The organism is Okeania sp. SIO2C2 (assembly GCF_010692625.1).
In the GTDB taxonomy this organism is placed as follows: Bacteria; Cyanobacteriota; Cyanobacteriia; order Cyanobacteriales; family Microcoleaceae; genus Okeania; species Okeania hirsuta.
In genome coordinates this window covers 1-57671 of sequence record NZ_JAAHGM010000023.1, presented here as the reverse complement: position 1 = coordinate 57671, position 57671 = coordinate 1, and the positions used below count along the sequence as shown (strand labels likewise).

Sequence of the window (57671 nt, the reverse complement as noted above, 5' to 3'; positions counted from 1 at the left end):
ACCATTCTGAATAATAGTATCACGACCTGTACCACTGGGACTTTGGAAAATAACTAAGTCATCAAACCCAAGACCTCCTCCTAAACGAATTAGGTCAGCATTACCATTGAAGTCAGAAATAACATCTGCCTCGAAAATTTCAGGACCGCCATTTTCAGGACTAATGAAAAATGTATCGCTACCCTCATTACCAATCAGAGTATCTGTACCTAAACCCCCTATTAGACAGTCGTTACCAATATTTCCTTGAACTTGGTCGTTACCATCTTCACCGTCTACCGTATCATTATCCCCATCACCACTGAGCAGGTCTGCTCCTGAACCTCCAAATATTGAGTCGTTGCCGAAACCGCCAGATGCTTGGTCATTGCCTTCTTCACCAAAAATAGTATCGCTGCCAGGGTCTCCAAATAGGCGATCGTTACCTATACCGCCACTAACAAAGTCCTCGCCTGCACCACCGCTAACAAAGTCGTTCCCCTCGCCACCAAGAACATTATCGTTACCATCTCCACCTAAGACAGCATCATCTCCTCTGTCGCCGGATACTTCATCATCTCCTGCATCACCAGAAACACTATCATTATCTCTACCGCCATAAAGAGTATCTCGACCATCCCCGCCACTAACGGTGTCATTTCCGCGATCGCCAAATAATATATCATTACCCTCCTCTCCTAAAATCAGGTCGTCATCTTTACCACCACGGGCGTTATCATTTCCTTGGTTTCCTACAACTGTATCATTACCTCGACTGCCATTGAGAGTATCATTATTTTCATCTCCTCTAATTTCATCATTACCACCTTGACCAATAATAGTGTCGTCGCCCACCGCTCCAAATATGACATCTACTTGGTCGCTACCAATTAAAAATTCATTATTGGGAGTGCCTCGGAATACTCCTTCGACTCTTATAGGTGCTCCTTCACTAAGAACACTGATGTTAACTGTTGCCAGAGAACTGGTAGTACCATTGCTTACAGAATAACTAAAACTATCTGTTCCAATAAAAAATTGTCTGGGGGTATAAGTGAAAGTTCCTGTACCATTTTCTAGTAATGAACCATTGGTAGGTAAGCTAAAATTACTAACAAATATTGAATTTCCTGAAGGGTCGATGTCATTTTCGAGGACATTAAAACTAACGGTTTGACTCTGGTTAGTTGTCACTTCGTCATCGACAGCTATTGGTTGTGGTGGTGGTACTGGCGAAGCAGTTGGTGGTGGGGTTGGTGCTGGTGTTGGTGTGGGTAATGCCTGAAACACGCCGTTAACAATTAAACCAATTAGCTCGCCATTATCAGCTCTAACTTCGATAACTTCTGTTGGTGGTGGGGTTGGTTCTGGTGTTGGTGTTGGTTCTGGTGTTGGTGTTGGTTCTGGTGTTGGTGTTGGTTCTGGTGTGGGTGTTTCTGTCGGGGTTGGTGTGGGTGTTTCTGTCGGGGTTGGTGTGGGTGTTTCTGTCGGGGTTGGTGTGGGTGTTTCTGTTGGAGTTGGTGTGGGTGTGGGTGTAGGTGTTTCTGTCGGGGTTGGTGATGGTACTGGCTGTAATGGTACAAAGTCACCATTATCACTAATAAAACCTCGTATGGGAAAACCATTTATTTCCCTTATAACTATTTGCATATTTACAGGTGTTAATCCTGTTCCCATTATTTTTCTCCTTCTAAAAATTATCTTTAATTAGTTTGTGATTTTTCTTGACAAATACTTTTTTTTATAGTAATAAAATCATTTATTTTTCATTGGTCCTCAATTTGACCAATAATTACAATAGGCATTTATTGTAAATTGTCCAACTAAGCAGTATTAGATATAGAATTGTAGACCAAGGGTAAAAGTGGCCCAGTTTGTTCCTGTCCATTAACAGCTAAATCGCTATGACAAAGGTAAATCCGATGTTCATTTGACCCATTAGCTGAACTATTGTTGCCATAATCTACAGGAGAACCTACACGACTTAACAAATCTAACAAAATTCTTCGCAGTCTTTCCCGATCGGATTTTTGCGTATCTTCAATAGTCCAAGAATTTCCTAACTGACTTTGCAAAAATAATGGCGCTCCATAGAGAGTAGCAGTACCTCCACTTAACCACAGAGGGGAGCCTATATCTAACCAAAACTGCCATCTATGACATCTACGACTAGCTCGATATTGAAAAACTGTTGCCAAAGTAATTGCTGGGGGAGAATAACCAATTGTCCTCACGGGAAAAGGATTTGCACTAACAACTCCTTTGCGTAAAAATTGGATAAATTTTTCTACTGTACTAGATGATAAGTCTTCTTCCACTGAGTCGTTGGTAATAGCGGTTGTTACCGAAAATTTTGAACTTTGTTGCAGTCTGCGCTCTACTTCCCAATAGTGGGTAGCGGTTTCCATCAACTCTCGTAGTGCTGCTAACTCAGTAAAAGAAAGATAGCTAGACATAAAGAATTTCTGAATTGCTCTGTCTAACAAAAATATCGGGTTAGGCAGTTGACGTTGTTGTTGTTGCGACCGCTGTTCTTCTATCCATTCCAAAATTTGATTATAAACACGAGTTGCTTGATACCCGACTCTATCCCATCGAGAAAAAGCTTGTATTGGCAGCAAGTGTGGATGTGTAATATCTGGATAAAAGCAATGATCTGCTAACAAACCTGCGCGCACTGGATCTATATCATTAGTTTTCTGTAAATTTTCTTGACCATCTGTTTGTTTTTCTGCTTTGCCAATAGACCTTTGACTTAATACAACCAACATTTCTGCCACTGCATCGCGGTCTACTAAACGTCCCAACCCAGGATAAACCAAAGTTAAAAGACTCAACAATGCTCGGATCGTGGGATAGCTAATGAGAGGACGTTGGTCTTTGAGTGAGTCTACAGCAATTCCAGCATGATTGAGAATTGAAATCAAACTATAACGAGCAATGGCATCTAAACCAGGAGCTATTATTGCCACTTCTTGAGGTTCCACTATACCCAATTTTATATCTTTAACGATCGCCTCTGCCGTTTTTCGTAACAAAGCCGCCCGCGATCTAGTCTGAATTAATTGTAAAAAAGCCGGAAGTTGGAAAATAGAAGAATTAAGACTATAAGTATCCAGGACTAATTCAACAATAGGTTCTCCTATTTCTGTAGCTAAATTTTGTTCCGTGTCTAATACTTCAATTTGACAGCGTTTCTGCAGTTCTGCTAAATATTTGGGGTCAGCTCCCAGACCTAATCTAATACCACCATCAGGATTATAAGTAAAAACGCCTAAAGTTCCATTATCTAAGAGAAAGTTGCATAAATGACTAGCGATCGCTGGATATTCATCCACATCATCTGCCAACAAAAATGGATAACGGTCAATTAGATATTGCTGATAATTAGGATTTGGTAGTAGATACCGCCAGTATAACTCTGTGATGATACCATAAGTTAGCAAGCCTTTTTGTAAACACCAATGTCGCCACTGTTGCAGCAATTCTACTATATTGGCATAGAATTCCCCTGAATCTACTTGCTCAAATCCCTGTTGTAAAATCATTGCGGTCTCTTCTATAGGCGTGCAACTGAAAGCAGCCAATTGAAATAGGTCAAGAGTTCGGCGTATCATCCGCTCTCTAGTTACTCCTGGCTGTTGCAATAATCCTTTCTCTATGTGAGGACGCCAAACTTTGCCAGCAAGTTCCTGTTCTGTTTCGGGCCGTAGTCGTAATGGAAATTGTGCCTTTAAGTCCAAGGATTCGATTAGCAATGGCCAGAATAAGTTGACTTCATCTTCAAAAAAACCTAATGGTGTAGTTGAATGATATGGGTATTGTTCTAATGTAGCCTCGGAAATTCTGTCCATCAAGTCAAGTCGATTATTTGCATTAGCCGCCAATATTAGTATCTTGGGCGAAGTATGCAGAAAGTCTGGTATCTTTGGGCGATCGTCTAAAATATTTTCGGAATTTTCTGGCCTAACAATTTCATTTAGGGGAGACTTCAGATTTTGGCCTCTTATACAAAATTGTTCTATTAACCGACTTGTCTTACCGCTAAGAGTTAGCCCTGTAATCCAAAGAGAGCGATCGGGCATTGTTGGCTATCCTTTGTTTTGTTGGCAAATTAAACTATATAGCAAAGAACGAGTTGGTGTTTGACATAGATTGATGATGAACTGTAAGATGCCAGAAATGCTTTTCCCACTGTTGCCTGTTGTCTGTTGCCTGTTGCCTGTTCCCTACTACATTATCGAAAAATTGAGTTTATATAGTATCCGGATAATTAGTTATCGTATGATTCAGGGAGACCGAGTCAGCAGGACTGAATCAGGAGAAAGTCAGGATGAGAGTGGGAATTATCTGTGGATATTCCGGCATTTTATGTCTGCGTTGAATGGAAGTAGAGAGTGCAATAACTGTATAACCGGATTTTATATTAAAGCCTTAGCATCGCAGGGGGTTGATTTTTTCAAGCGATCGTTATTAACTAGGTGTCAGCTAAAAGTTTTCAGCTATCAGCTTGGGTTGAAATCCCCGGATTGATTATAGCAAGATAATTTACAGCGCTTTTCATTTAAGTAGACTACAAAATTCTGTTGGTGCGCGGGAGTAGGGAGTAGGGAGTAGGGAGTAGGGAGTAGGGAGTAGGGAGCAGACAGTAGGAGAATGCTTTGGCCATTGTAGTCTATCTATTTGAAAACCGCTATAAGAGGGGAAGATGTATTTCGGTTGACCGTAGATACAGGAAACAATGGAATATTAGATTTTGAAGATGATATCGATCTCATTGAGCTAAGAGAAGGGTTGACATTTTCCCCGCTAGCGATCATTAATGGTGAGGATAATACTATTTCTATTATTGTTGCTAGCAGTGGAGAAATTATTAGTACGATAACACGAGCAGATGAGATAGCGATCGCTTCTGATGATTTAATAGAAGGATTTAAAAAAAATAAAATTTAGGAGAGAAATTCCTTTTCTATGCAATAATTCCCGTATATCAAGCATTAAAGGAAATACTTGTTGATTCCAATCTTCACTCTGGTAAGTTTAGGAAACAAAATTTTACGGCGTTGCTTAAATGTAATGATAATTAGGGCTTGCTGATTAAATATCAAAGCATTGACTGATATTGGTTTCAGCCTTTTTTGGCCTTGAAAAAGTGCAAGCTTTTCGGTCGCTCAAGCTCAAAAAGCTAGTGTTTTGGGGCGATTATGGCAGAAAAATCACTCTTACAATTTTTCCGACTACCTCCTCTACAATTCCCATTTATCCTGTCTTCCCCTCCTGGGAGGGGTTAGGGGTGGGTTGTCTCCTACCCTCACCCATAAGACTTTTTCAGCAAACCCTAATTAGACATCTACTCCACGCATAGGGAGTAGGCAGTAGGGGTAAAGAATTGATAATTTCTTTGGGATATAGATATTGATTTTTTATTCTTGGAGATGTCTATTAGCTGAAGGTAAAATTGAAAAACTGATGTTTTGCGCCCAAAGTTAATCTCAAAATCATTACCACTCAGCAACGCCAATTTTACTTATATCCTAAACCTTTTGGGACAATTGTAGAGATCGCTTAATTAGTACAATTAGCCTTTTTGAGCATTGGCCATAATCTTCTAAGGGCAAGGCTAATTACTTTGAAAGCAATTAAAGTTTTAAATCCTTTAACTTTTTCTGTGTTTGTAATCTCTTGTAAATTTACAATTATATCATGTCTGGTTGAACAGTTATAAATAAACGACGGAGGAGTAAGAAGTCAGGTAGGGGACGTCGGATTGGCGACGTACACGAGTCAGGAGGGAAGAAAAGAGAACAGAAGGAGAAAGTTTTGGCGTTGCTGAAGCACGTGTATGGTATTAATTTTAATTCTTTAGGAGTCAGGAGTCAGTCCTCAGGAGTCAGGAAGGAAGAAAGAATAAGAAACCCCGAGTAAAAGGAGAAAGTTTTTTGCTCGCCCTCTTATCCGGACAAGATATCATACCTCAAATCAGCAACGCCAAAGTTTTTTTATCACTAAAGCCAAAAGAAAACTTTTTTTAGCTTGAATTGCACCAATTTTAATCGCTTTAATTTGTAGGAATCTTGGACTGTTAGGAGTCTCAGCCATTGAGTTTTCAATGACAGTTAAAAGAAATGGCTCCACAGACAGTGATAACTATCGGCACGATTACCAGTTTGACAGGTGTGATGTTTTGGATCTGGAAAATTTATTGTTACATTGGAAGGCTGGAAAATAAGGTTGAAAACAACCGAAATGATACCAATAGATTAGGGAATTCCGTCGGGCAAAAAGATAAAAGTATTATAAGTTATGTCAATAATCATTGCCTTGATCTTGGAACGATTGAATATTTTCTTGAAAAAAAATTTTGATTATTGCCCACATACCAAAATTCATATAAACGAAGATGAGCTATAAAGTATTTCAAAAATTAGAGTGTCCAAAATGCAAAAGTACAAACATGACAACAGGACACTGCGACTACTGGTGTCGGGATTGTCGCCATCATTGGCCACGAACAAATTCTGTGGGGATTCTCCCTGATATCCAGAACAAATTTTTTACCTCCGGAAAGTTGGAAACTGCTTATCTTTGACTTTTTCCCTCTTCCTGAATTTTAACCAAAACTATATAACCAACCATCCCGACCACAAATTCTAATAATTCCATCCCATACAATAGGAGTAGATTCAAAAGAAACTTTACCCTTAAATTTGCCAGCTTCTTCTACTATTAAGCGGAAAAATTCTCCTTGAGCATTAGGTAAAACATTTCCCTCGTCAGGTTTCGCAAATTCCCAATTCAAATTAAATATATAAATCCCATTATATCCAGCAGTTACCAGTTTATTTCCATCAGTAAAAATTGGCGTTGAAATTGAAGGACCAATTTTATGCTTAAACACAATTAAAGGAGTATCATAACTAAACTTTTTCAAAGGTCCTTTAACTTTATTTCCTGTAGTTAAATCTTGGGAACCAATATATAGATATCCATCAATAGCATTAGTAGCAAATAAAGCCGGAAATTCACCATAATTATTATATTCATCATTCAACGCTACTGACCCAATAATACCTCCTAACCAACTATTAAATTTAATATTACCTGTAGGCAAAAACCATTCTACACTTTCCTGATTTTTTTGATTAGGGTTTAATTTTACTACCCCACCATTTCCAGGAATAAATTGTTTTTCAATCGCACAAAATAATTTACCAGCTTTAGAAATAGCAACAGTACCATCTAAATCTGAACCTGTATAAAAATCCCAAACTATCTTTTTACTCTCTATATCAATACCATAAATATGCCCGGAACCTGCTGCTAAAAAAATTCTATTACCCAATCTAGCGGGAGATGATTCAGAGACAATATTTCCCCCTTGTCTTTTGGCATCACTATCTACATAAAGTTTCAGTTCAGATAATACTTCTGGCTGCATAATCCCAGATTTAATTTGAGCTTTACTGACAGAACTATTAATAAAATAACCAATAGCATTTTCCCCGGCATTGAAAATTAAATTATTTCCTAATGGCAAAGCAGAACTATCATTATCGCGACTATAACTACGAGTTTTTCTAATATCTAGTTGCCAAATTTCTTTCCCTGTCCTAAAAGAAATAGCACGAAAACTAGGAGCAATTCCTTTTTTTGGTCTCCCAGTTCTATTGCCTTGTAAAATCACAATACGATTTTCTTCATTGGCAGTTTCATCAATATAAACCGTACTCGAACCTTTAATCACATCATCAAATTTATATTGCCAAACTTCCTGATTATTAGCAGCATCTATTTTGCGTAAAATATAGTCATAACCGCCAATAATTAAATAAGTTTTTCCACGGTCTTTAGTAACAGTTGGTTGTCCCGTCCATCCAGCACCACTCCAAACTTTTCTAGTTTTACCTACATAAGTTACACCTGTTCCTAATTTAAACTTATCTAGAACTTTAAAATTATCTGGTGTACCACGACCATAGAATCTTCTTTGGTCATTTCCCAAATATGTGGGAATTAATAAATCAATCTCTGGGTCGAGATAAGCAAAAAATTCTTTGACTTTATTATCTAATAAATTTTCTGACAAGTTGAGATTTAGATATTTTGATAAAATTGGAGCTATTCCCGCTCCTAAAGAAAATTGTATAGCAATTTTATGGAAGTCTCTTCTTGAGTAATTCATAAATTATTGAGGAAGGAAAAAAGTGGAAGTAAAAATATTTATACCATTTCTCAAAAACTTTTCTACATTTTATTGGGCATGGGACTCACCCCTAACCCCTCCCAGGAGGGGGAGTAGGGGAGTGTGGGAGAAGTAAACATCATAATAATTAGTATTAACTAACTAATAATCATCAAAAAGGTGATTTAGCTCGTATTATTTACTTAATAGTTGAAGTTTTACACAAGTATAGCATTGCTTTTGGTAATTGGCATTACATATTGATGATTTTTGAGAGTAAATAGAAATATAAATTACGATTACTAATATATAGTTAAGGTTGGATTACTCTTATATAAAAAACCAAAAAATCAATAATTTATTTTGCTATACTAGTCCTCTTCCTTTTAGGTATAAGGTAAGCAGTCAGCTATCAGCTATCAGCTTGATTACCTTTAAAGGAGAAAAAAGCAATTTTATCAAAGCTTCAGAGTACGAATATATGGTTGAGAATGTAGTATAAATTAAATGAATGCACATCTCCAATCATAAAAAATCAAATCAATTATCCCACAGCAATTATCGATTCTTTCCCCCTACTCCCTATGTATGGAGGAGATGTCTATTAAAAAGCTGACCGCTAATAGCTGAATGCTTACGATATAAGTGGCAATTGATTATTCATAATTAATTATTGAATAAGAGAAAAAAATGTGAATAAATTATTTTTTATCTACCTTCTTGATCGACAATAAATGGGTGCATCTCAATATTTGCAAAAATACTTTTTTCCTATTCTCTTTTCTCTATTCCCTTTTCCCTAAAAGCGATAATTTTTTGGCTTTATTCAAAATTTAGATGTAAGCATTAAGCCGTCAGCTATGAGCTATCAGCTATTAATTTTGGGTCTGCGTAAAAGCAACGTTTGAAGTTGAAAAAGAATAAAAATTTACTGCCAAAGTCCCAGAAGAAAACCTTAGAACTAATGTAAGCATTCAGCGGTCAGCTATCAGCTATCAGCTTAATTATCTTTAATGCAAGCTAGTCGTTCTTGTAGTTCAAATTTATGGGTTGAAAATGTAGTCAAAGTCAAACAAATGCTTGCTTAATTATATCTCTGGCAAAAAATAATTAAATCAATTCAAGATATTAAATCAACAATTTCATCTCTTTATTTCCTATCCCCTGACTTCTGCAAGAAGTCTATTTATTAAAAACCTGAGAGCTGAACGCTAATAGCTGAATACTTACGAACTAATTATTCATTACTAAGCAAACAGCAATTAATTTTGGGTCTGCGTAAAAGCAATCTTTGAAATTGAGAAATAATAAAAATTTACCGAATAATTAAGGTTTAAAGCCTCTCCTTTAAAGGAGAAACAAGCGCTCAAGGGATAGCGAAGAGACCTCGCCATATCCAATCGACCAAGAGAAGAAAAATTTTTCCTTTGAGTCAATCCTCTCCTTGAAAAGAAGAGGTAATTGTTAATTATAGCAATTAGGAATCAGTTGTGAGAATTGAGATGTTCCTTAAAAGTATAGAATATAGCAATTATTATATTTATATGATACGTTTTTTTCTTCTTCTCTGTTCCCTTTTCCCTGTTCCCTAAAAGCTTTCAATGTCTCACAACTCAAATCATATTGCTATATTAATAATTAATAATTAATAATTAATTATTAATTGTTGAATGTCATGGGTCCCCTTGCCAAACCTGAGAAGTAATGAATAATTACTAATTGCTGAAGTGCTGACTGCTAATAGCTGAATTCTTACAAATCAAGCTCTAAAATTCATAAATACGTTATAATCTGCGGAAATGTTAACCATCTACTTTTCAAAGTACCAGAATAATTGACAATATTAACAATAACTAGAGAGTAAAAAAAATGACCAATCGTTTAGCTAAATCTCAAAGCCTTTATCTCCGTAAACACGCAGAAAATCCTGTAGATTGGTGGCCATGGAGTGAAGAAGCTTTAGAAACTGCACGGCGGGAAGATAAACCAATTTTTCTATCAATTGGTTATTCAAGTTGTCACTGGTGTACCGTTATGGAAGGGGAAGCTTTTTCTGACGATAAAATCGCCCAATATTTGAATGAAAAATTTTTACCAATAAAAGTAGATCGAGAAGAACGACCTGATGTAGATAGTATCTATATGCAGGCATTACAAATGTTAACTGGACAGGGTGGTTGGCCGTTAAATATATTCTTAACTCCTGATGATTTAACACCTTTTGTTGGTGGAACTTATTTCCCTGTTGAACCTCGTTATGGAAGACCAGGATTTTTAGAAGTTTTGCAAAAGATTAGGAGATTTTATGACATTGAAAAAAATAAACTTAACGATTTAAAATCCGAAATGTTGGAGGGATTAAGAAAATCAGTTTTATTACCAGAAGCAGAAGATTTAAGTGAAGAGATACTGCAAAAAGGTTTAGAAGTTAGTACCGCAATTATCAGCGATCGCTACTCTCAACAAAGCTTTCCCATGATACCTTACGGACAAGCAGCATTACAAGGAACAAGGTTTAATTTTGAATCTCAATACGATGGTAATCAAATTTGTTTACAACGAGGATTAAATCTGTCATTAGGAGGAATTTATGACCATGTTGCCGGAGGTTTTCATCGTTATACAGTAGACGCAACTTGGACAGTTCCCCACTTTGAAAAAATGCTCTACGATAACGGTCAAATTGTTGAATATTTAGCTAACTTATGGAGTGCAGGACATCAAGAACCAGCTTTTAAACGAGGAATTATTGGCACAATAAATTGGCTAAAACGAGAAATGACTGCACCAGAGGGATTTTTTTATGCTGCTCAAGATGCTGATAGTTTCACCACTCCAGATGAAGCTGAACCAGAAGAAGGTGCTTTCTATATTTGGAATTATCAAGAATTAGAAAATTTATTAACCTCAGAAGAATTATCTGAACTATCAGAACAATTTTTCATAGCATCTAGTGGCAATTTCGAGGGAAAAATTGTCTTGCAAAGAAAGCAAGTAGGAGAGTTAAGTGAAACTCTAGAAAATTCCTTATCTAAACTATTTGAATTACGATATGGAGCCAAACCTTTTTCTGTAAAAACTTTCCCACCAGCAACCAATAACCAAGAAGCAAAAAATAATAATTTGCCTGGTAGAATTCCGGCAGTAACAGACACTAAAATGATTGTTGCTTGGAATAGTTTAATGATTTCTGGATTGGCACGATCAGCCACAGTATTTAACAATTCAGAATATCTAGAATTAGCCGTTAATGCTGCTAATTTCATCATCAAAAATCAGTGGGTTGACGAACGTTTTCATCGATTAAATTATGAAGGTAAAGGGGCAGTAATGGCACAGTCAGAAGACTATGCTTTGTTTATTAAAGCTTTGCTAGACTTACAACAAGCTTCTATCACTTCATCAAATACTAATTATTGGCTAGAAACAGCAGTAAAATTACAAGATGAATTTGATAAATTTTTATGGAGTTTAGAAGCATCAGGTTATTACAATTCACCAAGCGACGTTAGTGGAGAATTAATATTACGAGAACGTAATTACATTGATAATGCAACTCCCGCAGCAAATGGAATAGCAGTTGCTAATTTAGTACGTCTATCTTTGCTAACTGAAGAATTATATTATCTCGACCGAGCTGAGTCAGCTTTAACAGCTTTTAGCAGCATAATGAAACAATCTCCTCAAACTTGCCCGAGTTTATTTATTGCTCTTGACTGGTATAGAAATCAAACTTTAGTTAGAAACTCTGAAGCAGAAATTTCTAGTTTAATTACTCATTACTTTCCTACTACTATTTATAAGGTTGAAGCAGATTTACCCAAAAATTCTGTAGGGTTAGTTTGTCAAGGTTTGATTTGTAAAAAACCTTCTTTAAATAAACAGGAATTATTAGAACATCTAGAACAAAGTCAAAATCGTTGGACTAAATAATTTAGGAGTCAGGAGTCAGGAGTCAGGAGTTGGGAGTCAGTAGGAAGAAAGTAGGAATTATCAGGGGATATTCCAGCATTTTATGCCTGCATTGAATGGAAAGCGCAATCAAAAAACTTTCTCCCTTCTAACCTTTTCTTTCCTTCTGCCTTCTGCCTTCTGCCTGACTTTTTCCAAAGTGGAAGACTATGCTTTATTTATAAAAGCTTTGCTAGACTTACAACAGGCTTCTATTACTTCATCAAATACTAATTATTGGCTAGAAACAGCAGTAAAATTACAAGATGAATTTGATAATTTTTTATGGAGTTTAGAAGCATCAGGTTATTACAATTCACCGAGCGACGTTATAGCGCTGTGCGCAGGCAACAGGCAACAGGCAACAGCTCCGGAAGGGGGAATAAATTGCCGATAATATAAGACTTTTAGCTATTTGGCCCCTCCTGCAATTTGTAAATATACCAGCGCTCATTGCTATAGTGGAGAATTAATATTACGAGAACGGAGCTATATAGACAATGCAACTCCCGAAGCAAATGGAATAGCAGTTGCTAATTTAGTACGTCTATCTTTGCTAACTGAAGAATTATATTATCTCGACCGAGCTGAGTCAGCTTTAACAGCTTTTAGCAGCATAATGAAACAATCTCCTCAAACTTGCCCGAGTTTATTTATTGCTCTTGACTGGTATAGAAATCAAACTTTAGTTAGAAACTCTGAAGCAGAAATTTCTAGTTTAATTACTGATTATTTTCCTACTACTATTTATAAGGTTGAAGCAGATTTACCCAAAAATTCTGCAGGGTTAGTTTGTCAAGGTTTGATTTGTAAAAAACCTTCTTTAAATAAACAGGAATTATTAGAACATCTAGAACAAAGTCAAAATCGTTGGACTAAATAATTAGGGTTTGCTGAATAAAGTCTTTTTGCTGGGGTAGGAAACAGGAGATAGCAGAAAGGAGACAGAAGAAATGGGAATGAGCGAGGAGGTAGGAGCTAAGTTTTGTCAGAGTGATTTTTCGGCTTTTGCTTCGGTGAAAATCCTCACTTTTTTAACCTAAGCTACCGAAAAGCTCATACTTTTTAAAGACATAAAAAGCCTAAAACCAATATCAGTCAATGCTTTGATATTTAATCAGTAAGCCCTAATTAGAAGTCAGAAGTCAGGAGTCAGGAGTCAGGAGTTGGGAAAAACGGAGAATTATTGAGTGGAGAGGACGCGGGGAGGGGGAGACACGAAGACGCGGAGAGAGGGAGACGCACAGATAGATGGACGGGAGTTTTCTCTAATGAATAGAGCGAGTAGATTGAATTAATTACTCAATTATCCAATCTCCGCGTCCCCGTGTCACCGCGTCTCCCTGTCAAATCTTAAAAACTTCCCTTTGTAAGACTCCCCCCACTCCCTTCCGTATCCGTGTATCCGTGCCATAATCCGTGTGAGCCACTCCTCCACTCCTTAAAAAGACTTTTTCAACAAACCCTATTTATCAATTGCATCTCAGATATCCAAGTACCGTGAAAACCATAAGGAACTCTCTGAGGCAACATCACCCGCGCCACAGGATCTTCTCTCATATTCTGAGCATCTATTACCAATAACTCAGAACATTTATCTTTCTCATCATACACAAACGTTAGTAACCAACCATCATCCTCATCAATAGCACCTATTCTCGGCGCAAATGTTGCAGCACCCCCGTAACGTTGTTCCTGAAAATCATGGGTTATTGACCTACCAGTATAAAAATCATACTTAATAATCCCATCAAACAAAGGTTGCAGTGAAGCCATCCTAGAAGTGTAACCATAACGCATCTCTCGTCCGACAAAGCGATGATTAACAAAAGGAAACTCCGATGGTCTTTTATCTAACATTCCCTCTCTTACTGCGCCAGTTTTGAGATTAAATGCCCAACCATACATTCGAGGAATATTCTCATCAGGATCTCTATCTCTAAAGTTACTAGCATAGGAATGAGTTGAACTCATCCGACAAGCATACAGTATTACTTCATCCCCATTTTCATAAGCATTCAAAATATGATTGATATAGCAAGGATGAGCTTCAAACCATTGAATATCTTCATTATTCCCATAGCGAGGCAAAATACCAAACCGACTTGGCACTCCCTTCTCAAATATCCAACCAGGTAAACCTTGCTCTACTCGTTCTGGACGGAATCTCAATGGTAAATCTATCAAAATAGTATAATTTTTTGTAATGGCAAAGTCATGTGGCCCGCTGGGCACGGGTATATTAATAGGTACTATTTGTAGCAACTCACCATTACTAGAAATCACGCCATACTTTAAATAAGGGGGCGCATCAAGAGCATAACCAAAGAATATTAATTCTCCAGTCATAGGATCGACTTTCGGATGAGAAGTGAAAGTAGAATCCAAGTAACCATCGCACAAATATGGACCAATTGTTTCTAAACTAGGAACTTTAACTGTATAAGGCAACCCTGCTTCCCAAAAAGATAATAATTTGCCATTGTGATAACTTACACTACTGTTAGATACATTTTTATACGGCCCGTAAGGATTACAAACTTGAGGCGGTTCTAATCTTCCACTCCAGACGGCATAACCTAAGTCTCGTTCAACTTCAAATCCTCCTGACCGCACATAACGATTCTTATATTCTGCCTTACCACCACTAATTCTCACTCCATGCAGCATTCCATCACCATCCATCCAGTCATATTTACCTAGAGGGGTAAATTGAGGGTTAGGGCCATTACGAACATACATTCCTGACAAATCTCTAGGAAGTTCGCCTTTGATTTCTAAGTTATCAGCGGTAATTTCTTCACTCACTGGGGCAAAGTTGCCCATCAGATAAGAATTAAACCTTGTAGTTATGGTCATAATCTATTGCTCCTGTGGAAAAAATAAACTTGAAGGAATAGGGAAAAAGGAAGAAGGTTGATTAATTCTTTTGACTGTCCGTAGCTTCTTCCATAAGCACAGTCTTGAGAGAGCAAGGGTTAAATCCCCTACTTCTTAAAGTGACTTACATTCAGTGGGGTCAAATCCCTGACTAAATGCTTCCGACTTCTGTCCTGATTCCTTCCTTATGATTTTTTTAACCTTCTACTAACAGCTTATGACCACTTTTCAATTATGTATAGTGTTATAATAAAAAATTTTAATAAAAATCATGTATAGCAATTCCCATTTGAGGTACACCCATTCGTTTGTTGCTCTGGAGTAGGGAGTAGTAGGGACGTTGCATGGAACCTTTCTACAAAGAGTAATTCGGGAATACAGAGGATAGAAAAATCGCTCAAGATCAATGATTAAAATGTAAATACACTTGGCATAAATTTGTTACTATTCAAAACTCTTCTATTTTTGACCATTTTCTTTCTGCAGTCCAATGCCTATCTGATGATTGATATATTTTTACTTCTTTAATACCAGCATCTTTAACTATTTTCTCTACTTCAACAATAGTCAGAGCAGCTTGCAAAGAATCTCTAAATAACTTTCGTTGATGTTGATTACAATCTCTAGCGTATTTGTCTACAAGTTCCTGTTTTAATTCTGGAGTTTCTGGACGAAGTAAGTCTCGTATAAATATTCCACCTCTAGGGTGCAAAACTCTTTTAACTTCTTGAAATAATAGTAATGGCTCTGATAAATGGTGAACAATACTGTTAGAAATTACCATCTCAAAACTATGTTCTAAATAGGGTAATTTTTTGGCATCTACTAATTCTAATTTGACCTGTGATTGTAATTGTGCTTTTTCAATATTTCTCTCTCCAATAGTCAGCATATTTTTTGATAAATCAATGCCAATTATTTGCCATTCTGGTTGTTGCTGACATATTAATATCGGTATTCTGGCAGTACCAGTACCGACATCAAGAACTAATCCTTTTTTTGGGCCGATTTCTATAGAACTTTCTGCAAAGGCTTGATTGACTTGCAAAAAGTCCATTGAGTCATATTCTTCTGCTTCTTCCCAAGTGTCCATCACTTCTGGTTCTAATATTCTTTCCATAATTTTTTCTATTTCAGTGAAATTCTTACTAATAACCAAAACAACAATACATAAATCTAGTTTTTTGTCAAATTTTCGGCCTTTATTGTTAAGCTGTCTCTAGAAAAATTGTTTTTTTCTCCAACAAATTAAAATTAAAATTACTTAACATCATACGATTTCAATATAGTTTCCAGAGTTTTTTTGCAAATTAATTACACCAATCCTGTGACTATAAAAATCATATCATAGACCGCAAATTAAGTAAATTCGTCAAATAATTGAGAATAATGTCAATAACTAGCCAACTTTACGTTTATTCATAATTTGCTTAACATGACAATTTTAAAATTATCTCCTCAGAAATATTTATTTTAATAATGTCAACAATAGTAGGTTAGCAAAATTCAACGTAAATGCAGAAAACTTAGATTAAGATGTAATATCATGTCTCTTTAAATAACCACTTCGGAAAAATTTAGGGAGTAGGGAGTAGGGAGTAGGGAGTAGGGAGTAGGGAAGAAGGGGAAATTTGTTTGCCCAGCATTCGGACTGAAAAAATATTTCCTCTTAAGAGAAGAACATTTTTATCCCTGGCTAATTAATGAGACTTGATATAAGTACCTTTGCGTAAATTTGGTATAACTTGATAAGCAGGTATAGCAAAAGTTATACATAGATATAGTCATATATTGTAAGTTCAAAAAAACTAAGCAAAGAAAGAAATTTTCACCAAGCTTTAGTACGATTGAACAAGCAAATAATGTCTACAAAAAATCAGGAACCTTTCACTAGATTAACTGTAGAACTAGGTTCAGGTAGATTAACAAAATACAACCGATGTAGGCAAAATATAGAAAAATTCCACTGGTTATATCCTAGCTGTGTCGGTAAATTAACACTGAAAAAAAGGGGTTGCACATTATGGAATGATATTACCAAAAATTAGTTTAGACTTTGAGTAAAAAAAAACCATTAATTAGTCATTCTAGTAATTATCAAATCAAAAATCCTATTCATCAAAAATATAAAATAATTCGTCACTGTGCAACGCCGAAAAAAAAGAAAAGTATCGAGAAAACAAATTTTTTCTAATAACTCTAATAACTGAAAGAAAGTAAAGCACAAAAACATTACTATCTACCGCCAAATCTTAATATTATGACAAAACAAAGAATAGAAAACTTAGTAATTATAGGTTCAGGACCAGCAGGCTATACTGCCGCTATCTATGCAGGACGTGCTAACCTCAAACCATTAGTCTTTGAAGGTTATCAAATAGGAGGTATACCAGGAGGTCAACTAATGACAACGACCGAAGTAGAGAACTTTCCTGGTTTTCCCGAAGGAATTACCGGACCCCAATTAATGGAACGGATGAAAAATCAAGCAGTTCGCTGGGGAACAGAACTATACACCGAAGATGTTACCTTTGTAGACCTAACTCAGTACCCATTTACTATTAAATCAGAGGAACGAGAAATTAAGACTTATAGCATCATCATTGCTACTGGGGCGACTGCCAAAAAACTCAAACTACCTAGCGAAGAAAAATTTTGGAATAGTGGTATATCTGCTTGTGCTGTCTGCGATGGAGCTAACCCGGCTTTTAAAGGAGTGGAATTAGCAGTTATTGGAGGTGGGGATACTGCAGCGGAGGAGTCTATTTATTTAACTAAGTATGGTTCTCATATTCATTTATTGGTACGTCGAGACCAGATGCGGGCGAGTAAGACTATGCAGCAGAGAGTGTTAGAAAATCCGAAAATTACTGTTCATTGGCAAACTGAAGTTATAGATGTATATGGTAATGGTGTGTTGGAAGGTGTGAAACTCAGAAATAATCAGACTGGAACACAAAAGGATTTACCAGTTGGTGGTTTGTTTTATGCTATTGGTCATACCCCAAATACTCAAATTTTTCAAGGACAGTTGGAGTTGGATGAGAAGGGTTATGTGGTTACTCGAGATATGGTGAAAACTAGCGTTGAAGGTGTCTATGCTGTGGGTGATGTCCAAGATAGTGAGTTTCGTCAGGCAATAACTGCTGCTGGTAGTGGTTGTATGGGGGCAATGTTGGTAGAAAGATGGTTGTCGGAAAGAGGTTTGGTACAGGAGTTTGCTCAGGAAAATGCAACTAAGAAGTCGGATAAGGAGATAGTTGTTGAAACTGTTGAGAGTTTTGACCATAATGCTACTCATCATCTGGGCGGTTATGCTTTGCGGAAACTCTACCACCAGAGCGATCGCCTAATTATAGTTAAGTATTCTGCTCCTACCTGTGCTCCATGTCATACTTTGAAGCCTATTTTGGAGAAGGTCCTACAAGAGTTTGAGGGAAAAATTCATTATGTAGAGATTGATATTGAGCAAGATCCGGAGATTGCTCAGAATGCAGGGGTAATGTCTACACCAACGATTCAGTTTTTTAAGAATAAGGGTTTGGTCGAACAGTTGAAAGGTGTGAAGGGTAAGAATCAATATCGGCAGGTGATTCAAAATAATATATAGCGTTTTTATCTGGGATGTGGAGACCAAGTGCGGTCAAAAATGTATGGAGGGAAAACATCATTAATAGGATTTGATTTTTGGCATGAAAAAATACCGACCACATTGCTGCGATCGGCTCCTTTGATTTTTTATTCTTCTTCGTTTGAACTTTCTGGTAGTTTTTCGACCTGCTCCAACAGCCTAACTATTTCTTTTTCTAGAGAAGCTGCTTTGTTTAGAAATCCAGCTTGAGCTGCCTGACTTTCTGTCAATCTTTTCTCTAAACACTCATTATCAGCGTTCATGTAATCCAATGCTTCTGAAACTACTTCCCGGAGCAGGCCAAGGATTCCCCCAATAGTCCTATAGATTGCAACTCGTCCCACGCCCGCGTCCACTTTTCCACTAGCTCGCTGCGACTGATATTCAATGCCTCCGCTATTTCGTCCATACGTTGCAAGGTTTCTGGAGTCAGTGATAGATTGGTTCGTTTTTTGGGGCTTTTGTATTTAGGTTTTCCGGCCATCTATTATTTTTTTATCCATTGTTTGTGTACAAGATAATTTTACTCAACCCTCTTGACATTTTTTTATACACAAGACAATAATAATATCAAGCTATACACAAAAAATATCTAGGAGATGGCGCCCAACGAAGCAGTTTAAATAGCTAAAACCTAAAACTTAACTGACATAGCCCTTACTATTCTCAATGAAAAATTGCTTTGGAGGTGAGGCTTTTATCTTCTAACTTCACCCTTTTCTTGTGCCTTTCTTAATCCTTTTACCCCTATGATTGGAAATTTATATAACCACGGATTCGAGATTCCTTTTAATGACCCAGAACTTCCCCAGTGGGCAGATGGCCATCTAGATAAATTTTGCGATTTATTTTGGCACGAAACCTGGAAAAATGGCGATGATGCGATCGCCTCTCTGGAAATAGATATGCTGGCCGATAGATATGCCTATATCAAAGAGGGCATGGCTTTGAGGGCTTTTCAAATTTATAAATTGTATAAAGATTTAGGATTTAAAACCTTCAAAGAGTATTGTGTTAAAGCCTTGAAAAAATCGGTCTATTACGTCAAACGAGTTATTAAAGCTGCTCAAATATCTTGGTCATTGATGCTAGAAGGATTCACAGAACTGCCAGACAACGTATCTCAAGCTATAAGATTAGCCACTTCTGTTAGTCAAGTCAGCGAGGAAGCTAATGAAACTACGAGCTGTTGGCAGGACGTGCTGGATAAAGCAAAGGATCAATCTAGACCCATTACAGCAAATTATATAGAAACTACTATTACTGGGGAAACTGCACACCCCTTAGCCACAGCAAAACTACCCAGAGATGTTTGGAATAAGTTAAAAGCTCAGGCCAAACAACAGGGAATCAAACCGGAAAAATTATTAGAAGAGATTGTGGGAAATTATTTAGATACAAAACAAGACTCTAGCCGAGAGACTGAAACAGTAGCCGAGCCAGAGCCGATAAACAAATCAAAAATTTCTATGTCCAAAACACCTGAAATGAAAGCCTGGGAAAAAGATTTACAGGATTTAGTCCAGGAACACTTGATGAATGAAGTTAATCATGAGACAACCGTAGACAGCTCCTCAATACCAGAAGTTTTTCACTCAAATGGGGGTGTTCCACCTGGAAGTTAAAGCTAAATACGGAGACCTTCGACTTAAATCCACTTGGTAGAAAGCCTACACCGAAATGCATACGATAAATCGCTACTAATACCATTATTAACTTCTATTTTTATTTATCTACTACTATTACAAACTGCTAGTCGAGATATCAAAGCCAAAAATGTTTCAGCAGCCATCATTTTACCAACTCCATAACAAGCACGTCGTCGCCATATAATTACAGGTAAGTGACCTTCTGGAGCTTGCAGGTTAAAGCTAAGTTCATCATAATATTTCCAACTTTCTCCATTTCGCCATCCGACGCGATCGCAAAAATCTCCATATTGTCCATTTACACTTTCCCATATACGTTGTTGTACTTTTAAGCCAAACAACCCATTACTGTAATATTCCCAAAGCCAGTCAATAGTAAGAAGGTCTGTGCAGGGAAAATTTTCAATATCTACTAACTGTAGCCAACCTTCATCTTCCCGGAGGGTTACTTGCAGTACCAACTCCCAGGTAAGTTCGTCTGCTTTTCGCCATTTTCCTGCAGCTAAAAGATTTATCAGTGGGTTATAGTCTATCCCTACTTCTGACATTGGTGCTTCTGGAGTTGCCATGGCATTTAGATGTTCTTCAATACGATATAGGGTATCTGTCAATATTTCTGGGTTAAGTTGTTCGAGGCGATAAAGTACCCACTCTAGCTGAGAATGAAGCTGGAAGCGTTCCATTGCTGCCTGATTTAACTGAGCTTGTAGTTTATCTAGTTGTCTTTTGAGGTCCCCATTGAAATTTTGATTGTGATTTACCTCATCTACTTGTGCAAAAGGCAAACTTATGGTATTATTACTGCTATTTTTATTTTTCTGGTCTTGTACAAATTTCCACATTTGTCTAGCCCAGTTCAATTTTGCTTCTTCCTTTCGCTGGTATATTTCTGCCGTAGCAAAGAAAGTAGTGTCTGATGTTAAATCCCAACTACAGACAGAACAAAATTCTGGCAATGTTTCAATGTATTCTGTGCCACAGACAGGACATAGTACCATTTCTCAAAAACTTTTCTACATTTTATGTAAGCATTCAGCCGTCAGCTATTAGCTATCAGCTATTAATGTTGGCAAAGGTAAGAGTAATTGATAAATTGAACTAGCTAATAATTATCAAAAAGGTGATTCTGTCTATGTTAGAGACTGTTTCAGGACTTACGCATGAGGTAGGAAAAATTAGGATTTGAGATTGCTTTCCGTTCCGGACTGCTACGCAAACCCTGTCGGTCGCAATGACAAAAATACCTTGTACTGGGTAAGTCCTATGTTTGTAAAAGGAATATTAAATCTAGGCTTAGTGGAGTGGCACACCTAAAACTATGCAACAGATTTTTCCTTCTAGGTTTCTTTATCCCCCTATCTCCCCATCTCCCCATCTCCTTCAAACAAATACTTCAAACTACATTTGAGATTCTTGTTCTGAAGATATCTCAGAGGGTTGATACCGAGCCAAGTTACTATTGTAAGTTCCTATAAGTTTAGGCATGAGCCGCTCAACTTCTGTAGGTGTTTCTCCAAATGAAGGCCAAACCATATATAACTTTCTAAAAGCTTCTTCAATTCTCCCTTGTTCAATGTCCTCCAGAGCATCTTTTTCTCGAATCAATTCTATAGCTACACGGTCTTGATAAGTGGGGCCAAAATTCTTAGCACCTACCATAGGAGCATAGAGGTCCCAAGATGTACTCAGAAACTGATATCTACCTGCTGCATCAGAACAAAGTTTTTCGTTATTCCTATCAATGCCACATTTCATCTCTCTAGGGTGGTCTTCAAAGCCAGAGAAATGGTCGTTTGTGTATTGACGATAATAACCTTGAGGACCTGTGGTGCCTTCTGTTACAGCGATTGTATCGAGAAAAGCTCGTATTCTGGGTACATTTATTGGATAGGCCCAATTCTCATTTGGCTCAATCTCAGGCATAATCACTACTGTTTCTGGCCAATTTTCATCGCCAGCATTTGCGCCCCCACCCACTTCTTGAAATAGTTTTAAGATGGCCATAAGTAACACGAAAATAATTAATAAGGTAGAAGCTAGCTGGATGTTTAACAGTTTAAACCAATTTAAGGGCTGTTTCTGTATTTTCCGAGTAGTAGAATTATTTTCTGTTTTGTTTTTAGAGGGGGCTGATTTGTTGAAGTTTTTAATAGTAGGAGACAAGATCTTTTTTTGAGTATTAGGGAGTATACCGGTTTGCTGACCAAATTTTAGCAAAGAATTAATAGTTTCTAATCGTTTATTTCGATCTAATTCTCGATTATTAGAGCGAATACCCTGAATATTTGCAAAGGCTATAACATCTACTTGAGTTACTTTTTTTAGTGGCTTTTTGACAAATTTCAGGAACATTTGAGCTATATATAAATGAAATGATTTATTTATAGGAGGAATTTGTTGTAACCAGATATTGATTAATTCAATGTCTGAAATTGTTTGAGGTTTACTTCTTTTTTGTACTTGTTGTTTGTACATGGCTCACCATCTGAATACTGTAGAATTAAAGCTTAAAACTAATTATGCTAAGTCAGGAATATATGGTTTCTCCAAAAGCATAAATTAAAGTTGTATTTTGACTCCCTATTGCTTATTGAAAAATGAACTGTTCGGTAAAATCTATAATTTTGTATCTTACTCCTTATGAAAATTGCTAGATGTTAAATAGTTAAATCTAAATAGAATAATGGATATTGAGATGGAAATAGGGAACAAGGAGTAATAATTAAACAACTTCTCTCACCTAATACTCGAATACTTATCTAGTAGTTTGACATTTGGTTATACCGAATTAACTTAACTATAAAAATATATTATTTGAGATTTAATTTAATTTACAGCTTGTTTCATATAAGTGAGCTACATCTGTGGCAGGCAAGATGCCCGCACTACAAAGACTTTATTTAAACCCCGTCCGATCGGGCGAGGTTTTCTTGAATATTTGTACTTCATATAGCACTAAATCTGCTGTATCTCTTTGTTTTTGGCAAGTTTTCTGTTCTGCTTAACTTCAAGTTCTCAGGCAACTCCTTTGCACAAATGAAAAGTAAGTGTGTAATTCTAAGGCATCCTTTCGGTGCGGAAATGCTACGCAAAAAGAATGTAAAGCGTACTCAATAAAGTTATACCAATGTCCTAAAAACAATGTTCTACTTATTGAACACTTCAATTATCAAATAATAAGTCAGGTTAAGTAATGTTTTTAGGAATTATTTGTATGATGTAAAGATATCTTATTCGTTATTTATCTACTCCATATTTACAATTAACAAATATTTATAACTGTATTTACCTCCTTATTTCTGAGTTCTGACTCCTAACTTAAAAATATTTTATACTTAAGAATAGCGGATTTGATCTTATACTTAAGATATAGCAATATAATTTGAGTTGTGAGATCTTAGAAACTTTTAGGCAACAACTCATCTGGCAACAGGTAACAGAGAAGAAGAAAAAAACGTATCATATAAATGTAATAATTGCTATATTCTGTACTTTTAAGAAACACTTCAATTCTCACATCTGATTCCTGATTGCTATAACTTCACCCAACCTATTCCTCCATAACCAAAATTAAATAATTCAGGATGTAAAATTTCCGCTAAAATTTCTAAAGAATCGACTAATCTCGGCCCTGGACGATTAAAATAAGAATTACCATCTGTAATGTAAACTTTCCCCGATTTAACTACAGGTAAATCTTGCCATTCTGGACGATTAATTAACTCCATAGTATCTTGGCGAGTACGTTCTAAATCAAAACCACAAGGCATGAAAATTATCATATCTGGATTAGCAATTAATAACTCTTCCCATTTTAACCATGGAGAATGTTTTCCCACTACTCCAAATAATGAATTCCCCCCAGCTAACTTAACTAATTCTGGTATCCAATTTCCTGCTGCCATTAGCGGATTGCTCCACTCAATACAAGCTACTTTCGGAATATCATTAACTGGTAAATTTTGAGTTTTTTCCGAACAAGCTTTAACCCTATATTTTAACTGAGAAATTACTTCATTTCCATCCACTCCTAAACTCATTGCTACTTGTTCCATATCTGCCCAAACTTCTGCCAATAAATTAGGCTGTAATGAAATAATTTGAGGATGACTTTTAGTTAAATTTGCTACTACAGCTTCTACTTCTGCCAAACTAGCAGCACAAACATCACATTGAGCTTGAGTAATAATATGAGTAGGTTCTAATTTTTCTAGGGTTTCTGTTTCTACACGGTAGACACTCAAAGCTGATTGTAATAACTCCGTAGCTCGATTATGAATTTCACGACTACTTCCCTCAGGATTAAATTTAGGCTGAGTACAAACAGGCAAGTTTTGAATTTCTGGAGGATAGTCACATTCGTGACTTCTACCCACCATAGCATCCGTTAATCCCAATATTGCAACAATTTCTGTAGCACTAGGAATTAGAGAAACAATTTTTAGTTGACGATCTATCATTTTTCTTCTTGAGTATATAGCTATCGCTTTTCTTTACTTAATAAAAAATTAAGCTTTATTATAATTGATTAGTATTTTGAGATAATAGTACTGAGAACAAACCTAAACTATTTAGCGTAGATGCCCATAAGAGATACCAAGAAAATACGAGAAGATTATACTAATGGTAATAGAAACTTTATAGCAATAAAGCTGCCGGAAGTTGACCTTAGTGGTATTAATCTGAGTGGTGCTGATTTTAGTAATTCTGATTTTAGTGATGCTGATTTGACAAATGCTAACCTTAGTGGAGTCAATCTTAGTAATGCTAATTTGAGTGGTACAAACCTAGTAGGGGCAAATTTAAGTGAAGCTAACTTAACAAGTGCTAAATTATGTGAAGCTAATCTGAGTAATGCTAACTTAAGTTGTGCTAATCTCTCAAAAATTGATGCAAATCGTGCTTTTTTGTTTTGCGCTAACCTTTCTCAAGCGAATCTAGATGGTGCTTTTCTTTTTAGTGCTAGTCTTAGCTATGCTTGTCTGATTTATGCAAATATGAAATATGTAAGTTTGATTGGTGCTAATTTAGTAGGGGCAGATTTGAGTAAAGCTGATTTAACTGGTTCATATTTAATTGTTACAGACTTGAGTAGTGCAAATCTGACTAAGGCTAATTTCAGTAAAGTCGATCTCAACAGTTCTAATTTGTCTGCTGCTAATTTGACTAAAGCTAATTTTAATGGTGCTGATTTAAGTTGGGTAAATTTACTTGATACTAATTTGAGTGAGGTTAATTTAAGTCGTGCTAAGTTAACTGATGCAATTTTACCTGATGGTTTCAATGTTAACTACTCTGGGTCATTCAACAATCTTAAATCGAGTGTAGTTAATAAAACATAATTCCAGGTATAAGGCCAGTTTGAGACTAAACTAAGTAAATCTTCTCTTCTTCTATTCCACAATTTATGGTACATGAGTGCAGGTTAGGACATTTTACTTCCTGTTCCCTTTGAACGAAAGTATTTTGTCCTAATGGTACTTATATTAAATCAGGATAATTAGTGATCAAAAAACCTATTATCTTAATAACAAGACAAATCTCCTGATTCTCCCTACTACCCCACTAACTTAATTTATAAAAATTCAACCAGACATCATAATCAAAATTATACATTTTATCCAGACATGATATTATGCCTAAGTGGCCAAAAAATAGAAAAATAGATGACAGCAGCAAATACCCAAAAATTAGACGTATTTGGCGTAGGTAACGCCTTAGTAGACATCCTCGCATTTGTAGAAGAAGACTTAATCGCTAAACATTCCCTCCAAAAAAGCGGGATGACTCTGATGGATGCTCCAACACAAGGAGGAATATTGCACGACCTAGAACACATACCCTTACAAATGCGTTCTGGAGGGTCAGCAGCAAATACCATGATAGCGATCGCTCAGAGTGGAGGAACGGGTATTTTTGTGGCCAAAGTCGCCAACGATCCTAATGGTGAGTTGTACCGTCAAGATATGCTCGACTCCAAAATTGAATTTAATGTAGTTCCTACATCTACAGAAAATGGACCTACTGGTACTTGTGTGGTACTGACAACTCCTGATGCCGAACGTACCATGTGTACTAATCTGGGAGTATCTGTGAGTCTCAGTGCTAATGATATTGATGCAGAACAAATTAAGCGTTGTAAATACAGTTATATAGAAGGTTATTTGTGGACTGGACCGGATACAAAGCAAGCTTGTATTCAAGCAATGGAAGATTCTAAGCGTCAAGAAGTTAAAGTGTGTTTTACTTTCTCTGACCAGTTTTTAGTAGATATGTTTGCTGATGACTTCCGCGAAGTAGCGTCAAATTATTGTGATGTATTATTTTGCAATGCTGATGAAGCTCGTAGTTTCTGCGGAATTGAGTCTTTAGAAGAATGTGCTATTAAAATTGGGGAGTTGGTAGAAACAGCTTTTATTACTAATGGTAAGGAAGGTTGTTTAGTTGCCAAAGATCAAAAAATTACTCCTGTACCAGGGTTTCCTGTGAAAGCGATCGATACTGTTGGTGCGGGGGACGCTTTTGCGGGAGGTGTGTTATTTGGCCTTACCCATGGTTACACACCTATTCAAGCTGCACGTTGGGGAAATTATCTAGCTTCTGCTGTTGTACAAATTCAAGGTCCGCGTTTAGAAGGTTCTTGGGAAGATAAATTTCAGGAAGTAATATCATCTCCTAATTGAAGAATGTTATAGGTTTTAGGTTAATGGTTAATGGTTCAATCTTATTGAGTGTATCAACCTTAACAAGTTTGTAGACTCTACAGGTAGCTGTGGGGTTTGAAAACCCAACTGCTCCGAATAGTGCTGAAAAATTTTCTTCCTAATACTGGCGTTGCTGATTCTGGGTATGATTTGAGAATTTTGTATTTGGGATTTTTTATTTTGGATGGTTTGAACTACTTGTTAATATTAATTCCCAGATCCGGTGTTCCCTATTCCCTATTCCCTATAAACCTACTTTCATACCTTAATTCAGTAATGACCTAATACTTAAGACCTAACGCTCAAAACACAACGGAAACGTAATTCCCTATTCCCTATAAACCTACTTTCATACCTTAATTCAGCAATGACCTAATACTTAAGACCTAACGCTCAAAACACAACGGAAACGTAGCGACGATAATACACAGTATTTCAAGTTGATGAGGTACGGCAACAAAGATTTTTCAACCAGTTTTTCTTAATGGTGAGAATGTATCAAGTTAAGGACTGTACCTCATTTACTAGCAATCTGTTCTATATTTAGAGAACGACTCCAGAAGGCAAAAGTGGGAAAAACATTTCCCTGTCTAAAAGCGATCGTTAGTCTATGTTTTAACCCATTCTTTACTCTACAAAAATTATACAAGAGAGTCAGAAGACAGGACCAGTTATAATACCCCACAAATAATTTTAGGAGATTTAAACTTAAAGATGTATTTCAATACGCACAGTGTGAGAAATATATAGCGCTGTGCGCAGGGAACAGGCAACACTTAACTGGGAACAGGGGGAATAAATTGCCGATCATATAAGACTTCTAGCTCTTTTGCCCCTACTACAATTTGTAAATATACCAGCGCTCATTGCTATATCTTTGTTTTTTTTCATATCTCCCTGCTTTGTGTTTATTAGACATCTCCGAAAAAGAATAGACTTTTTGCAGAAATAGGCAACAGTTGTGCGACCCCACGGGGTTCGACAGACGCAAAGGAAAAGGCATCAAGAAAAGCAACAGGGAAGAAATTTTCTGAAAAAAAGCGCAAAAAATGCTTTATATGTGTAATATCAAATCCGTTTAATTGGACATAAAAAAAATCTTCAATCGTCATAACTACCCTCATCTTTGTAATTCTTTCTCCTCCTGACTCCTGTCTCCTGACTCCTGAGGACTCCTAACTTAACCATTCTATGGCTGTTTAACCGGATTTGATATAATGTGTAATTTCCACTTTTATGTCTATTTAATTTATAAGTATTCAATCAGAGTTGAAAAAACCATCTTCTGACTTCAATGGCAAATCTCTCCCTGCTCTCTACTGACTGCTTTTCTCCCTAGCTAAATGTAGCAAAATTTTGAGATTTGGTATTATGGCAGGGAATAGGGAATATCAAATCCGTTTAATTGCACATAGCTCCAATTTAGACAGATAGGGAATAGTGAAATTTATAGCAATACTAAAAACGTTGAAGGGTTTAGCATCCTCTACAGAGAACAGACTACTGAATTGAAGTGAGGTTGTTCAACCAGATTTCATATAACAGGCAATAATGGGAAAAGTATTTCCCTATCTAACGTTCATCATCAGTCTATTTGCTCACCAAATCGTTCCTTTCTATATGATTTAAAAATTTAGTTGATTTTAGTGATTTTGTTGAATAATTATTAAAGATTTAAGCTCAGTCTTAAAGCAAAATTAAACAACAAACAAGTTGTTTATTAAACAAGATGAAAAAAATGTAATAAAATGTGAATCAAGTGGTTCAAAAAAATAGTAATATGTAACAATATAAATAAATTAAAACTTTAATAAGCAGGCAGTAAATATTAAGTAAATATCGACTACCATCAAAAGCAAATACCAAGAGCAGTAAGTTGAGGAGTATTATAGAAATGGAAACTGCCACGAAAGATACTAAAAGCAAAGATTCTCAACAACAAAAAAAGGGTCATCCTAGTGGCGATAAACGCTTTAAACAGTTAGATATTACAATGAAGCGGAATCAATATCGTCAAGATTCTTTAATTGAAGTATTGCATAAAGCACAATCAGTATTTGGTTATTTAGAATCTGATGTTTTGATGTATATAGCACGAGGTTTAAAGTTACCATTGAGTAGAGTTTATGGAGTAGCAACTTTTTATCATATTTTTTCACTTAAGCCTAATGGTGCTCATACTTGTGTGGTATGTATGGGTACTGCTTGTTATGTAAAAGGTGGTGGAGAAGTAATTAAAGCACTAGAAAAAGAATTAGATATAAAAGTAGGAGAAACAACAGCAGACGATCAAATTTCTCTGATGGCAGCTCGTTGTTTAGGTGCTTGTGGGATTGCGCCAGCAGTGGTTTTTGATGGTAGCGTCGCAGGTAAACAAACTCCAGAAGTAGTTATGGAAAAAATTAAAAGTTGGCAGGAGTAAATTTAGCCAAAAATCAACAGTCAAAATTCCATGGGTAAACATAGTATTTAGGTAAAGTTTTACCTGATTAAAAGTTGATATTTTTTGATTGTGGAAATATTTAAAGCTAGAAAAAGAATCCAGTTGTGAAGTTAGAATATTTAGGTAAGATGGAAACTAAGAAAAACTGGTAATCCTGCATAGTAATGGTATACAAGAAACAAGGGATGCTTGGCACGGGAGCATCTTGCTCCCACTGCCGTACCTCGTAACAAAAATAATGCAACGCACAACCATGACAATGCACCACCACCGAAAAACCATCTCACTTAGTTACTTAACGATCTATTTTTTTTTACTGATTTATAAATCAAAATCAAACTCAAGGAAAGAAAAAAAAAAGCTATAGCACTACGCAAATAGGGCGCGGACATTTATAAATGCTCAAAGTTAGTCAGGGATTACTTCTGATTTCTAACTTTTGACTTACTTCTAACTTCTGACTTGCGCTGTTAGTCAGGGATGACTTCTGATTTCTGATTTCTGATTTCTGATTTCTAACTTCTGACTTGCGCTGTTAGTCAGGGATGACTTCTGATTTCTAATTTCTAACTTTTGACTTTGAACTTTTGACTTTGAACTTTTGACTTGCGCGTAGCGCTATAACTGCCGATCGCTCAGTGCTAATAGCTAAAAATAAGAAAGGAGAATAATAGATGGACTATCAAGATTTGCTAGATATTGCCGAAACAGAAAAAAATAGACAAAAAAGCATTCGAGTTCACTGCTGTACGTCTACAGGTTGTCAAGCTGCTAATTCTGTAGATGTAATGAAAAACATGAAAAATGCAGTTAAAACAGCAGGGTTGGAAGAACGTGTCGAAGTAGTAGGAGTAGGTTGTATGGGATTTTGCGGACGCGGTCCCCTAGTACAAATAGACCCCGACGACACCCTCTATGAAGAAGTAGAACCCGAAAACGCTGCCAGTATTATCGACGCACTCAATGGCGGTACCACCGAAGTCATTAAAGGCGACTCTCAACACCCATTCTTTTCTCATCAACTCCGCATCGTCAGGGAACATACAGGAAAAATTAATCCCGAACGCATCGAAGAATATGTCGCCGTCGGTGGATATCAATCTCTTTACCACGCGTTACATGAAATGACTCCCGGTGAAGTCGTGGACGAAATTACTCGCAGTGGTTTACGCGGTCGGGGTGGGGGCGGTTATCCCACTGGTTTAAAATGGGCAACCGTCGCCAAAATGCCAGAAGGTCAGAAATATATTATCTGCAACGGTGACGAAGGAGACCCCGGCGCATTTATGGACCGGAGCGTATTAGAAAGCGACCCCCATTTAGTATTAGAAGGAATGGCGATCGCTGGTTATGCTGTGGGAGCAAATCACGGTTTCATTTACGTCCGTGCTGAATATCCTCTCGCCATCCAGCGGTTACAAAAAGCTATTCAACAAGCAAAAAAATACGGACTCTTGGGTAGTCAAATATTCGACTGTCCTTTTGATTTCAAAATTGACATCCGCATCGGTGCTGGTGCATTTGTTTGTGGGGAAGAAACTGCCCTCATTCAATCAGTGGAAGGCAAACGTGGCAACCCCGTACCCCGTCCGCCATATCCTGCTCAGTCTGGACTTTGGGGATATCCAACTCTAATTAATAACGTGGAAACCTTTGCCAACATTGCCCCTATTCTGAAAAAAGGTGCAGAGTGGTACGCGAGTATTGGTACTGAAAACAGCAAAGGCACAAAAATATTCGCCCTCACAGGTAAAGTTAGAAATAACGGTTTAATTGAGGTACCAATGGGAATTACTCTGCGGGAAATTGTTGAGGAAATGGGAGGTGGTGTTCCTGGTGGGGAAGTGAAAGCGGTACAAACAGGGGGTCCTTCCGGTGGTTGTATTCCTGTTTCAATGCTTGACACTCCTGTAGACTACGACTCTCTCAGCAAAGTTGGTTCGATGATGGGTTCGGGTGGCATGGTGATTATGGATAAGGAAACTAGCATGGTTGAGGTGGCGCAGTTTTATATGGAATTTTGTCGTGGTGAAACTTGTGGCAAGTGTATTCCTTGTCGCACTGGTACGGTGCAGTTATATGCTTTGCTGACTAAGATTTTGAATAAACAGGCGACTGTTATGGACTTAGAAAGGTTGGAGGAGTTGTCTTATATGGTGAAAGATACTAGCTTATGTGGTTTGGGGATGACTGCACCTAATCCGGTTTTGAGTACGTTGCGCTATTTTAAGCAAGAATATCTAGATTTATTGCAGGAGTCAGAGTTTTCTAGCAATGGTAAGGTATTAACTTAGGAGTCAGGAGTCAGGAGTCAGGAGTCAGGAGAGAAGAAGGAGGTGCGCTATTAACTGGACATTATATTAGAAGTCAGGAGTCAGGAGAAAGGAAGTTTTTGTGCTATTAACTGGACATTATATTAGAAGTCAGGAGAATGTAGGAGATAGCGATCGCCTTGCTAGAGAAGTCAACTAACAGAGCATTTGGATGAGAGAGTAAGCAAAACACTAACTCCCTAAATATTTAAGTGGTTTATAAGAGTTGAAAAGCTCTGCAATTTTACTTTTAACAAGAGGTGTAATACCAATTTGAAAAAATAATGTTTAACTTAGGTGAAACTTCAATTATTAAGTAATTAACACAGGCGTAATGACTTTTTTGCTAATTAGCACGCCAGTTATTGTTAATTATTCTTATGTTTATATCAAATCCGTTTAATTCGGTATAAAAAAATATTCCATCTTCACCCAGAGCGGAAAGAACTCTGAATTCTTTTCCCTTCTGAATTCTGAATTGCAGGATTGCTGTTTGCGGAGCATTCCGTAGGAAATTCTGATTCACTATCTTATTACACCGATGTTACCGGATTTGATATTACTTCTCCCCCATTCCCTCACTCCCATACTCCCCTACTCAATAAATTGTAGAAAACACTTATCAAATTGGTATAATATTAGGAGAAAAAAATATGTCAGTAAAAACGTTAACTATTGATGGCAATCAAATTGCAGTTGAGGAGGGAACTACTATTCTTGAAGCAGCTAAGGAAGCAGGAGTTCGCATTCCTACTCTCTGTCATTTGGAGGGAGTTACGGATATTGGTGCTTGTCGGTTGTGTCTGGTAGAAATTTCTGGGGTGAAAAAGTTATTACCTGCTTGCGTAACTCAGGTTGCGGAGGGAATGGAAATTCAGACTCAAACTCAGAAGTTGCAAGAATATCGACGGATGTTGGTGGAATTGTTATTTTCTGAGGGCAATCATGTTTGTGCGGTTTGTGTTGCGAATGGGAATTGCGAATTGCAAAATATGGCAGTAGAGGTGGGGATGGATCATACTCGGTTTCCCTATCGTTTCCCAGACCGGGGAATGGATCTATCTCACAAGCAGTTTGGTATAGACCATAATCGTTGTATTTTGTGTACTCGCTGTGTGCGGGTTTGTGACGAAATAGAAGGAGCGCACGTTTGGGATGTGGGAAGTCGTGGTGCTGCTTGTTACATTGTTTCTGGTTTGAATCAACCTTGGGGAGAGGTGGATGCTTGTACTGCTTGTGGTAAGTGTGTGGATGCTTGTCCCACTGGTGCAATTTTCCGTAAGGGGGCAACGGTAGCTGAAATGGAGCGCGATCGCTCTAAGTTGGAATTTTTGGTCAATGCTAGGAAAAATAAACAATGGACAAGGTGAATGAAGTTAGAAGTTAGAAGTCAGAAGTCAGAAGTTAATTTGTTTGATTTCTATTTTGGCTAATCTATGAAATGTATTTAGAGACTGAATTTATAAAATTACCTTTTCCCTGTTCCCTATTCCCTAATTGAAGGTATTAATTATGTCGAAAAAAATAAAATTTGCCACAGTTTATACCAATTCACTGAAAGAATGTCACAAATAGTAAGTCAAATAATAAGCTGAAATTACTGTAAAATTCAGGTTTCAAGTCGCTAAAATATAACTTCTGACTTCTGACTTTAGTGAAACGGTATTAGTAGGGTGCGTTGCAACGCACCATTAACTAAAGATAGCAGATAAAAGATAATTGCCTAGTGCTGTATAGCAGTCTAAGCAAAGGTTAGGACAGTTCAAAAGCTTAAAACTCAGACAAAGGAATATTTTTCCTTCTTCCTTCTTCCTTATTTTTTCTGTTGTACAAGTAGCGATATCCTCAGAAAAAGTCAAGCAAATACTATTCCTTTGAAACAGAAAATTTGAGTGCTTTTCTATTCCCTGTTCCCTACTCCCTATTCTCTAATTAAAGGTATTAATTATGTCAAATAAAATAAAATTTGCTACAGTTTGGTTGGCTGGATGTTCTGGTTGTCATATGTCGTTTCTCGACTTAGATGAATGGTTGTTTGAACTTGCAAATTATGTCGAGGTTGTTTATAGTCCGGTGGGAAGTGATATTAAAGAATATCCAGAAAATGTTGATGTTTGTTTGGTGGAAGGAGGTATTGCTAATCAGGATAATTTAGAAATAATTTTTGAGGTGAGGAAAAAGACTAAAACTTTAATTTCTTTTGGTGATTGTGCTGTTACTGCTAATGTGCCAGCTATGCGAAATATGTTGGGTGGTACGAAACCTGTTTTAGAAAGAAGTTATTTAGAGTTAGCAGATGAAAATAAGCAATTACCAAATTCGCCGGGAATTGTACCAGAATTACTTGATAAAGTTCGACCAGTGCATGAAGTTGTTCCAGTGGATATTTTTATGCCTGGATGTCCGCCTTCTGCTGATCGAATTAAGGCGACTTTAGAACCTTTATTAAAGGGTGAAATGCCAAAAATGGCAGGTAGAGAAATGATTAAGTTTGGGTAAAAGAAGAAGAAGTCAGGAGACAGGAGTCAGGAGACAGAATTAAGCTAGGATAGGTTGAATTAAGTGGTAGCGCAACCCAAAAGATATATATTTTTGTTAGGTTTATCCTCCGGATAAGCTCCCCTAACATTCCTCAACCCAACCGACAGTATTAGTTAGTCAAAAAAAGCTGATTAAAATACGCAAAATTAGTCTAATTTTAGCTATCGTATCCTGTGTAATTTTAATACTTTTATCTCTATTAAATACTCCCCAGTCTTTAGCTACTCAACAGGCAAGAATTTCTCAGATTATTGATGGAGATACTTTAGAAGTTACCATGTCACAATGTCGAATTCCTTGGAAAAGAAATTCACAATTATGTCGGCTACAACTTGCCTGTATTGATAGTCCTGATTATGGAGATAGTCCGTTTTTTGAGGCTGCTAAAAGTAGACTTGAAACACTGATTCCTAGAGGTACAATAGTATTAGTTAGTGATACAGGAAAAAGTAGTCATCAACGGATAGTTTCAGAAGTATTTAAAGATAATACTTCCATTAATTTACAACTGGTTAGTGAAGGAAAAGCTTCCCTTTTCTGTAAACATCTAAATGATACTTGCCCTAGTTTAAAAACTGCTTACTTGAATGCTCAAAATTCTGCCAAACAAGCAGGTTTAGGTATCTGGAATTCTCGACAACCTTGGCAAAAAGCCCGCATTTGTAATTAGAAGAAAACTGATAAACAAAGTAGAGGTAGTTTTGAGAAATAAATTTTATAATATTCTCAAAACCTAGTGCCGCTACGCAGAAGTTAAAAGTCGTAGGGGCGTTAACGATAGTTATGCGAAGCAAATGCCATTCGCCCTCAAAAGTATTGATTGGTAAAGCTATTAGCATTTTGTAACTGGTTAGTTATTTCTGCCATCCTACACTAGAGTTTAATTTAAGTAAGTTAGGTTTTGTTTCCTCAAGCAAAACTACTAAAATTACTTTCCTTTTACCTTCTAATAATGACAATTTTTAACGCCAACCTACACATCTTTTTTGTTGGGTTGCGCTCTCGCTTAACCCAACCTACTAAAATTACTTACCTGTTTTCTTTTCATCACATTAGTTACTTACTCAGAAAAATAGCTTTGAAAAATTTCTCAAAATCTAGAGATTATTTATTTAGTAAAGGAGAAAATAAACTATGTCTAAAACAATAGTCATCGACCCAGTAACTAGAATCGAAGGTCATGCCAAAATATCAGTAATATTAGATGATGTGGGAGAAGTATCCGACTGTAGATTTCATGTCGTAGAATATCGTGGCTTTGAAAAATTTTGTGAAGGGCGACCTTTTACAGAAATGGCAGGAATAACAGCTAGAATTTGTGGAATTTGCCCAGTAAGTCATTTATTAGCTTCTGCCAAAACAGGGGATAAAATTCTCGCAGTTCAAGTTCCTCCCCCAGGAGAAAAATTGCGTCGAATGATGAATTTAGGGCAGTTAACTCAATCCCATGCTTTAAGTTTTTTCCATCTTAGTAGTCCTGATTTTCTATTAGGTTGGGATAGCGACCCTGCTAAACGAAATGTCTTTGGTTTAATGGAGGAAAATCCAGATTTAGCTAGGGCAGGAATTCGACTTAGGCAGTTCGGTCAAACAGTCATAGAATTGTTAGGAGCTAAAAAAATTCATGCTGCTTGGGCAGTACCTGGTGGTGTACGTTCTCCCCTATCTGAAGAAGGGCGAGAATGGATCAAAAATCGTCTCTCAGAATCTTTTGAAACTACTAATACTGCTATTAGTTTGTTTAAGGATTTATTGGATAAAGAATTAAAAACTGAAGCTGAAGTTTTTGGTAAGTTTCCATCATTATTTATGGGATTAGTTGGTGCAAATGGTGATTGGGAACATTACGGCGGAAAACTACGGTTTACTGATAGTGAAGGTAATATTGTTGCCGATAATTTAAGCGAAGATAATTATCAGGAATTTTTAGGGGAAGCGGTGGAAAGTTGGTCTTATTTGAAATTTCCCTATTACAAACCAATGGGTTATCCTGATGGAATTTATCGTGTCGGACCTCTTGCTCGTTTAAATGTTTGTTCTCAGATAGGTACAGAAAAAGCAGACCGAGAATTAAAAGAAATGCAAGAGCGGGTAGGTGGTGTTCCTACTTCTTCTTTCTTCTATCATTATGCTCGTTTGATAGAAATTATTGCTTGTTTAGAAAGAATTGAACAATTGATAGATGACCCAGATATTGTTTCTCCGCGCACTCGCGCTACTGCTGGTATTAACTGTTTGGAAGGAGTGGGAGTTAGTGAAGCGCCAAGAGGTACTTTATTCCATCATTACAAAGTAGATGAAAATGGAATTATTCAGAAGGTAAATATGATTATTGCCACTGGTCAAAATAATCTGGCAATGAATCAAACTGTGACTCAAATTGCCAAACATTATATTCACAATAATCAAATTCCAGAAGGAATGTTAAACAGGGTTGAAGCAGGTATTCGAGCTTACGATCCTTGTCTCAGTTGTTCGACTCATGCAGCAGGTAAAATGCCATTACATATTCAATTAATTGCGGCAAATGGCAATATTTTAGATGAGGTTTATCGGAATTAAAAGAAGGAATAAGGAATAAGGAAGAAGCAAGAAGAAAGAAAATTATCAATATAAAATTAGCATCCAAGAAGTATCAGTAGAGGTGAAATTTTCCAAATCCCTATCACCAAAAATATCTTCCTGTAAAAGAAGAAAAAAATACAAAGGAAGAAGGAAGAAAATTATCAATATAAAATTAACATCTAAGAAGTATCAGTATTGGTAAAAATTTCCAACTTCCTATCGCCAAAAATATCTTCCTTTTTGTTTTTTCTTGAGGGCAAATATTGATTTCTGACTTCAGCTATACTCACCTTATTCTTAGATGTAGCTTATGGCAATTAAAAGAAGGAATAAGCAAGAAGGAATAAGCAAGAAAATTATCAATATAAAATTAACATCCTAGAAGTATTAGTAGAGGTGAAAATTTCCAAATCCCTATCGCCAAAAATACAACATATTCCTTGCATAAGAATTACAGAGATTAACAATTAAATATTTGTAGTGCGGGCATCTTGCCCGCGATGGATGTATCTCATGCTTAATGGAATCTGCTGTATCTTTCTTTTTGTTTTTTCTTGAGGGCAAATATTGATTTCTGACTTCAGTTATACTCACCTTATTCTTAGATGCAGTTTATGGCAATTAAAAGAAGGAATAAGCAAGAAGGAAGAAAATTATTAATATCAAATTAACATCCAAGAAGTATCAATAGGGGTGAAAATTTCCAACTTCCTGTCGCCAAAAATATCTTCCTGTAAAAGAAGGAATAAGGAAGAGGGAAGAAGGAAGAAGGAAGAAAATTATTAATATCAAATTAACATCTAAGAAGTATCAGTATGGGTGAAAATTTCCAACTTCCTGTCGCCAAAAATATCTTCCTTTTTGTTTTTTCTTGAGGGCAAAGATTGACTTTTGACTTTCGCTATACTCACCTTATTCTTAGATGTAGCTTATGGCAATTAAAAGAAGGAATCAACAAGAAGGAATAATGAAGAAAATTATCAATATAAAATTAGCATCCAAGAAGTATCAGTAGAGATGAAAATTTCCAACTTCCTATCGCCAAAAATATCTTCCTCTTTATTTTTTATTGAGAGCAAAGATTGACTTCTGACTTCAGCTATACTCACCTTATACCAAATTCAAAAAAAGGTCGCTACAGTATTAATCTCAAAACTACTACCAACAGAATAAAGCACTGTTACAGTATTTTTTGAAAATGGTATTATTCGCTGTTAAATTTTTATCTTTATTCTCTTGAATTTTTCTTACTAACTATTTTTATACCAAGCGTAAAAAAAGAATGCTATACTTAGGTGAAACTTCAATTATTAAGTAATTAACACAGGCAAAATAACCTTTTTGATATTAGCACGCCAATTACTGTTAATTATTCTGATGTTTAGTTCTCGCCTACTCCTCCACTCCCCTACTCAAGAATGAACTATGAAAAAAGAAAATTTATATCTTTGTATGGGTTCCGCTTGTCATCAACTTTGTGATAATTTTATCAAAATAATTGGGTCTAAAACCCCACCTTTAAGGCGAAATATTTTTGGAGAGTTGCTCAAATACCCGTTACAAAAATAACTTCTGACTTCTGACTTCGTTAATGCTTTGGTGTTTCTCATTCCCTATTCCCTAAAATCTACAATATCTCACAACTCAAATAAGATTGATATAAATGGAAAATTTTTTAGATATTTACAATTTTAGCCTCAATAAAAAAGGCGAAGAATTATGTGGCGACCAAGTTAAATTCCGCAAAGCCGAAAATAAAACTATTATCGTTTTATCTGATGGCTTAGGCAGTGGCGTAAAAGCTAATATTCTAGCCACTTTAACCACAGAAATTTTGATTAATATGTTGAATACTGATGACGTTTCTTTAGAAGATGTAATTGAAACAGTCATCGGTACTTTACCTATTTGTCAAGTTAGAAAAATTGCCTATGCTACCTTTACCGTAATTCAAATTAACCCCAAAAATAATAATTTTCTAGTAATTAACTTTGATAACCCTCCCGTTTTATATTTGAAAAAAGGTAAATTATTTCAGTTAGAAAACAAAACAGAAAAAATATTAGATAAAAAAATTACTTTCTCTGAAGGCAAACTAGAAAAAGGCGATTTCTTAGGAGCTATTAGTGATGGAGTTTTGTACGCAGGTTTAGGAGTTAGTTTAAATTTTGGTTGGGGTTGGGATAATATTGCTAAATATATCGAATCTTTATTTATCAATCATACTCATACTGCGAGAAATATTGTTCAAAATGTCATTAAAAAAACTCATAATCTCTATGGAGGTAAAATTGGTGATGATGCCTCTTTCGTAGGAATTTATGTGAGAAAGAAAAATCCAGTAATGATATTTACAGGTCCGCCTCTAGATGAAAATAGAGATTTTGAATATGTCGAAAAATTATTAGGTTTTCGCGGTCGGAGAGTTGTTTGTGGTGGAACAACTGGAAATATTGTGGCAAATTTTCTGGGAGAAACTATTGAAATGGATATTACGACGATGACTAAAGAAATGCCACCCATAGGTAAATTAAGTGGAATAGATTTAGTGACTGAAGGAATTTTAACTATTTCCAAATGTACAGAGATTTTGAAAAAGTCTAATTGCGATATTGGCAGATTGCCTTCTGGGAAAAATGGTGCAGTGATGTTGGCAGAAGAAATATTAGAAGCAGATTCAATTTTATTTTTAGTAGGGCAAAAAATTAATGAATTTTATCAAAATCCTTTATTACCAAAAAATATTTCGATTCGTCGTAATTTAATAGAAGACTTAGTTCAATATTTGCGGGAAAAACAGAAAGAAGTAACTATAGAATATTGTTTAAACTAAGAAGTAATATCAAGTCTGGTAGCATCAGTATTTTCAGGTAAAGGCAAGGAATAAGGAAGAGGGAGGAAGGCTTAAAAGTCGGAAAAAAAACTTACATTTCCTCTAGATATTCACGCTTAGGTTTACACAAACAATAAGTGCTTAAGCAAAATTAATTACCTAATTTTATTCTCTGTAATTTTTACAGCATCAGCTTTTTAGCTTGAGAGTATGTGTAATTAATTTTGTATGACTACTTACCAGCGGACATGATATAATATCAATTATCAGTTATAGTTAAAACTTTTACTTGTAATTTTTTGAAGCTTCTTAGCTTTTCTAATCTTAATGCGTATAAAAATTATTTAGATTTTATATTCTCTGTTGCCTGTTGCCTTTGACAAAAATTATATATATGGCTTAAATGTTGAACACCTTATTTCACAATTTAACAATTAAGATTCATAATTGAAAAAGCTGTAATTAGTAAAATCAATAATCAAGAGGAGTTAGAAATATGGCAGCAAAAAAAATTCTGATGCTGGTAGGCGACTATGTAGAAGACTATGAAGTAATGGTACCTTTTCAAGCATTACAAATGGTCGGTCATACTGTACACGCTGTTTGCCCTGACAAAACTTCCGGTCAAAGTATCAAAACTGCTATTCACGACTTTGAAGGCGACCAGACCTATAGCGAAAAACCAGGTCACAACTTTACTTTAAATGCTACCTTCGATGACATAGACCCTAGTGAGTATGATGCTCTAGTCATTCCTGGTGGTCGCGCTCCAGAATATATTCGTCTCAATGACAAAGTTTTGAAAATATGTCACCACTTTGCCGAGAATCACAAAGCGATCGCCTCTATTTGTCATGGTTTACAAGTGCTAGCTGCTGCTGGTGTTTTAGAAGGGAAGCGTTGTACTGCTTATCCAGCTTGTAGTCCTGATGTTTTGAGGGCAGGTGGTAAATATGTAGAAGTGGCTGTAGACCAAGTAGTAGTTGATGGTAACTTAGTTACAGCTCCTGCCTGGCCTGCTCATCCCCAATGGTTAGCAGCATTTCTGCAAGTTTTGGGAACTAAGATCGAACATTAGAAAATAGTAACTATCTTATATCAAATCCGGTTAAACAGTTATAGATTGGTAGTCTTTAGGAGTCAGTCCTCAGTCCTCAGGAGTCAGCTAGGGTAGCTGTCGGTAGGAGGACCTACAGGAGGAGAGAGAATCACTTTGATGAGCGTAGTTATGAGGATTGGATATTTTTTTTATGTCCAATTCCCCCGGATTTGATATCAAACCACAGAAGAGTTTAAAACATGAAACATTCTAGTTCTGTTTAATATCCAGTCTCATTAATTAGCCATAATAAATAGCCATAATAAAAATGTTCTTCTCTTGAGAGAGAATATTTTTTCGGTGCGGAATGCTGCGCAAACAAAATTTCCATTGTTTTCTACTCCCTAGAGATGTTGTATGCAACCTCCCTGCCCCTAAATTTTTTATTGTGGTTATTCAAACAGACATTATAGTCAGATTTTTTCTTTTAGCGCTGAAAATAATATCCAATACTCTTTGAGTGATTCAACAAAAATGCTAATCACAAAACAATGATTTAGGAAAAATTACCTTTTGATAGGGTTTACCAGTTTTTCACACCCTATCAAAAGGAACAATTATATTTGATCTCTTAACAAACTAATAGTATCTAGCTGACTTCTACTACTTACAATTTCTGTAGTAACAGAACTCAGAAAACTAAGTAATAGAGAACCAACTAACTTCCTAACTTCTCTAGCGGATATATTCTTTGAGGATACTATTACGATTTGGATGTCGTAACTTCCTGAGAGCTTTTGCTTCAATTTGTCGAATCCGCTCGCGAGTTACATTAAATATTTGACCAATTTCTTCTAAAGTTTTCATCCGACCATCATCCAAACCATATCGTAAGCGTAATACATCCCTTTCCCGTGGACTTAAACTATTTAAAACACTTTCCAAATCTTCTCGTAGTAAATTTTTGGATACTTGGTCTTCAGGAGTTTCCCCATCTGACTCAATGAAATCTCCAAGTCGAGAATCTTCTTCTTTACCTATAGGAGTTTCCAGAGATATTGGCAGTTGAGCTGACTTAGCAATAAAACGCAACTTTTCGATGGTCATCTCCATGTGAGTTGCTATTTCCTCTTCTGTGGGTTTGCGACCCATTTCTTGAGAAAGAAGTTTAGTAGTTTTCTTAATCCGGGATATAGTTTCATACAGATGAACTGGTAGACGAATAGTACGAGATTGGTCTGCGATTGCTCTGGTAATAGCTTGACGAATCCACCAAGTTGCATAGGTACTAAATTTATACCCCTTTTCATGGTCAAATTTTTCTGCGGCTCGAATTAATCCCAAACTACCTTCTTGAATCAAATCTTGGAATGACAAACCTCGGTTCATGTACTTTTTAGCGATCGAAACCACTAGACGCAGGTTAGACTGTACCATCTTTTCTTTAGCTCTACGCCCAAGTATCAAGCGACGCTTAAACTTTAACAACTCCATGTCTACAGCATTTGCCCACTCACTAACTTGTGGTTCTCGATCCAAATGATACATTAGTTCTTCTCGAATTCGCTCCAATTCCAGTAAATCTGCAATTTTACGCGCTAGTTCGATTTCTTCATCAGCTCTTAATAGCCTAATTCGTCCTATTTCTTGTAGATAAAGGCGAATAGAATCTTCAGTGTAATGCTTTTTTTTGCCCGCAGTCGCAGTCTTAGTACGAGACTTAGCAACTTTACCAGACTTCAGAATGTCCTCATCAGACTGAGTATCTGTATATCCTTCTCTCTCTGTGATTAAGATGTCTAACTCATTATCTGGTTGTCTGGCTGGGGTTTGCGGAAACAATTCGCTAGGATCTAGCTCAGGCTGAATTTTGGTTTCGATTACGTTGTTAGTCTGGATCATGTCGCGTTCCTCATGCTCCTTAAATTGAAGAATAAATTACTTTACAGAAGTTTTCTGTCTATGTTAAGACAGTATAGCTAGTGACCAAACCTATATGGTTTATGTTTTGTCTTCGAAATTGGGCATTTCTCTAAGTAAGCTTTGAATAAATATTTATTTCAGGGCTTACTTTATTAATATTGAACTTTTTTTCCTCGTATTTAGAGTTCAGATTCTGGCTGGTAGTCGTGCCAACATCATTTTCATTATCCTCACTAAACTGCTTTGTAGCTCCTCTTCCGTCTCACAGGCCAATGCTCTTTTGGGGACATTCTCAACAGAATCTTCGTCATTCAAGACGATTCAAGTCTTACTTAACCTTTCTGGTGATGACAAACCTTGATCTCCTCATTGAGAAGAACCCGCATAGTTACCTTTTTTTCCCATAACTTACTTTTACGTAAGTATATAGATTCAAAATTTTTACTAGCAGACAAGTATGAACTATTCTGGAACTTTTACCTGTCTGACTATGTATTTGCGTTTAGTACGTTTCTCATCTTTTACTGAGAGCTTGAGCTAGAGTAAAAGTCTTTCTTTGTCGGATTAGAGCCATAACTCTACTTTCTAGTTGCCTGTCTGAATGTTAGTTAGTTGAATAGGAATCTACCATACTGAGAGTTTGATCGTAACCTCGCATTGTGTTTGCTATGAACAATAAATTTTTAAGCTTTAGGCTATCTAATATGTTAGTAACATAACTTAAGCTTTCAGCCTATTAACAATTAAAAGAAACTGACACAAGCAATCTCAAATTAATGTATCAGCTACTCATTATCAAAAATGACAACTATTTAGACATGAAGGGTGTACCTCATAGTTGCCCCCCTTTCTCTTCCCACTTTATGAGGTAAGAATTTAGATGAGGGTTTTCATTTCTCATCTAACAGATGAAAAATAACACGCTAACCATAAACCTTTTAATCAATCCCAGAAAGGGATGAACTATAGTTATTATTTTTTTCTATTACACCTCCTTTTTTTCTTAGCACCTACTCTTACTATTACATCTCCTATTAATCTTAGGGTTGGTTGGTAAGATTTCTAGGTGACTATTTTTATTAGTTTAATGCTAGCAATAATCTGTACATTAATTTAGCTCCGCTATTTATCATGTTGAATTTAGAGAAGTATTCATAGTTTTTTCAAACATAGGACTTAATTTTAACTATAGATAAAAATTTTGCCCAACTGCTGACTGCTAATATTTTCAAGACTTGTTGGTTCAGTATTATTACTGATTCCTATATTATGATAATTAATTTTATTCTATCTGCCATAGTTGAAGTCTAATTGGGGAAAAACTAAGTACTTTCCAGTATAACAACTTAATTCGAGCAAAAGTCACTCTTAATTATCCTCATACTTATGATTTTTTTGTAGTTACGGTCATTACAGATCGATCTTTTGTTGTTTATTCTTCTGTAATCTAACACAAATTAATTAATTATTTGAATTTTTATGTTAATTCTTACACTGTGGTGTCAATCTTTAAATAATAGCAAATTTCGATATTTGTAATTTCTTAACTGTCTGATTGTAACTTTGGAGCTGACCTGTGAGCAAAAAAACTGTCAAGGTAGACTTAATAATCTGAAAAATATCTAATTTAGAGAGTTTGCTACTGCGAATAATACTTATCTTTTACATCATTATGTACACTCAATTAGTATTATAACAGATACTCCTTATATGTAAGTTATCTCAAACTTTAGCAATTAGGGTTAAATATTTACGTTAAGATAAATTAATTTTTTGATGGTAACAGTTTAACATCAAGATTTATGAGCAAACTTTTGTAAACACAAAGTTAAGGCGAGTGAAAATAGAAAATATGAAATCAATTCATTGCCAGCGCTGAATATGAAAATAGTTAGTATTAACTGTTGATAGATGCTCTTAACTGCTAAACATAAGTAAAATAACAAACTACAATTTTTGCCAGAAATTGATATTTATTAAGATTTATTAATTTAAGTGTGACTTTCTCATATTTGCCTATTTATTCCAAATAAGAACCTTTTCTCAAAAATTTGATGTAATTTTCAACAAAAGGGCGAGTAATCTTTCTGTTAGTGATTCTTTGCCCACTATGATAGTGAATCTGAGCATGAACATGATAACCAGAAGTTCTTCCTGTAAGTCCTTGAATACCAATTGGTTGTCCTTTCTTAATTCTTGTTCCTCTTCTTGGTGGAGAACCTTGAACTAAATGACCCATCAACCAATAATAATTAGTCCCATCACACATAAGTTCAACTATCTGACCTGCACCTTGGGCAGTTGTAAAACTTCCATTTGTGCCTTGAAATCTAGTTCTAAGAATAGTTCCTTGACAGGGTGCTGGAATGGGAATTTTTAATTTACCATTTTGTTCTAGAGTAAAATCGTAAGCTCCAGGAGGACTATCGTCAATCAAATAAGGTGTATGAACTACATAAGGGAGAAACCGATCGGATTTACCATAGTATGGGGGAAACAATGGACTAATTTTCTGGAAGTGTTCTTGTACCCATTCTTGAACAATGTCAATTTTTTTTATAGTTTGCTCGAAAATTTTGACTCCTGTTTTTACGAAAGGAGCTAGCACTGTTATATAGATCAAAGATATAAAGATCAAAAAAACTAAAAAATTTTTAATACTGCCAGTATAACGATTATCTTTTGCGTGAAAGGCAAGTTGTTTAATTATCAAAAAAAATGGTAATTGAGGGTACTTTATTGAATTTTTAGATATTTTTTTATATTTTAATTTTAGCGGAAATTTTTTCAAGAAAAATTGCATAATTGAATTTTTATTATTACAATCAATTGGGAATTATAAAGACAGTACAGTTGCACAATACTAAAGATGGTTTTCAGAAAATCATCTTGATTTATCAAAAACTTATAGATTCTCCTATTACGTCTTCAGGGCAAATAGAAGTAAACTATGTACCAATAGATTAGATAGTTTTTAAACATACTATAACTGTAGAACTTAAAGAATAAATTTTACCTATTTTGTTTTTTTTAGTTTGATATAAAATTCTTCATTATGTATCTGCTAAATTCCAGACATTGAGATTAAAAAATATAAAATTTAAAATTTTTTTCTATATATATTAGCAATCCTAAATCCTATGTAAAAAATTCAAAACATACTTAATAAGTTTGAAACTTTTCCTTCTATAATTTGTTGCCTTTGTTTTCTGGATAAAAAATTGTCAGTTATATAGTAATTTCATTTGAGTTGCGTAAAAAAAATGGACGCTTTTAGGCAAAAGGCAATCATGTTAGAGGCAACAGGTAAGAAGGTTTGCCGGACTTTTTACTGTTAGTGAATAACTAACTCTTGTTTGACATCTCATTTGAAAACGCTATAGTAATTTTCATTTAGTTAGATAGGATACAGATGCTACAGTTTAAAGGTAGCTATACTTATAACTGATTTAGTTCAGTAAAAAAAAGTCAGTCTAACCTTATTACTTTTTTTCTCATCCTCCGAGTTAAATAATCAGCACTTACTTCTAGTTTCTAGTATTTTAAAATCAAAAACTGTAGTAATGCTACTACTAACTAATACCTATTTCATGTAAAGCTCACAGAATGAGGTTTTAGGTATTGTGTATTATACCAATTTAATCTGAAGTGGCATAGAACTATCAAATTTATTAACTTGTATATCTCGATCTAAAGTCAACTTTGACGAAAATAATTCTATGCAACTTCTGATGAATTTGGTATAAGGAAATAGCAAAAAATCAATTATCCAATTCTTGGACACCTCCTCATCTCTGCTCCCTACTAAAGCAGGGCTGTTTTATTCTAAACTGTGCCATTTTATGCATTGACTAAACCACGTTATTTACAGCTTTAGGAAATTTATCTTTCCCTGTCTGAAAATCAATAAATTCATTGTCAAAATCTAGAATGAAATTACCCTGCTACTCAAGAAATATATTTTTATTTAAATTATTTAAAGTCCCTAATAAGAATTAATTTGAGTTATCTTTAATTACCCACTTCCACAAAATATTAGTAGGTCCTTGAGCACTAATCTGACATACTTGTTCTTCTAAACGCTTTTGTTCTTCAGGAGATAAACCCCAAAGAATATGTCTACTTTGCCAAACTAAAACAGCAGTTGTCATACCAATACACAAACCTAAACCAAGTGTCGGTAACCTATGATAAATCAAAGCGTAACGTACAGCAATCCAAGTAAAATGCTCTGCCCACAAAGAAATTTCTCTGCGTAAACTCCAGAGACTTAGAAAACCAATACTCATCCAAAGCAACCCAACTATCAGCCATCTAACGTAGATGATTAGTCTGTAAAGTCTTTCGACTCGGACTTTTAAAACTGGATCATCTTTGTTCATTTTGAGGAAGAAATAAGCAAGAGTAAATTTTTATGATATACCAATTTAATCAAAGACTATGACAAAACTTTTTAGAAGAAATAGGGAAAAATTAAGTATTATAATTTTCAAATTATCATTTTCCTATAGTTATTTTTAAATAGGGCTTGCTGATTAAATCTCAAAGTATTTACAGATAAAAGTTTTAGCCTTTTTGGGGTCGAATTGCAGTGCGCCTGTTTCAGTCTAAAACCCTCAAAAAGGAGCGTATTTTAGGCGCATAGTTGGGCAGAAAAATTATTCTTACAATTCTTACTCCTACCTCCTCTAAGTAACCATGTCTCCTGTCTCCTGTCTCCTGTCTCCTGTCTCCTACCCTCACCCATAAGACTTTTTCAGCAAACCCTAAACAGTATTTTCTTGGTCTTCTGCTAATTGAAAATTTTCTACTATTGGGTTAGGAATAGATTTACCAATACGCTCGCGCCACCAAGCTAAAAGTGTACTAGCAATAAAAATACTAGAATAAGAACCTGCAATAAAACCAATAATTAAAGCTAAGGCAAAATACTTTAAAGTTTCACCACCAAATAGAAGAATACCCACTAACGGTAATAGAGTAGTCACAGTTGTATTAATCGATCTGGTCAAAGTTTGATTGACTGCATCATCAACAATACGATCTATTGACTCTCCTGGATAGCGCTTAATTACTTCCCTAACTCGGTCATAAATTACCACTGTATCGTTAACTGAAAATCCAATAATAGTAAGTAGAGCAACCAAGAATAAACTATCTACCTCAACACCAACTACTAAACTAATAATTGAAAAAATGCCCACCGTCACTAATATGTCATGGAATAGAGCGACAAAAGCAAATACTGCATAGTCCAACTGGAATCTAAAAGTGAGATAGACAGTAATAGAAAAGAAAGCAACTAGGAGAGCTGATATCCCAGAAGTAAAAATTTGCCGTCCCAAAGTAGGGCCAACAGTATCAATTTGTGTGGAACTTGGATCGAATTCACCAAACTCTGAACTTAAACCAGCGATTAATTGAGTTCTAGTCTCAACATCTAGAGTTTTGGTGCGTATGTCAAGAGCTTGTCTTTCTTCTCCTACAACTTGAATCTTGCTATTACCTAAATTTTGATTGCTCATAATTTCTCTAACAGCAGCAACATTAATAGCTTCATTACAACTGTTAGGCATATTGCAATCTAGTTCTAGTTGCAGGCGAGTACCACCAACAAAATCTAAACTTGGACGTAAAGGAGCTGCAATATCTGGCCTAGTCCAAGAAATGACCATAGCAATTAAACCACTAATGATGATGGCTCCTGAAATTGTCCACCATAGCGATCGCTGTTCAATAACACTGATTTTCATTTTTTACTGATTTTATAGAATAGGTGCTAGGGAATAGGGAACAATTAATAATTAATAATTAATAATTAATAATTAATAACTAGACAGTGCAAAGTTCTTGAAATAACTATTCCTAGCTAAGGCTTTCAGCGCTCTAAAGGTTAAAAACTCTTTATTCAGAGCTGTAAGTACTGTAAGGTTTTACAGTAATACTTTTAGCCTTCAATGCAAATGCAAATTTTTCTTGGGAAGAACTTTGTACTCTCCAGACTAATAATCACCTTTCCTTTAAAACGGATAGGATTTACTAATCATAAAAATTTTTCTTTATTATCCTCTTATTATCCCCTTAAAAGGCTATCCATTACCCACATCTTTCTTAACATAAAACTTGACAAAATAGACGAGTTATGTGTAAGTCTTGGATCGGCTTTTTCGGGATAAACAATGTATGGAAAAATACATTTATTTTGACAACTTCAGTAGTTTTACTTAGCTACTATGATTTTTTCCCCTTTCTCCCCTGCTCCCTGCTCCCCTTCTCCCCACAAGGGTTTCAAGACTTATGGGTAAAGGATAGCTTAAAAGAGGAGGCTTTACACCACAAATTTTCGGTAAAAGGGTTTTAGGATTGAAAAATGTCCCCGCCCAATTCTTGTACTGCTATATAACTGATTTTATAGAGGTCGGAACTGACCTCGCATCCCGATGTATTGTGATTAAAATAACGTTTACTTGAAAAAAGTGGGCTGGACTAACCATTTAAAGACAAATAAGCGTTTTGGTTAGATTTGTGGTTAGTCCTACTTCAATTTAACTCTGGGCAAAATAATTTTGGTTTGCGGAATTGGGAAAAACCGATCGCCCAAAACATTAAAGTACGACTACAAGTAACAGCAGTAAACATACTAATAGCTACACCAATTCCCAAGGTTAGAGCAAAACCTTTTACCAAACCAGTTCCTAACCAGAATAGTGCTATGCAAGCAATCAAGGTTGTGACATTACCATCTAAAATGCTGGAAAAAGCCCGATAAAAGCCAGACTCTACAGAACGATATAAAGTTTTACCAGCTCGTAACTCTTCCCTTGTCCGTTCAAAAATCAAAACATTAGCATCAACTGCCATACCAATACTCAGAATAAAACCAGCAATTCCTGGCAATGTTAAAGTCACTCCCAAGATAGCAAAACTAGCAATGGTAAACAGAGAATAAATAACTAAAGCCACATCAGCAATCATGCCAGGAAGTCGATAATAAACTACCATAAATATTAATACCAAAATTAGGCCACCAGCTCCTGCATAAACACTACGCTGAATACTATCTCGACCTAGAGTTGCGCCAACAGTTCTATTTTCCACAATTTCTACTGACACAGGCAGTGCCCCACCCCGGAGTTGTACTGCCAATTCATTTGCTTGTTCGGGTGAAAATCTACCTTGAATCACTGCATTACCACCAGTAATTCCTGTTTCTGCAAATTCAACCCCGACAGTAGGAGCGCTCAAAAGTTGGTCATCTAGGAAAATACCAATACTACGTCCAGTTCCTGCTAAATTTTTGGTAAGTTCCGCAAATTTCTGTCCTCCTTCAGAGGTAAAGCGCAAGGCCACATTCCAGTTATTAGAGCCAGGAGCTTCCGGTTCTGCTAAAGCATCTCTCAGGTCTTGGCCTTTGATGGTGGGTTCTTTGAATAGTCCGGCGATCGCTTGATTTGTTTTTTCTAGAGATTCTAAATTTTGAGCTATGGCCTCTGGGTCTTGACTATTTTTCAGTAATTCTTGCTCTACTAAACGTTGTCTTTGTAGTTGGTATTCAATTGCTAACTGCTGCTCAGTACCCTGTAATTGTTCGCGGAAGTCCAGTTGAGCGGTACCTCCTAAAACTCGTTCTGCTTGAGCTGGGTCATTTACTCCTGGTAGTTGGACAAGAATTTGGTCTTGTCCTAAAGATTGAACTACTGATTCTGATACACCTAGAGCATTGACTCGATTTTCTACAATTTTTAGTACTCCTTCCATGACTCGTTCGTCGATAGTGGGAACTTCTTCAGAGGTTTGTAGTTGAATAGTAAGTTGTGACCCACCTCGAAGGTCTAGTCCCAGTCGAATTGGAATTTGATTCAATACTGTTACTGATGCTATTACTAGAACCAGAATTAAGGCTATATATGAATTTTGTCTGCGCATGATTTGACTAGTTGAAATCAGTATTTTGATAACTTAGGACTTAGGCAAAAAAACTACTTGTGGTGAGCAAAAACTATAACGTTATAGTTATAGATACATAGTCTATATATCTCAAAAATGCGTAAGTCTTGTAAATATTATTTTATTTTTTTATCTAATGGGTAAAACACCGCCACTTAGTTTTATGGCCCAGTCCTGTGCTTGTTCGGCCGTCAATCTAACTGGAATTACGGCCTGTTCGCTCATAATGCCTGTTTCTGCAAATTCAACAGCAACAGTTGGGGCGCTCAATAATTGGTTATTGAGAAAAATACTGATACTACGTCCAGTTCCGGCCAGATTTTTGGTCAGTTAGGCAAACTTTGTTGCCGCTTCTGGTGTAAAACGGACAAGTATATTCCAATTATCTTCACTGGGGACTGGTTCTAGTACGGTGCCTCCGATGTGTTGGTTGTTAATGATGGGTGGTTTGAAAGGTTTTTAGTGATGGCCTCTTCATCTTCACTGTTTCTCAATAGCTCTTGCTTTGCTAATAGGTGTCTTTGCAGTTGATATTCTATTGCTAGTCCCTCCACCTGTGAGGTCTAATCCCAAACGAATTAGAATCTGAGTTAATACTGTTACTGATGCTGTGACTAGAACTAGAACTAAGGCTATATATGAATTTTGTCTGCGCATAATTTAATTAACTAAAACCAGTATATCTAGATGATTTAAAGCAGAACTCAGGAGACACCAATTAGCTTGTAGATAGGGCAGATGAGAGTGGGAAATTAGACCCCATAAGGCTTAAGGCCAGGAGCCTACTCCTCAGACCAAAGCAAACAAAATCTCCTAACTTCTAACTTCTAACTTCTGACTCTTCGACGTTTGCCCAGCGTCTCCACTAGGACAAAGTTGTTAATATTTTACTTTTCTGTATACTGAGCTTTTTTAGAAAGCTTTTATTGACTAAATATCAATATCCGATGGTTCTGAACAAATATTTATCAAGTCAATTCAATTTCAATATAGGTCAATTATTTTTTACCTATAATATTAATACTGAGAAATCAATTTTTCCAGAAATTTATCTTAGCTTGAAATAGATATTAATTATATAATTTTTCATTTTCATTAATTACAGAATAGAGAATTAAGCAATCTTGAAACAGGGCAATATCAAGAAAAATAAAAAACTGACTCCTGAGTACTTTTCCTACTAACTAATTACTATCTTTAAATAGACAAGATAATTTAGATACAGATGCTCCTAGAGGAACATCTATATCCATATCCACAACAAAAAATTGACAACTAATTAAAGGCAGAAGTAGAACTAAGATTTGCAGCAATTTCACCTTATAGTTAATTTAAGTCAAAAAAGTTCATCAGTTTTCTTGCTTATTCCTTCAATTTAAACTTGCATTGCTACCATTTTTTGTACTGCTTCAACAATCTGCTCTGGTTGTACAATTGTCAATCCTTCTAGTGTACCATTATAAGGTGTCGGAATATCTTGTGAAGATAAACGTAGAACTGGTGCATCTAGTTCATCAAATAACCTCTCATTAATTGAGGCAATTAACTCAGCACCAATACCACCTGTTTTCATACACTCTTCCACAATAATTACCCGGTGAGTTTTCCGAATAGAAGCACCAATAGTTTCAAAATCTAGAGGTTTGAGGGATATTAAGTCTATTACCTCTGGGTCATAACCCTGCTTTTCCAAACTTTTTACTGCTTGGGTGACGTGGTGACGCATCCGAGAGTAGGTCAAAATAGTTACATCTTTTCCTGTCCGTACCACTTCCGCTTTGTCTATAGGTAACAAATATTCCTCTTCTGGCAAGTCTTCCTTCAGATTGTAAAGGAGGACGTGCTCAAAAAATAAGACCGGATTATCATCACGGATAGCTGCTTTGAGTAAACCTTTAGCATTGTAGGGGGTTGAGCAAGCTACTATTTTCAGACCAGGAACAGCTTGAAAGTATGCTTCTAATCTTTGGGAATGCTCTGCACCTAACTGGCGACCTACACCACCAGGGCCACGAATAACTAATGGTATTTTGAAATTACCACCAGAGGTATAGCGCAACATTCCAGCATTATTAGAAATTTGGTTGAAGGCTAATAGTAAAAAGCCCATATTCATGCCTTCAATAATGGGTCTTAACCCAGTTAGAGCTGAGCCTATGGCCATTCCTGTGAAGCTATTTTCTGCAATGGGAGTATCAAGGACACGTAGTTCCCCATATTTTGCATAAAGGTCTTTGGTAACTTTGTACGAGCCTCCATATTGACCCACATCTTCACCAAGAACATATACAGTCTGGTCACGGGTCATTTCTTCATCAATGGCTGCACGGAGAGCATTAAATAATAAAGTTTGTGCCATCTAAGGGTTTGATTATATGAATGTTAGCTAACAGTTCCCACACTAATCTCACAATCAGAAATGGGCTTCTCATTGACTTGACCTAATTGGTTAGGACACAGCTTGACACTCTCACCGTAAATAAGTGCGATTATAACGGGAGATTCTTGTATCACAGATTCTTAACTAGATAACAAATCAAACAAGTTGAATTGCACCCCCGTCAGACCATCTCCACAAGCTTTTTCTTCAACCGTGTGTCCCACGGCTATTAATCCTCTGTTTCTGATTACTTTTGCAGCAGCTACATCACAATTAGTTTGATATCCGCAACTGCTACAAATATGTTTTCTATCAGAGAGTTTTTTCTTTTCAATCTGCCCACACTTAGGACATTCTTGAGATGTGTAATTTTTATCAACTTTTGCGTAATACTTATTGCCTACTGGATTATCTGGTACTGACTCTGATGAAGCAAAAGTAATCATCAAATAATAACCACTAGTTTTTTTGACTATTCTAGCTTGTTTAGCTACCATTCCTTCAGGGTAAGGTCTGCTTTGCCTTAATTTAATCCACCCCAGTTGAGGTAAGTTGAATCTACTGCAACCTAAACAATTTTTCAGCATAGCAGGAAAAACAAAGCTTCTCATCCTTTTCTTGAATCTAGGGAAGCCTTTACCTAAACTTTTCATCTGAGAAAATCCCCGTTCTAAAGTCTTCAGAGTTTGCTGTAAAACTTGAGTATTAACTGACTTTAATTTAGGATTAGTCTTCTTAGCTATTGTTAGGCTTTTAGCCTGATTATGATAGTTAGGATAAGGGGCATTAGCAGGTATAATATATTCAGTTAGGATGGAGCAACTACTGACTGGTGACTTTCTTGAAACACACCAGTCTTTACGCTCTCTCAAAGCATAATTGTACAAACTCTTACAAACACCAAGAATATGATTAATATCTATTTCCTGCTGTCTAGTTGGCTTAAGTTTGTACTGGTAAGTTAAAGTCATCAAAGGTTGAAAATTAAACGTTAATAATTATATCATAACTGAGACTGGATTGATTAGCCCTCGGCTCTAATTTGTGGATTGAAATTCATTAGGGGCTGTCTGCGTGGGAAACCCAGGCAGTTTCTACGCCTCGTCTCACTGCTAAATCTCGCGATTATAGCAGGAGTCCTCTTTCAATATTTCCGATAGAGCTTTGTCGATCAAATTCTTCTCTAGCAAGTAAGCCCACTTTCAGTGTCGGGTTTTTGAGTTAGTTAGATGCTAATATTAACCTTTTACTAGATTGTCTGAGCAGCTTTAATTGCTAATTTTACTATATTAATTTGATCCGGTTTTAATTTATTCTCATTCCTATACTTCATTAACTAACTTATTTGATCATTCTCAGTCCCAAATTTTGATTTACTAATTTATCCTCCCTACCCTTCTTTCTGCTTGTAGGTAGTAGCTTGTAGGTGTAGCACACCGCAGTTAAAAATTGGGTTATTAACCCCACAACTCACGCGCATTGTCTACAACTTTAGTTAGGGTTAATCAGAAGGTGTTAGGTTTTAGTAGCACGGTAAGCTTTTTTCACCACCTACGACCTACGACCTACAATCTACGACCTTCTTTAAATATTTAATTAATTTTTATTTGTATTCATATAAAAAGAGGTTAGCAGTAGACATAGGCGTGAAAAAGATATAGACTTTTTGCACATAGCAAGCAACAGGCAACAGCTCCGGAAAGCAACAGGGAATAGATTTTTAGGAAAAAGGTACGAAAAATGATTTAGGGAACTGACTTTTACAACTCTAGCTGATGTTAAATAAAGGGTAAGTTTATTTTCTGGAGATGTCTAGTGGAAATTTCTCTTGATAATTTGTGGAACCAAGTTTTAGAAAGATTACAATTACAATTAAGCCGACCTACTTTTGAAACATGGATTAAAACAGCCAATGCCCAACAACTAGAAAATAACTGTTTGGTAATTTGTACACCTAACCCTTTTGCTCGAAATTGGTTACAGAAATACTATATAAAAACTATTGCTGATGTTGTACATGATATTCTCGGTCATCCTGTAGAAATTTACCTAACTACAGTGGGAGAAAGTATGAGTAAAGATAATTCAGAACCTATATGGTCGGAAAAGAAGGTTGCCGATCTTTCAGAAAGTTTATCTAGTCAAAAGCCTAAACCAGCAAATCTAAATCCGAAATATATGTTTTCTAGGTTTGTTGTGGGTCCGAATAATCGTATGGCTCATGCAGCTTCTTTAGCAGTAGCAGAATCTCCAGGAAGAGAGTTTAATCCTTTGTTTTTATGTGGTGGAGTAGGTTTAGGAAAAACTCATTTAATGCAAGCTATAGGTCATTATCGTTTGGATATTTTTTCTGATTCTCAAATATTTTATGTTTCTACGGAAAAGTTTACTAATGATTTAATTGCTGCTATTCGTAAAGATAGCCTCCAAAGTTTTAGAGAACATTATCGAACCGCCGATGTTTTGTTGGTAGATGATATTCAATTTATTGAGGGCAAAGAATATACTCAAGAAGAGTTTTTTCATACTTTTAATACTTTGCATGAAGCTGGTAAACAAGTAGTTTTAGCTTCTGATAGACCTCCTAATCAAATTCCTAGTTTACAAGAACGTCTTTGCTCTCGGTTTTCTATGGGATTAATTGCTGATATTCAAGCTCCCGATCTGGAAACTAGGATGGCAATTTTACTGAAAAAGTCTGAGTATGAAAATATGGTTTTGCCTAGGGATGTAATAGAGTATATCGCCTCTAGATATCCTTCAAATATTCGGGAGTTGGAAGGTGCTTTGACCAGGGTTGTTACTTATATTTCTATTTCAGGTTTGCCGATGACTGTAGAGAATGTCGCACCTATTTTAAATCCACAAAATGAAAAATTAGAGGCATCTCCAGAAGCAGTTATTAAGGCTGTTTCAGAAGTTTTTAATGTGTCTATAGAAGATTTAAAAGGAAGTTCTAGAAAACGAGAAATTACTTTGGCCAGACAAGTTGGAATGTTTTTGATGCGACAACATACTGATTTAAGTCTGCCAAAAATTGGGGAGGTTTTTGGTGGAAAGGACCATACAACTGTTATATATAGTTGCGATAAGATTGCCCAGCTACAAAAGAATGATTTAAACTTAGGCCAAACTCTCAGGCAGTTGAGCGATCGGATTAATTTTTCTAGTCGTCATTAAAGATTGTTTCTAATGTTAATGTAAAAAAATGAATCGGGAGTTAGTACTCAGGGATTGGGAAAAATGATTTTCTATTTATACTGGAATCAAGGTTTTTCTTAACTACTTAAAAAAATTAATGGAGCAGTATTTTTTTAAACTGATATATAGCATTCCTAAATAGGTCGTAATAGATATAATAGTAATAATAACATCTCCACTTAAAAGAAAAAAAATGAATATTCTAGATGAACTAGATGATTTTATCAATCAAACCTCATGGGGTGACAAGCAAGCTGGAAGATAGATATATCAAGGAATTTACAGGTTCAACTGAATAATAGTTCAAGTCAAATGTCAAGCTTATTGAGAATAAGGGGTAGTTGGTGAACGCTTCGCGTTCACCAACTACCCCCCCATCCTGAGTTGATCATTTATTCAATTAAGACTTTAAATGTTCTTAAAAATATGATAAAAAAGGGTTGATAATTCAACAGAAAAAACAAATATAAATGAACATATTAGGTGATTATCAGCAGCAGATAAAGGAGAAGTTAAGCCCATCTCAATTTGAAACATTGAAAATATTATTGTATTTAATATCAGTGCATAAAATCGTACAAATATCCAAATTATCAGCTTACTTTCCCCTACCAATTCAATCTGAAAGTCGCCGAAAACACATACAACGATTTTTAACATTAAAACAATTAAGTTTACCTATATTTTGGTTTCCTTTAGTCAAAATTATGATAGATACACTGCTTTGATCTCCATCAGAATTGGTGTTAGTTTTAGATAGAACCCAGTGACAGAATATCAATATCTTCATGATTAGTTTAGTGTGGAAAAAAAGAGCATTACCTATCTATTGGAAGATTTTAAGTCACAAAGGTGCAAGTAATTTAACAGAGCAACAAGCCATAATTCGCCCTGTGTTAAGATTGCTGAAGAAATATCAATTAATTTTAGTAGGAGATAGAGAGTTCCATGGTATACATCTATCATGTTGGTTGAAAAATTATCGTCAAAAACATCTATACTTTGCATTTCGGCAAAGAAAAACAACCCAAATCAAACGTGGTAGTAAATATTGTCAATTACAGCAATTAAAAGTAAATGTCGGCTCAAAAAAATTATTATTAAATCAAAAAGTCACCAAAATCAAGCAAGTGGGAATCCGCAATTTATTGATATATAAAAAACGCCAAATCAAACAGAAAAATATATTAGAAACCTGGTACATTATTAGTAATTTATCATCATCAGATAAAATTCATAAAGTATATAGTCAAAGAATAGGAATTGAGGCCATTTTCAAAGACTGTAAAACTGGAGGTTACAATCTTGAAGGCACAAAGGCCAATGAAATTAGGTTAAATAATTTGATTTTACTGATAGCTATTTCTTACACAATTAGTTCATTAGAAAAAGAGCAAATAATTGAGTGGTTAAGGGCACAATATTATCTCAGATTATCAGATTTACAAAACTATTTACAGAAGCAATATAATGTAGTTTTTGAATCTAATCAAAGTTATTATAATTTACTT

General features: G+C 35.9%; 42 protein-coding genes and 2 pseudogenes (1 of these 44 running past the window's edge). 21 read left to right on the top strand and 23 right to left on the bottom strand.

The window, feature by feature from the left end; all coding sequences use genetic code 11:
- Together F6K18_RS19405 and F6K18_RS19400 are read right to left on the bottom strand one after the other, a co-directional pair.
- On the bottom strand, positions 1 to 1656 hold the start of the coding sequence (locus tag F6K18_RS19405) for an Ig-like domain-containing protein (RefSeq protein WP_287523027.1). The gene continues 2088 nt to the left of window position 1, outside the view; 1656 of the gene's 3744 nt are visible here — the first part of the coding sequence; the start codon lies at positions 1654 to 1656; the stop codon falls past the left edge of the window.
- A 146-nt stretch (positions 1657 to 1802) separates the two neighbouring features.
- Positions 1803 to 4064 carry a recombinase family protein gene (locus F6K18_RS19400; protein WP_287523025.1) on the bottom strand — a complete coding sequence of 754 codons (2262 nt, stop codon included), beginning with the start codon at positions 4062 to 4064 and terminating at the stop codon, positions 1803 to 1805.
- A 73-nt stretch (positions 4065 to 4137) separates the two neighbouring features.
- On the opposite strand from F6K18_RS19400, the gene F6K18_RS19395 reads away from it, so the two are divergent.
- From F6K18_RS19395 to F6K18_RS19385, 3 genes are all read left to right on the top strand, one after another.
- Complete coding sequence (locus tag F6K18_RS19395) at positions 4138 to 4512, top strand: hypothetical protein (protein WP_287523022.1); 375 nt, start codon at positions 4138 to 4140, stop codon at positions 4510 to 4512.
- A gap of 150 nt (positions 4513 to 4662) precedes the next feature.
- The gene (locus F6K18_RS19390) at positions 4663 to 4932 is read left to right on the top strand and encodes a hypothetical protein (RefSeq protein WP_287523020.1); all 270 of its coding nucleotides are present in this window, start codon (positions 4663 to 4665) and stop codon (positions 4930 to 4932) included.
- A 1172-nt stretch (positions 4933 to 6104) separates the two neighbouring features.
- Positions 6105 to 6344 carry a hypothetical protein gene (locus F6K18_RS19385; protein ID WP_287523018.1) on the top strand — a complete coding sequence of 80 codons (240 nt, stop codon included), beginning with the start codon at positions 6105 to 6107 and terminating at the stop codon, positions 6342 to 6344.
- 245 nt (positions 6345 to 6589) lie between these two features.
- Here the strand turns inward: F6K18_RS19385 and F6K18_RS19380 are convergent, their stop codons facing one another.
- Positions 6590 to 8161 (bottom strand): hypothetical protein, encoded by a 1572-nt coding sequence (locus F6K18_RS19380; RefSeq protein ID WP_287523016.1) that lies wholly within the window; start codon positions 8159 to 8161, stop codon positions 6590 to 6592.
- 1869 nt (positions 8162 to 10030) lie between these two features.
- On the opposite strand from F6K18_RS19380, the gene F6K18_RS19375 reads away from it, so the two are divergent.
- From F6K18_RS19375 to F6K18_RS19365, 3 genes are all read left to right on the top strand, one after another.
- A complete protein-coding gene (locus F6K18_RS19375) occupies positions 10031 to 12094 on the top strand; it encodes a thioredoxin domain-containing protein (RefSeq protein ID WP_287523015.1) in 2064 nt (687 codons plus the stop codon).
- Between the two features lie 82 nt (positions 12095 to 12176).
- The gene (locus F6K18_RS19370; protein WP_287523013.1) at positions 12177 to 12509 is read left to right on the top strand and encodes a hypothetical protein; all 333 of its coding nucleotides are present in this window, start codon (positions 12177 to 12179) and stop codon (positions 12507 to 12509) included.
- Positions 12510 to 12527: 18 nt separating this feature from the next.
- Entirely contained in the window at positions 12528 to 12995 is a 468-nt protein-coding gene (locus tag F6K18_RS19365; protein ID WP_353735116.1) for a hypothetical protein, read from the top strand.
- Positions 12996 to 13567: 572 nt separating this feature from the next.
- Here the strand turns inward: F6K18_RS19365 and F6K18_RS19360 are convergent.
- Together F6K18_RS19360 and F6K18_RS19355 are read right to left on the bottom strand one after the other, a co-directional pair.
- A complete protein-coding gene (locus F6K18_RS19360; protein ID WP_287523010.1) occupies positions 13568 to 14971 on the bottom strand; it encodes a carotenoid oxygenase family protein in 1404 nt (467 codons plus the stop codon).
- A 469-nt stretch (positions 14972 to 15440) separates the two neighbouring features.
- Positions 15441 to 16112 carry a class I SAM-dependent methyltransferase gene (locus F6K18_RS19355; RefSeq protein WP_287523008.1) on the bottom strand — a complete coding sequence of 224 codons (672 nt, stop codon included), beginning with the start codon at positions 16110 to 16112 and terminating at the stop codon, positions 15441 to 15443.
- A 1140-nt stretch (positions 16113 to 17252) separates the two neighbouring features.
- Here F6K18_RS19355 and trxB point away from each other — a divergent pair.
- Positions 17253 to 18602, top strand: coding sequence for a thioredoxin-disulfide reductase (gene trxB, locus F6K18_RS19350; protein ID WP_287523007.1), 1350 nt, complete (start codon positions 17253 to 17255; stop codon positions 18600 to 18602).
- A gap of 128 nt (positions 18603 to 18730) precedes the next feature.
- On the opposite strand, the gene F6K18_RS19345 is transcribed toward trxB, so the two are convergent.
- Entirely contained in the window at positions 18731 to 18967 is a 237-nt protein-coding gene (locus tag F6K18_RS19345; protein ID WP_287523005.1) for a hypothetical protein, read from the bottom strand.
- Positions 18907 to 19107: a ribbon-helix-helix domain-containing protein gene (locus tag F6K18_RS36710; RefSeq protein WP_353735115.1), complete on the bottom strand. Its 201-nt coding sequence runs from the start codon at positions 19105 to 19107 to the stop codon at positions 18907 to 18909. The genes F6K18_RS19345 and F6K18_RS36710 overlap by 61 nt, the downstream gene beginning before the upstream one ends.
- 265 nt (positions 19108 to 19372) lie before the next feature.
- On the opposite strand from F6K18_RS36710, the gene F6K18_RS19340 reads away from it, so the two are divergent.
- Entirely contained in the window at positions 19373 to 20248 is an 876-nt protein-coding gene (locus F6K18_RS19340) for a hypothetical protein (RefSeq protein ID WP_287523003.1), read from the top strand.
- 104 nt (positions 20249 to 20352) lie between these two features.
- On the opposite strand, the gene F6K18_RS19335 is transcribed toward F6K18_RS19340, so the two are convergent.
- From F6K18_RS19335 to F6K18_RS19325, 3 genes are all read right to left on the bottom strand, one after another.
- Positions 20353 to 21270: a GUN4 domain-containing protein gene (locus tag F6K18_RS19335; RefSeq protein WP_287523001.1), complete on the bottom strand. Its 918-nt coding sequence runs from the start codon at positions 21268 to 21270 to the stop codon at positions 20353 to 20355.
- A 400-nt stretch (positions 21271 to 21670) separates the two neighbouring features.
- Positions 21671 to 22747 carry a glycoside hydrolase family 24 gene (locus tag F6K18_RS19330; protein WP_287522999.1) on the bottom strand — a complete coding sequence of 359 codons (1077 nt, stop codon included), beginning with the start codon at positions 22745 to 22747 and terminating at the stop codon, positions 21671 to 21673.
- 1058 nt (positions 22748 to 23805) lie between these two features.
- Positions 23806 to 24732 (bottom strand): cobalamin-binding protein, encoded by a 927-nt coding sequence (locus F6K18_RS19325; protein ID WP_287522996.1) that lies wholly within the window; start codon positions 24730 to 24732, stop codon positions 23806 to 23808.
- 120 nt (positions 24733 to 24852) lie between these two features.
- Here F6K18_RS19325 and F6K18_RS19320 point away from each other — a divergent pair, with 120 nt between their 5' ends.
- Positions 24853 to 25614, top strand: coding sequence for a pentapeptide repeat-containing protein (locus F6K18_RS19320; RefSeq protein WP_287522994.1), 762 nt, complete (start codon positions 24853 to 24855; stop codon positions 25612 to 25614).
- 324 nt (positions 25615 to 25938) lie between these two features.
- A complete protein-coding gene (locus F6K18_RS19315) occupies positions 25939 to 26955 on the top strand; it encodes an adenosine kinase (RefSeq protein ID WP_124145700.1) in 1017 nt (338 codons plus the stop codon).
- A gap of 932 nt (positions 26956 to 27887) precedes the next feature.
- Here F6K18_RS19315 and F6K18_RS19310 read toward each other — a convergent pair.
- Complete coding sequence (locus tag F6K18_RS19310; protein ID WP_287522991.1) at positions 27888 to 28088, bottom strand: hypothetical protein; 201 nt, start codon at positions 28086 to 28088, stop codon at positions 27888 to 27890.
- Positions 28078 to 28239, bottom strand: a complete 162-nt coding sequence (locus tag F6K18_RS19305; protein ID WP_287522989.1) for a hypothetical protein — start codon at positions 28237 to 28239, stop codon at positions 28078 to 28080. Before F6K18_RS19305 ends, F6K18_RS19310 begins: the two co-directional genes overlap by 11 nt.
- Before the next feature lie 631 nt (positions 28240 to 28870).
- Between F6K18_RS19305 and hoxE the strand changes: the two genes are divergently transcribed.
- Positions 28871 to 29398: a bidirectional hydrogenase complex protein HoxE gene (hoxE, locus tag F6K18_RS19300; RefSeq protein WP_287522986.1), complete on the top strand. Its 528-nt coding sequence runs from the start codon at positions 28871 to 28873 to the stop codon at positions 29396 to 29398.
- A gap of 140 nt (positions 29399 to 29538) precedes the next feature.
- Here hoxE and F6K18_RS19295 read toward each other — a convergent pair whose 3' ends face one another.
- On the bottom strand, positions 29539 to 29706 hold the full coding sequence (locus tag F6K18_RS19295; RefSeq protein WP_287522984.1) for a hypothetical protein: 168 nt from the start codon (positions 29704 to 29706) through the stop codon (positions 29539 to 29541).
- Between the two features lie 387 nt (positions 29707 to 30093).
- On the opposite strand from F6K18_RS19295, the gene F6K18_RS19290 reads away from it, so the two are divergent.
- The 7 genes from F6K18_RS19290 (at position 30094) to F6K18_RS19260 (ending at position 40748) form a co-directional block, all read left to right on the top strand.
- Positions 30094 to 31713, top strand: coding sequence for a NuoF family protein (locus F6K18_RS19290; RefSeq protein WP_287522982.1), 1620 nt, complete (start codon positions 30094 to 30096; stop codon positions 31711 to 31713).
- Between the two features lie 671 nt (positions 31714 to 32384).
- Positions 32385 to 33101: a bidirectional hydrogenase complex protein HoxU gene (hoxU, locus tag F6K18_RS19285; protein ID WP_287522979.1), complete on the top strand. Its 717-nt coding sequence runs from the start codon at positions 32385 to 32387 to the stop codon at positions 33099 to 33101.
- A 577-nt stretch (positions 33102 to 33678) separates the two neighbouring features.
- On the top strand, positions 33679 to 34230 hold the full coding sequence (locus F6K18_RS19280; protein WP_287522977.1) for an oxidoreductase: 552 nt from the start codon (positions 33679 to 33681) through the stop codon (positions 34228 to 34230).
- A 319-nt stretch (positions 34231 to 34549) separates the two neighbouring features.
- Entirely contained in the window at positions 34550 to 34942 is a 393-nt protein-coding gene (locus F6K18_RS19275) for a thermonuclease family protein (protein WP_287522974.1), read from the top strand.
- A gap of 464 nt (positions 34943 to 35406) precedes the next feature.
- The gene (locus tag F6K18_RS19270; protein ID WP_287522971.1) at positions 35407 to 36834 is read left to right on the top strand and encodes a Ni/Fe hydrogenase subunit alpha; all 1428 of its coding nucleotides are present in this window, start codon (positions 35407 to 35409) and stop codon (positions 36832 to 36834) included.
- A gap of 1666 nt (positions 36835 to 38500) precedes the next feature.
- Positions 38501 to 39670, top strand: coding sequence for a SpoIIE family protein phosphatase (locus F6K18_RS19265; RefSeq protein ID WP_287522969.1), 1170 nt, complete (start codon positions 38501 to 38503; stop codon positions 39668 to 39670).
- Between the two features lie 496 nt (positions 39671 to 40166).
- Positions 40167 to 40748 carry a DJ-1/PfpI family protein gene (locus F6K18_RS19260; protein ID WP_287277773.1) on the top strand — a complete coding sequence of 194 codons (582 nt, stop codon included), beginning with the start codon at positions 40167 to 40169 and terminating at the stop codon, positions 40746 to 40748.
- A 696-nt stretch (positions 40749 to 41444) separates the two neighbouring features.
- Here F6K18_RS19260 and rpoD read toward each other — a convergent pair.
- From rpoD to F6K18_RS19210, 10 genes are all read right to left on the bottom strand, one after another.
- On the bottom strand, positions 41445 to 42611 hold the full coding sequence (gene rpoD, locus F6K18_RS19255) for an RNA polymerase sigma factor RpoD (protein WP_287277775.1): 1167 nt from the start codon (positions 42609 to 42611) through the stop codon (positions 41445 to 41447).
- Positions 42612 to 44652: 2041 nt separating this feature from the next.
- On the bottom strand, positions 44653 to 45240 hold the full coding sequence (locus F6K18_RS19250; protein ID WP_161564591.1) for a M23 family metallopeptidase: 588 nt from the start codon (positions 45238 to 45240) through the stop codon (positions 44653 to 44655).
- Between the two features lie 1387 nt (positions 45241 to 46627).
- Positions 46628 to 47014 (bottom strand): hypothetical protein, encoded by a 387-nt coding sequence (locus F6K18_RS19245; protein ID WP_124145686.1) that lies wholly within the window; start codon positions 47012 to 47014, stop codon positions 46628 to 46630.
- 384 nt (positions 47015 to 47398) lie between these two features.
- A complete protein-coding gene (gene secF / locus F6K18_RS19240) occupies positions 47399 to 48385 on the bottom strand; it encodes a protein translocase subunit SecF (protein ID WP_287522966.1) in 987 nt (328 codons plus the stop codon).
- Positions 48386 to 49172: 787 nt separating this feature from the next.
- A complete protein-coding gene (secD, locus tag F6K18_RS19235) occupies positions 49173 to 50558 on the bottom strand; it encodes a protein translocase subunit SecD (protein ID WP_287522965.1) in 1386 nt (461 codons plus the stop codon).
- A 150-nt stretch (positions 50559 to 50708) separates the two neighbouring features.
- A complete protein-coding gene (locus F6K18_RS19230) occupies positions 50709 to 50849 on the bottom strand; it encodes a hypothetical protein (RefSeq protein ID WP_287522963.1) in 141 nt (46 codons plus the stop codon).
- Between the two features lie 210 nt (positions 50850 to 51059).
- Positions 51060 to 51236, bottom strand: a complete 177-nt coding sequence (locus tag F6K18_RS19225; protein WP_287277782.1) for a hypothetical protein — start codon at positions 51234 to 51236, stop codon at positions 51060 to 51062.
- Positions 51237 to 51763: 527 nt separating this feature from the next.
- The gene (locus tag F6K18_RS19220; protein ID WP_287308773.1) at positions 51764 to 51892 is read right to left on the bottom strand and encodes a hypothetical protein; all 129 of its coding nucleotides are present in this window, start codon (positions 51890 to 51892) and stop codon (positions 51764 to 51766) included.
- A 62-nt stretch (positions 51893 to 51954) separates the two neighbouring features.
- On the bottom strand, positions 51955 to 52938 hold the full coding sequence (locus F6K18_RS19215; RefSeq protein WP_287522959.1) for an alpha-ketoacid dehydrogenase subunit beta: 984 nt from the start codon (positions 52936 to 52938) through the stop codon (positions 51955 to 51957).
- A 161-nt stretch (positions 52939 to 53099) separates the two neighbouring features.
- Positions 53100 to 53930, bottom strand: coding sequence for a transposase (locus F6K18_RS19210; RefSeq protein WP_353735114.1), 831 nt, complete (start codon positions 53928 to 53930; stop codon positions 53100 to 53102).
- 844 nt (positions 53931 to 54774) lie between these two features.
- Between F6K18_RS19210 and dnaA the strand changes: the two genes are divergently transcribed.
- From dnaA to F6K18_RS19195, 3 genes and pseudogenes are all read left to right on the top strand, one after another.
- The gene (gene dnaA, locus F6K18_RS19205; RefSeq protein ID WP_287522956.1) at positions 54775 to 56139 is read left to right on the top strand and encodes a chromosomal replication initiator protein DnaA; all 1365 of its coding nucleotides are present in this window, start codon (positions 54775 to 54777) and stop codon (positions 56137 to 56139) included.
- Positions 56140 to 56936: 797 nt separating this feature from the next.
- Positions 56937 to 57530, top strand: a pseudogene (locus F6K18_RS19200) (transposase); the annotation flags it as partial.
- A 3-nt stretch (positions 57531 to 57533) separates the two neighbouring features.
- A pseudogene (locus F6K18_RS19195) lies at positions 57534 to 57671 on the top strand (IS630 family transposase); the annotation flags it as partial.

What these genes read in the sequence shown, in the direction of transcription:
- F6K18_RS19260 (WP_287277773.1), top strand. Translation starts at nt 40,167, where the DNA reads ATGGCAGCAAAAAAAATTCTGATGCTGGTAGGCGACTATGTAGAAGAC.
- F6K18_RS19400 (WP_287523025.1), bottom strand. Translation starts at nt 4,064, where the DNA reads ATGCCCGATCGCTCTCTTTGGATTACAGGGCTAACTCTTAGCGGTAAG.
- hoxU (WP_287522979.1), top strand. Translation starts at nt 32,385, where the DNA reads ATGTCAGTAAAAACGTTAACTATTGATGGCAATCAAATTGCAGTTGAG.
- rpoD (WP_287277775.1), bottom strand. Translation starts at nt 42,611, where the DNA reads ATGATCCAGACTAACAACGTAATCGAAACCAAAATTCAGCCTGAGCTA.
- F6K18_RS19310 (WP_287522991.1), bottom strand. Translation starts at nt 28,088, where the DNA reads ATGACGATTGAAGATTTTTTTTATGTCCAATTAAACGGATTTGATATT.
- F6K18_RS19245 (WP_124145686.1), bottom strand. Translation starts at nt 47,014, where the DNA reads ATGAACAAAGATGATCCAGTTTTAAAAGTCCGAGTCGAAAGACTTTAC.
- hoxE (WP_287522986.1), top strand. Translation starts at nt 28,871, where the DNA reads ATGGAAACTGCCACGAAAGATACTAAAAGCAAAGATTCTCAACAACAA.
- F6K18_RS36710 (WP_353735115.1), bottom strand. Translation starts at nt 19,107, where the DNA reads ATGGCCGGAAAACCTAAATACAAAAGCCCCAAAAAACGAACCAATCTA.
- F6K18_RS19335 (WP_287523001.1), bottom strand. Translation starts at nt 21,270, where the DNA reads ATGGTACTATGTCCTGTCTGTGGCACAGAATACATTGAAACATTGCCA.
- F6K18_RS19215 (WP_287522959.1), bottom strand. Translation starts at nt 52,938, where the DNA reads ATGGCACAAACTTTATTATTTAATGCTCTCCGTGCAGCCATTGATGAA.
- trxB (WP_287523007.1), top strand. Translation starts at nt 17,253, where the DNA reads ATGACAAAACAAAGAATAGAAAACTTAGTAATTATAGGTTCAGGACCA.
- F6K18_RS19275 (WP_287522974.1), top strand. Translation starts at nt 34,550, where the DNA reads ATGTCACAATGTCGAATTCCTTGGAAAAGAAATTCACAATTATGTCGG.
- F6K18_RS19225 (WP_287277782.1), bottom strand. Translation starts at nt 51,236, where the DNA reads ATGCGCAGACAAAATTCATATATAGCCTTAGTTCTAGTTCTAGTCACA.
- F6K18_RS19290 (WP_287522982.1), top strand. Translation starts at nt 30,094, where the DNA reads ATGGACTATCAAGATTTGCTAGATATTGCCGAAACAGAAAAAAATAGA.
- F6K18_RS19380 (WP_287523016.1), bottom strand. Translation starts at nt 8,161, where the DNA reads ATGAATTACTCAAGAAGAGACTTCCATAAAATTGCTATACAATTTTCT.
- F6K18_RS19325 (WP_287522996.1), bottom strand. Translation starts at nt 24,732, where the DNA reads ATGATAGATCGTCAACTAAAAATTGTTTCTCTAATTCCTAGTGCTACA.
- F6K18_RS19355 (WP_287523008.1), bottom strand. Translation starts at nt 16,112, where the DNA reads ATGGAAAGAATATTAGAACCAGAAGTGATGGACACTTGGGAAGAAGCA.
- F6K18_RS19210 (WP_353735114.1), bottom strand. Translation starts at nt 53,930, where the DNA reads ATGACTTTAACTTACCAGTACAAACTTAAGCCAACTAGACAGCAGGAA.
- F6K18_RS19375 (WP_287523015.1), top strand. Translation starts at nt 10,031, where the DNA reads ATGACCAATCGTTTAGCTAAATCTCAAAGCCTTTATCTCCGTAAACAC.
- F6K18_RS19340 (WP_287523003.1), top strand. Translation starts at nt 19,373, where the DNA reads ATGATTGGAAATTTATATAACCACGGATTCGAGATTCCTTTTAATGAC.
- F6K18_RS19360 (WP_287523010.1), bottom strand. Translation starts at nt 14,971, where the DNA reads ATGACCATAACTACAAGGTTTAATTCTTATCTGATGGGCAACTTTGCC.
- F6K18_RS19315 (WP_124145700.1), top strand. Translation starts at nt 25,939, where the DNA reads ATGACAGCAGCAAATACCCAAAAATTAGACGTATTTGGCGTAGGTAAC.
- secD (WP_287522965.1), bottom strand. Translation starts at nt 50,558, where the DNA reads ATGCGCAGACAAAATTCATATATAGCCTTAATTCTGGTTCTAGTAATA.
- secF (WP_287522966.1), bottom strand. Translation starts at nt 48,385, where the DNA reads ATGAAAATCAGTGTTATTGAACAGCGATCGCTATGGTGGACAATTTCA.
- F6K18_RS19320 (WP_287522994.1), top strand. Translation starts at nt 24,853, where the DNA reads ATGCCCATAAGAGATACCAAGAAAATACGAGAAGATTATACTAATGGT.
- F6K18_RS19330 (WP_287522999.1), bottom strand. Translation starts at nt 22,747, where the DNA reads ATGTACAAACAACAAGTACAAAAAAGAAGTAAACCTCAAACAATTTCA.
- F6K18_RS19370 (WP_287523013.1), top strand. Translation starts at nt 12,177, where the DNA reads ATGCCTGCATTGAATGGAAAGCGCAATCAAAAAACTTTCTCCCTTCTA.
- F6K18_RS19265 (WP_287522969.1), top strand. Translation starts at nt 38,501, where the DNA reads ATGGAAAATTTTTTAGATATTTACAATTTTAGCCTCAATAAAAAAGGC.
- F6K18_RS19385 (WP_287523018.1), top strand. Translation starts at nt 6,105, where the DNA reads ATGGCTCCACAGACAGTGATAACTATCGGCACGATTACCAGTTTGACA.
- F6K18_RS19270 (WP_287522971.1), top strand. Translation starts at nt 35,407, where the DNA reads ATGTCTAAAACAATAGTCATCGACCCAGTAACTAGAATCGAAGGTCAT.
- F6K18_RS19280 (WP_287522977.1), top strand. Translation starts at nt 33,679, where the DNA reads ATGTCAAATAAAATAAAATTTGCTACAGTTTGGTTGGCTGGATGTTCT.
- F6K18_RS19395 (WP_287523022.1), top strand. Translation starts at nt 4,138, where the DNA reads ATGATGAACTGTAAGATGCCAGAAATGCTTTTCCCACTGTTGCCTGTT.